Annotated in this window: 57 protein-coding genes, 1 tRNA gene and 2 pseudogenes (2 of these 60 running past the window's edge); 50 read left to right on the top strand and 10 right to left on the bottom strand. The window is 37.7% G+C overall.

Annotation, left to right across the window (positions count from 1 at the left end):
• The 5 genes from ftsX to uvrA form a co-directional block, all read left to right on the top strand.
• Positions 1–523: the 3' portion of a permease-like cell division protein FtsX gene (gene ftsX / locus OCV53_RS08485; RefSeq protein ID WP_055197701.1), read on the top strand. It extends 386 nt beyond the left edge of the window; only the last 523 of its 909 coding nucleotides appear in the window; its start codon lies beyond the left edge, outside the window; its stop codon occupies positions 521–523.
• Positions 524–535: 12 nt separating this feature from the next.
• The gene (locus tag OCV53_RS08480; protein ID WP_055197699.1) at positions 536–1744 is read left to right on the top strand and encodes a murein hydrolase activator EnvC family protein; all 1209 of its coding nucleotides are present in this window, start codon (positions 536–538) and stop codon (positions 1742–1744) included.
• A gap of 50 nt (positions 1745–1794) precedes the next feature.
• The gene (locus OCV53_RS08475; RefSeq protein ID WP_022375355.1) at positions 1795–2937 is read left to right on the top strand and encodes a S41 family peptidase; all 1143 of its coding nucleotides are present in this window, start codon (positions 1795–1797) and stop codon (positions 2935–2937) included.
• 155 nt (positions 2938–3092) lie between these two features.
• Complete coding sequence (gene uvrB / locus OCV53_RS08470) at positions 3093–5081, top strand: excinuclease ABC subunit UvrB (protein WP_055197697.1); 1989 nt, start codon at positions 3093–3095, stop codon at positions 5079–5081.
• 40 nt (positions 5082–5121) lie between these two features.
• Positions 5122–7947 carry an excinuclease ABC subunit UvrA gene (gene uvrA / locus OCV53_RS08465; protein WP_055197695.1) on the top strand — a complete coding sequence of 942 codons (2826 nt, stop codon included), beginning with the start codon at positions 5122–5124 and terminating at the stop codon, positions 7945–7947.
• 482 nt (positions 7948–8429) lie between these two features.
• On the opposite strand, the gene OCV53_RS12450 is transcribed toward uvrA, so the two are convergent.
• Positions 8430–9470, bottom strand: coding sequence for a zinc-binding dehydrogenase (locus OCV53_RS12450; protein WP_055197693.1), 1041 nt, complete (start codon positions 9468–9470; stop codon positions 8430–8432).
• A complete protein-coding gene (locus tag OCV53_RS08455) occupies positions 9455–10153 on the bottom strand; it encodes a class II aldolase/adducin family protein (RefSeq protein WP_055197691.1) in 699 nt (232 codons plus the stop codon). The genes OCV53_RS12450 and OCV53_RS08455 overlap by 16 nt, the downstream gene beginning before the upstream one ends.
• A gap of 156 nt (positions 10154–10309) precedes the next feature.
• On the opposite strand from OCV53_RS08455, the gene OCV53_RS08450 reads away from it, so the two are divergent.
• The 24 genes and pseudogenes from OCV53_RS08450 (at position 10310) to OCV53_RS08335 (ending at position 31248) form a co-directional block, all read left to right on the top strand.
• A complete protein-coding gene (locus tag OCV53_RS08450; protein ID WP_055197689.1) occupies positions 10310–11200 on the top strand; it encodes a LysR family transcriptional regulator in 891 nt (296 codons plus the stop codon).
• Between the two features lie 87 nt (positions 11201–11287).
• Positions 11288–13387: a BglG family transcription antiterminator gene (locus OCV53_RS08445; RefSeq protein WP_022375349.1), complete on the top strand. Its 2100-nt coding sequence runs from the start codon at positions 11288–11290 to the stop codon at positions 13385–13387.
• A 244-nt stretch (positions 13388–13631) separates the two neighbouring features.
• On the top strand, positions 13632–14897 hold the full coding sequence (locus OCV53_RS08440) for a PTS transporter subunit IIC (RefSeq protein WP_022375348.1): 1266 nt from the start codon (positions 13632–13634) through the stop codon (positions 14895–14897).
• Positions 14898–14929: 32 nt separating this feature from the next.
• The gene (locus OCV53_RS08435) at positions 14930–15370 is read left to right on the top strand and encodes a PTS sugar transporter subunit IIA (RefSeq protein WP_055197687.1); all 441 of its coding nucleotides are present in this window, start codon (positions 14930–14932) and stop codon (positions 15368–15370) included.
• 17 nt (positions 15371–15387) lie between these two features.
• Entirely contained in the window at positions 15388–15687 is a 300-nt protein-coding gene (locus tag OCV53_RS08430; RefSeq protein WP_022375346.1) for a PTS sugar transporter subunit IIB, read from the top strand.
• A 38-nt stretch (positions 15688–15725) separates the two neighbouring features.
• Complete coding sequence (locus OCV53_RS08425) at positions 15726–16775, top strand: galactitol-1-phosphate 5-dehydrogenase (RefSeq protein ID WP_055197685.1); 1050 nt, start codon at positions 15726–15728, stop codon at positions 16773–16775.
• 75 nt (positions 16776–16850) lie between these two features.
• Positions 16851–17501 carry a ribulose-phosphate 3-epimerase gene (gene rpe / locus OCV53_RS08420; RefSeq protein WP_022375344.1) on the top strand — a complete coding sequence of 217 codons (651 nt, stop codon included), beginning with the start codon at positions 16851–16853 and terminating at the stop codon, positions 17499–17501.
• Positions 17502–17513: 12 nt separating this feature from the next.
• Positions 17514–18563: a galactitol-1-phosphate 5-dehydrogenase gene (locus OCV53_RS08415; RefSeq protein ID WP_022375343.1), complete on the top strand. Its 1050-nt coding sequence runs from the start codon at positions 17514–17516 to the stop codon at positions 18561–18563.
• Positions 18564–18576: 13 nt separating this feature from the next.
• Positions 18577–19116 carry a 6-phospho-3-hexuloisomerase gene (gene hxlB / locus OCV53_RS08410; protein ID WP_055197683.1) on the top strand — a complete coding sequence of 180 codons (540 nt, stop codon included), beginning with the start codon at positions 18577–18579 and terminating at the stop codon, positions 19114–19116.
• Positions 19117–19195: 79 nt separating this feature from the next.
• Positions 19196–20095 (top strand): sugar phosphate isomerase/epimerase family protein, encoded by a 900-nt coding sequence (locus OCV53_RS08405; RefSeq protein WP_055197681.1) that lies wholly within the window; start codon positions 19196–19198, stop codon positions 20093–20095.
• Positions 20096–20117: 22 nt separating this feature from the next.
• Entirely contained in the window at positions 20118–21053 is a 936-nt protein-coding gene (pfkB, locus tag OCV53_RS08400) for a 1-phosphofructokinase (RefSeq protein WP_022375340.1), read from the top strand.
• 13 nt (positions 21054–21066) lie between these two features.
• The gene (fba, locus tag OCV53_RS08395; RefSeq protein WP_055197679.1) at positions 21067–21915 is read left to right on the top strand and encodes a class II fructose-1,6-bisphosphate aldolase; all 849 of its coding nucleotides are present in this window, start codon (positions 21067–21069) and stop codon (positions 21913–21915) included.
• 37 nt (positions 21916–21952) lie between these two features.
• Positions 21953–22834: an aldose 1-epimerase family protein gene (locus tag OCV53_RS08390; protein WP_022375338.1), complete on the top strand. Its 882-nt coding sequence runs from the start codon at positions 21953–21955 to the stop codon at positions 22832–22834.
• An 86-nt stretch (positions 22835–22920) separates the two neighbouring features.
• Positions 22921–23052, top strand: a complete 132-nt coding sequence (locus tag OCV53_RS08385) for a sn-glycerol-1-phosphate dehydrogenase (protein ID WP_148368940.1) — start codon at positions 22921–22923, stop codon at positions 23050–23052.
• A gap of 110 nt (positions 23053–23162) precedes the next feature.
• Positions 23163–23330, top strand: a pseudogene (locus OCV53_RS12445) (HAD hydrolase-like protein); the annotation flags it as partial.
• A gap of 102 nt (positions 23331–23432) precedes the next feature.
• Positions 23433–24173 carry a hypothetical protein gene (locus tag OCV53_RS08375; protein ID WP_022375336.1) on the top strand — a complete coding sequence of 247 codons (741 nt, stop codon included), beginning with the start codon at positions 23433–23435 and terminating at the stop codon, positions 24171–24173.
• A 163-nt stretch (positions 24174–24336) separates the two neighbouring features.
• Positions 24337–26202, top strand: a complete 1866-nt coding sequence (uvrC, locus tag OCV53_RS08370; RefSeq protein ID WP_055197675.1) for an excinuclease ABC subunit UvrC — start codon at positions 24337–24339, stop codon at positions 26200–26202.
• A gap of 64 nt (positions 26203–26266) precedes the next feature.
• A complete protein-coding gene (gene hprK, locus OCV53_RS08365) occupies positions 26267–27202 on the top strand; it encodes an HPr(Ser) kinase/phosphatase (RefSeq protein ID WP_022375334.1) in 936 nt (311 codons plus the stop codon).
• 4 nt (positions 27203–27206) lie between these two features.
• The gene (locus OCV53_RS08360; protein ID WP_022375333.1) at positions 27207–28142 is read left to right on the top strand and encodes an ROK family glucokinase; all 936 of its coding nucleotides are present in this window, start codon (positions 27207–27209) and stop codon (positions 28140–28142) included.
• Positions 28143–28164: 22 nt separating this feature from the next.
• Positions 28165–29073, top strand: coding sequence for a UDP-N-acetylmuramate dehydrogenase (gene murB, locus OCV53_RS08355; protein WP_055197673.1), 909 nt, complete (start codon positions 28165–28167; stop codon positions 29071–29073).
• A gap of 30 nt (positions 29074–29103) precedes the next feature.
• A complete protein-coding gene (gene rapZ / locus OCV53_RS08350) occupies positions 29104–29958 on the top strand; it encodes an RNase adapter RapZ (protein ID WP_055197671.1) in 855 nt (284 codons plus the stop codon).
• 3 nt (positions 29959–29961) lie between these two features.
• The gene (whiA, locus tag OCV53_RS08345) at positions 29962–30888 is read left to right on the top strand and encodes a DNA-binding protein WhiA (protein ID WP_055197670.1); all 927 of its coding nucleotides are present in this window, start codon (positions 29962–29964) and stop codon (positions 30886–30888) included.
• Positions 30885–31148 carry an HPr family phosphocarrier protein gene (locus OCV53_RS08340; RefSeq protein ID WP_022375329.1) on the top strand — a complete coding sequence of 88 codons (264 nt, stop codon included), beginning with the start codon at positions 30885–30887 and terminating at the stop codon, positions 31146–31148. The genes whiA and OCV53_RS08340 overlap by 4 nt, the downstream gene beginning before the upstream one ends.
• Before the next feature lie 27 nt (positions 31149–31175).
• A tRNA-Thr gene (locus OCV53_RS08335) sits at positions 31176–31248 on the top strand.
• An 84-nt stretch (positions 31249–31332) separates the two neighbouring features.
• On the opposite strand, the gene OCV53_RS08330 is transcribed toward OCV53_RS08335, so the two are convergent.
• Both OCV53_RS08330 and OCV53_RS08325 read right to left on the bottom strand, forming a co-directional pair.
• Entirely contained in the window at positions 31333–31503 is a 171-nt protein-coding gene (locus tag OCV53_RS08330; RefSeq protein WP_242852143.1) for a M15 family metallopeptidase, read from the bottom strand.
• 161 nt (positions 31504–31664) lie between these two features.
• A complete protein-coding gene (locus tag OCV53_RS08325; protein ID WP_022375328.1) occupies positions 31665–33248 on the bottom strand; it encodes a glucose-6-phosphate isomerase in 1584 nt (527 codons plus the stop codon).
• A gap of 323 nt (positions 33249–33571) precedes the next feature.
• Here OCV53_RS08325 and OCV53_RS08320 point away from each other — a divergent pair, with 323 nt between their 5' ends.
• Complete coding sequence (locus OCV53_RS08320) at positions 33572–34939, top strand: sodium-dependent transporter (protein WP_022375327.1); 1368 nt, start codon at positions 33572–33574, stop codon at positions 34937–34939.
• 269 nt (positions 34940–35208) lie between these two features.
• Here OCV53_RS08320 and OCV53_RS08315 read toward each other — a convergent pair whose 3' ends face one another.
• The 4 genes from OCV53_RS08315 to OCV53_RS08300 are packed head-to-tail and all read right to left on the bottom strand — an operon-like array spanning position 35209 to position 39335.
• On the bottom strand, positions 35209–36090 hold the full coding sequence (locus OCV53_RS08315; RefSeq protein ID WP_055197667.1) for a DUF4340 domain-containing protein: 882 nt from the start codon (positions 36088–36090) through the stop codon (positions 35209–35211).
• A 9-nt stretch (positions 36091–36099) separates the two neighbouring features.
• Complete coding sequence (locus OCV53_RS08310) at positions 36100–37518, bottom strand: DUF7088 domain-containing protein (protein WP_055197665.1); 1419 nt, start codon at positions 37516–37518, stop codon at positions 36100–36102.
• Positions 37519–37530: 12 nt separating this feature from the next.
• On the bottom strand, positions 37531–38397 hold the full coding sequence (locus OCV53_RS08305; RefSeq protein ID WP_055197663.1) for an ABC transporter permease: 867 nt from the start codon (positions 38395–38397) through the stop codon (positions 37531–37533).
• Positions 38397–39335, bottom strand: coding sequence for an ABC transporter ATP-binding protein (locus OCV53_RS08300; RefSeq protein ID WP_055197661.1), 939 nt, complete (start codon positions 39333–39335; stop codon positions 38397–38399). Before OCV53_RS08300 ends, OCV53_RS08305 begins: the two co-directional genes overlap by 1 nt.
• Before the next feature lie 307 nt (positions 39336–39642).
• Here OCV53_RS08300 and acpP point away from each other — a divergent pair, with 307 nt between their 5' ends.
• The 8 genes and pseudogenes from acpP to OCV53_RS12440 all read left to right on the top strand — a co-directional run bounded on the left by acpP (position 39643) and on the right by OCV53_RS12440 (position 46884).
• Entirely contained in the window at positions 39643–39876 is a 234-nt protein-coding gene (gene acpP / locus OCV53_RS08295; protein ID WP_055197659.1) for an acyl carrier protein, read from the top strand.
• Positions 39877–39989: 113 nt separating this feature from the next.
• Complete coding sequence (fabD, locus tag OCV53_RS08290; protein WP_055197657.1) at positions 39990–40910, top strand: ACP S-malonyltransferase; 921 nt, start codon at positions 39990–39992, stop codon at positions 40908–40910.
• A 2-nt stretch (positions 40911–40912) separates the two neighbouring features.
• On the top strand, positions 40913–41653 hold the full coding sequence (gene fabG, locus OCV53_RS08285; protein ID WP_055197655.1) for a 3-oxoacyl-[acyl-carrier-protein] reductase: 741 nt from the start codon (positions 40913–40915) through the stop codon (positions 41651–41653).
• 12 nt (positions 41654–41665) lie between these two features.
• Positions 41666–42910, top strand: coding sequence for a beta-ketoacyl-ACP synthase II (gene fabF, locus OCV53_RS08280; RefSeq protein ID WP_081020087.1), 1245 nt, complete (start codon positions 41666–41668; stop codon positions 42908–42910).
• Between the two features lie 17 nt (positions 42911–42927).
• Positions 42928–43371, top strand: a complete 444-nt coding sequence (gene accB, locus OCV53_RS08275) for an acetyl-CoA carboxylase biotin carboxyl carrier protein (RefSeq protein ID WP_055197653.1) — start codon at positions 42928–42930, stop codon at positions 43369–43371.
• Between the two features lie 19 nt (positions 43372–43390).
• Positions 43391–43816: a 3-hydroxyacyl-ACP dehydratase FabZ gene (gene fabZ, locus OCV53_RS08270; RefSeq protein ID WP_055197651.1), complete on the top strand. Its 426-nt coding sequence runs from the start codon at positions 43391–43393 to the stop codon at positions 43814–43816.
• 14 nt (positions 43817–43830) lie between these two features.
• Complete coding sequence (locus OCV53_RS08265; RefSeq protein ID WP_055197649.1) at positions 43831–45198, top strand: acetyl-CoA carboxylase biotin carboxylase subunit; 1368 nt, start codon at positions 43831–43833, stop codon at positions 45196–45198.
• A 20-nt stretch (positions 45199–45218) separates the two neighbouring features.
• Positions 45219–46884: pseudogene (locus OCV53_RS12440) on the top strand (acetyl-CoA carboxylase carboxyltransferase subunit alpha).
• A gap of 407 nt (positions 46885–47291) precedes the next feature.
• Here OCV53_RS12440 and OCV53_RS08255 read toward each other — a convergent pair.
• Positions 47292–47996 (bottom strand): TraX family protein, encoded by a 705-nt coding sequence (locus OCV53_RS08255; protein WP_081020085.1) that lies wholly within the window; start codon positions 47994–47996, stop codon positions 47292–47294.
• A gap of 76 nt (positions 47997–48072) precedes the next feature.
• Positions 48073–48834, bottom strand: coding sequence for a DeoR/GlpR family DNA-binding transcription regulator (locus tag OCV53_RS08250; RefSeq protein WP_055197641.1), 762 nt, complete (start codon positions 48832–48834; stop codon positions 48073–48075).
• A 295-nt stretch (positions 48835–49129) separates the two neighbouring features.
• Here OCV53_RS08250 and hxlA point away from each other — a divergent pair, with 295 nt between their 5' ends.
• The 12 genes from hxlA to rpsC all read left to right on the top strand — a co-directional run.
• Positions 49130–49759, top strand: coding sequence for a 3-hexulose-6-phosphate synthase (gene hxlA, locus OCV53_RS08245; protein ID WP_055197639.1), 630 nt, complete (start codon positions 49130–49132; stop codon positions 49757–49759).
• A 16-nt stretch (positions 49760–49775) separates the two neighbouring features.
• Complete coding sequence (gene hxlB, locus OCV53_RS08240; protein ID WP_055197637.1) at positions 49776–50336, top strand: 6-phospho-3-hexuloisomerase; 561 nt, start codon at positions 49776–49778, stop codon at positions 50334–50336.
• Between the two features lie 18 nt (positions 50337–50354).
• Positions 50355–52142 (top strand): PTS sugar transporter subunit IIA, encoded by a 1788-nt coding sequence (locus OCV53_RS08235; RefSeq protein ID WP_055197634.1) that lies wholly within the window; start codon positions 50355–50357, stop codon positions 52140–52142.
• Between the two features lie 65 nt (positions 52143–52207).
• Positions 52208–53362 carry a mannitol-1-phosphate 5-dehydrogenase gene (locus OCV53_RS08230; RefSeq protein ID WP_055197632.1) on the top strand — a complete coding sequence of 385 codons (1155 nt, stop codon included), beginning with the start codon at positions 52208–52210 and terminating at the stop codon, positions 53360–53362.
• A 481-nt stretch (positions 53363–53843) separates the two neighbouring features.
• Positions 53844–54164: a 30S ribosomal protein S10 gene (gene rpsJ / locus OCV53_RS08225; protein ID WP_008393407.1), complete on the top strand. Its 321-nt coding sequence runs from the start codon at positions 53844–53846 to the stop codon at positions 54162–54164.
• Between the two features lie 116 nt (positions 54165–54280).
• Positions 54281–54910, top strand: a complete 630-nt coding sequence (gene rplC, locus OCV53_RS08220; RefSeq protein ID WP_055197630.1) for a 50S ribosomal protein L3 — start codon at positions 54281–54283, stop codon at positions 54908–54910.
• A gap of 29 nt (positions 54911–54939) precedes the next feature.
• Positions 54940–55560, top strand: a complete 621-nt coding sequence (gene rplD, locus OCV53_RS08215) for a 50S ribosomal protein L4 (RefSeq protein ID WP_008393405.1) — start codon at positions 54940–54942, stop codon at positions 55558–55560.
• The gene (gene rplW / locus OCV53_RS08210) at positions 55560–55859 is read left to right on the top strand and encodes a 50S ribosomal protein L23 (RefSeq protein WP_008393404.1); all 300 of its coding nucleotides are present in this window, start codon (positions 55560–55562) and stop codon (positions 55857–55859) included. The genes rplD and rplW overlap by 1 nt, the downstream gene beginning before the upstream one ends.
• A gap of 180 nt (positions 55860–56039) precedes the next feature.
• On the top strand, positions 56040–56885 hold the full coding sequence (gene rplB, locus OCV53_RS08205; RefSeq protein ID WP_015530291.1) for a 50S ribosomal protein L2: 846 nt from the start codon (positions 56040–56042) through the stop codon (positions 56883–56885).
• Between the two features lie 16 nt (positions 56886–56901).
• Positions 56902–57183 (top strand): 30S ribosomal protein S19, encoded by a 282-nt coding sequence (gene rpsS / locus OCV53_RS08200; protein WP_055197627.1) that lies wholly within the window; start codon positions 56902–56904, stop codon positions 57181–57183.
• Positions 57184–57210: 27 nt separating this feature from the next.
• Entirely contained in the window at positions 57211–57600 is a 390-nt protein-coding gene (gene rplV / locus OCV53_RS08195) for a 50S ribosomal protein L22 (RefSeq protein WP_055197626.1), read from the top strand.
• A 16-nt stretch (positions 57601–57616) separates the two neighbouring features.
• Positions 57617–57671: the beginning of a 30S ribosomal protein S3 gene (rpsC, locus tag OCV53_RS08190; protein ID WP_055197624.1), read on the top strand. 596 nt of this gene lie beyond the right edge of the window; the window shows 55 of its 651 coding nt (coding positions 1–55); the start codon lies at positions 57617–57619; the stop codon falls past the right edge of the window.

The following is a 57671-nucleotide window of genomic DNA, read 5'->3' as shown; positions in this document are numbered from 1 at the left end:
TGAGATCACATTAAAGGAAGTAGAATCATATAAAATGGTGGTATCACATTTAGAGAAGATTGATGGTGTCAGAAAAGTCCGTTACTCTGAGGGAGCAGCAGAAGGAATGACAAAGATGAATACGATGGGGAGCTATATTGCAGGAGCAGTGATCGTGATACTGATGGCGGTTTCTATTTTCCTTGTGAGCAATACAGTTTCTGTCGGAGTAGCAGTAAGAGAAGAAGAGATAGCGATCATGAAACTTATAGGTGCAGCAAATGGATTCATTAAAGCACCATTTCGTGCAGAAGGAATCATTATTGGTGTGATCGGTTCGTTGATTCCGACAGCTGTGATCTTTGCAGGTTATGAGGGTATCATTTCATGGATGAATGATAAATTCCATGTAGTTACAGTATTTATGAAGTTTGTACCGATTCAGGAAATTATGATATACTTATTACCATTATCTTTAATAGTTGGGATTGTGATCGGGTTGCTTGGAAGTTCTATTACGATCCGAAAGTATTTAAAAGTCTAGGAAGGTGAGACTATGAAAAGGAGATATCATATAGGAATTGTCCTGATGATGTTGTCTGCAATGCTTACATTAAATGTTTATAAAGTACCCGTCTGGGCAGTGGACAAAAAACAACAAGTTCAGAATGAAAATAAAAAACTTCAGGAAAAAAATAAAAAAATACAAAATGAGATCAAAGAGCTTGATGAGAAAATGACAGCAAGTCATGAAACTTATGAAAAGTACAGATCAAAGCTTTCTTCCGTCCAAAAAGAACTGAAAGATACGCAGGAGCGTTTGCAAGAAGCAAAACAGTCGAAAGAAGAACAGTCAAGGATTATGAGCAAGCGTATTAAATTTCTTTATGAGAATGGGAATATGGCTTATATGGAAGTAATCTTTGAAGCAAGCAATTTTCAGGAATTTCTAAGACGGGCAGATTATGTCTCAAAGGTTTCAAAATATGACAGCAATATGTTTTTGAAATTACAGACAACGGAAGACACAATTCAGATCGTAGAAAGCCGTTTAAAGAAGGATTACCAAACAGCAAAGACGTTAACAGCGCAGGCAAAAGTAAAGAAAGAGAAGTTAGATCAGGCCGTTGCGAAGAAACAAGAGAAGATTGTATGGTATCAGAAGAAGCTAGCATCAAACAGTGCATTGCTTGCTGCATTTGAAGCAGAGGGGCCAGACCAGAAAGATTTGGATATGGCTTCTGTAAAAGAATCAGCCAAAGAATCTAAATCAGATACTGGTACATCAGCAGGTTCAACAAGCAAACGGCCACCACAGACAAAACCGTCGGCATCTGCGACAACAGCGAAGAAGAATAATACAACAACTACTTCTTCTAGAAATCTTGGCTGGCCGGTTCCATCCTGCCACAGTATTTCATCTGGATATGGATACCGCATTCATCCAGTGACAGGAGTAAGGAAATTACATGCAGGAATTGATATTCCCTGCTCGACAGGATCAACGATCGTGGCAGCAGCATCTGGGACAGTCATAGATGCAGGATATAATTCTTACAATGGAAATTATTTAAAGATCAGTCATGGAAATGGGTTGGAAACAATGTATCTTCACTGTTCAAAACTTCTTGTATCTTCAGGTTCAAGAGTCAGCAAGGGACAGACAATTGCGAGATCAGGGGCAACAGGAATGGTGTCAGGAGCTCATTTGCATTTTGTTGTGAAAAAGAATGGAAATTATGTAAATCCTCAAAATTACTTATAATAACATGTGTTCAAACAGAATACATTACATAAAAGAAAGGAACTAATTTCATGAAGAAGAAATTATCAAAAATACTTGTAGGACTTCTTGTTGTTGTATGCATTGTGGAAGGTTTTTTCCTTTATCGTGCATACGTTGTTCCAAGCTCAACACTGCAGACAGCAAGAAAGATTAATCGTATTGAACAGATTATTGATAAATATTATAAAGGATCTGTGAAGAAAAGTGATCTGGAAGATTACACATATAAAGGATTGGTTGCAGGACTTGGTGATGTATACTCAACATATTATTCAGAGAGTGACTTTAAAGAACTGGAAGAGTCAACAAGTGGAGTATATTATGGAGTAGGAATTTACATGACACAGGATATCAAGACAGGTATTATCACAGTAGTTAAACCAGTCAAAGGAAGTCCGGCAGATGGAAGTGGATTAAAGAAAGGTGATGTTTTAATAAAAGTAGGAAATTACAAAGTAAAAACATCAGATGCGCTTGATGATATTGTAAAGAAGATCAAAGGTGCAGAAGGAACCAAGGTAAACTTAACATTTACAAGAAATCAGACAACAAAGACATATACATTTACAAGACAATCCATTGAGAATCCAACGGTTGAGACGAAAATGTTGAAAGATCAGATCGGATATCTTCAGGTTACTGAATTTGATGAAGTGACAGTCAGCCAGTTTAAAAGCGGCCTTGCAAGTTTGAAGAAACAAGGAGCCAAGAAATTGATCATTGATCTTAGAGATAATCCGGGAGGATTGTTAACAAGTGTGGTAGATATTGCAAGCCAGATTCTTCCAAAGGGAACGATCGTTTATACAGAAGATAAGAATGGCAATAAAAAATATTATAAAGATACTAAAAATGAACAGCTTGATATGCCATTATGTGTCTTAGTAAATGGTAACAGTGCAAGTGCAGCGGAGATTCTTTCCGGAGCAGTCAAAGATAGAAATACAGGAACACTAGTTGGAGAAACGACATTTGGCAAAGGAATCGTGCAGGGATTTTTTGAAGTTGGGGATGGTTCTTATGTTAAATTGACATATTCATCTTATTACACACCAGCTGGGCATAATATCCACAAAAAAGGAATCAAACCAGATGTTGAGGTAAAAGACAATACAAAGACAAAAGCAGATGAACAGCTTGATAAAGCAATTTCTATTTTACAGAAGAAATAATCAATAAAATAAGTACAGAACAAACATTCGATTTGTTCTGTACTTTCTTTTTATACTTTGATATAATCAAGCATAGATGAAAATAAAAGAAAAGGCACACAATAAACAGCAGACCATATAGCAATTGTTTGATTTTTTGCACAGGGAGAATTTATATGGATCATTTTGAATTAGTATCAGAATATAAACCAATGGGTGATCAGCCGCAGGCGATCGAGCAGCTTACCAAGGGATTTAAGGAAGGAAATCAATTTGAGACACTTCTTGGTGTTACAGGCTCCGGTAAGACGTTTACGATGGCCAACATTATACAGAATCTGAATAAACCAACATTGATCTTAGCCCATAATAAGACATTGGCGGCACAGTTATACAGTGAATTTAAGGCATTTTTTCCGCATAATGCAGTAGAATATTTTGTTTCCTATTATGATTACTATCAGCCAGAAGCATATGTGCCATCGACAGATACTTACATTGAGAAGGATTCCTCTGTCAATGACGAGATTGATAAGCTAAGACATAGTGCGACAGCAGCTTTGATCGAACGTAAAGATGTGATCGTTGTATCAAGTGTATCCTGTATCTATGGAATTGGTAGTAAGGAAAGTTATTCTGAGATGATGATCTCTCTAAGACCTGGAATGATCAAAGACAGGGATGAGGTTATTGATGATCTGATCAATATTCAGTATGTAAGAAGCGAACTTGATTTCAAGAGAGGTACCTTCAGGGTTAAGGGAGATGTGCTGGAGATTTTGCCGGTATCTACATTTGAGGATGCGGTCAGAGTTGAGTTTTTTGGAGATGAGATTGACCGGATCGTAGAATTTGATGTTTTAACGGGTGAAGTAAAGAGGAGCCTTAATTTTGTTGCAATCTTCCCTGCATCTCATTATGTTGTACCACAGGAGCAGATTGAACGTGCGATCAAAGGAATCAAAGAAGAACTTGCCGAACAAGTGGCATATTTTAAAGAGCATGACCAGCTGATCGAAGCACAGAGAATTGCAGAACGAACAAATTTTGATATTGAAATGTTAAGAGAGACTGGATTTTGTTCTGGGATTGAGAATTACTCAAGACATTTAGCAGGATTAGAACCAGGACAGCCACCAAGTACATTGATCGATTTCTTTGGAGATGATTTTTTGATGATCATTGATGAGTCACATATTACTGTTCCGCAGATTGGAGGAATGTATGCAGGAGATCAGTCAAGAAAGTCAACACTTGTAGACTTTGGATTTCGTTTGCCATCGGCTAAGGACAATCGTCCTCTGGAATTTAGTGAATTTGAGCAGAAGATCGATCAGATGTTATTTGTATCTGCAACACCTGGTAAATACGAAGAAGAGCATGAATTGTTAAGGGCAGAACAGATCATAAGACCAACAGGATTATTAGATCCAGCGATTGATGTGCGTCCGGTAGAAGGACAGATTGATGATTTGCTTGGAGAGATTCATAAGGAAACAGATAAAGGGAATAAAGTTCTTGTTACAACACTGACCAAACGTATGGCAGAAGAATTAACGGATTACATGCGTGAAGTCGGTATCCGTGTAAAATATCTGCATTCCGATATTGATACATTAGAGAGAATTGAGATTGTCAGAGATTTAAGAATGGGAGTTTTTGACGTATTAGTTGGAATCAACTTATTAAGAGAGGGGTTGGATATCCCAGAGATTACGTTAGTAGCGATCCTTGATGCAGATAAAGAAGGATTCTTGCGTTCTGAAACTTCTCTTGTACAGACGATCGGACGTGCTGCGAGAAATAGTGAAGGGCATGTGATCATGTATGCAGACAACATGACAGATTCTATGCATGCAGCGATCACAGAGACAGAACGAAGACGAACAATTCAGGATAAGTATAATAAAGAACATGGAATTACACCACAGACGATCAAGAAAGATATCAGAGATCTCATTAAGATATCAGATGATCACGAAGAAGAAAGTACGGGATATGAAAAGGACATGGAATCTATGTCCAAGAAGGAACTAAAAGAAGAGATCGAGCGGTTAAGTAAGAAGATGAATCAGGCAGCAGCAGAATTAAACTTTGAGATGGCAGCACAGCTTCGAGATGAATTGAAGGAATTTAAGATTGCATATCAGGAATATGATGACTGAATTTAAATGAATTACAAATTTACAGATTAGGAGCGTATCAATGAAGAAAGAGATGATCCGCATCAAAGGTGCGAGAGAAAATAATTTAAAGAATATAGATTTGGAAGTACCGAGAAATCAGTTTGTTGTTTTTACAGGATTGAGTGGTTCTGGTAAATCTTCTTTGGCATTTGACACGATCTATGCAGAAGGGCAGAGAAGATATATGGAATCATTATCTTCTTATGCAAGACAGTTTTTAGGTCAGATGGAGAAACCGGATGTAGACAGTATTGAAGGATTATCACCTGCAATTTCTATTGACCAGAAATCAACCAATCGAAACCCACGATCTACGGTTGGAACAGTCACAGAGATTTATGACTATTTTCGATTATTATATGCAAGAGTTGGGATTCCACATTGTCCAAAGTGCGGAAAACCGATCAGCAAGCAGACAGTTGATCAGATGGTAGACCGCTTAATGCAGTTAGAAGAACGGACAAGAATCCAGCTTCTTGCACCAATCGTACGCGGAAGAAAAGGAGAGCATGTCAAGGTATTTCAGAATGCGAAGAAAAGCGGCTATGTCCGTGTCAGGGTGGATGGCAATGTCTATGATTTGTCAGAAGATATACCGATGGAGAAGAATAAGAAACATAACATTGAGATTGTGGTAGACCGTCTGGTGATCAAACCAGGAATCGAGAAACGTTTAACTGACTCTATTGAGACAACACTGAATCTAGCAGATGGCTTGATGACAGTTGATGTGATAGGCGGGGAACCAATGAATTTCAGCCAGAGTTTTTCATGTCCGGATTGTGATATCAGCATTGATGAAGTAGAACCAAGAAGTTTTTCGTTCAATAATCCATTTGGGGCGTGTCCAGTATGTCATGGACTCGGATACAAGATGGAGTTTGATGTAGATTTAATGATCCCAGATCAGAAACTAAGCATTGCAGAGGGTGCGATTCAGGTATTTGGATGGCAGTCATCAACTGATAAGAAGAGTTACACAAGAGCAATCTTAGATGCGCTGGCAAGAGAATATCATTTTGATCTGGAAACACCATTTAAGGATTATCCACAGGAAATTAAGGATATTTTATTATATGGAACAGGTGGCAGAGAAGTTAAAGTCTATTACAAGGGTCAGAGAGGCGAAGGCGTTTATGATGTCGCATTTGAAGGAATCATCAAGAATGTTGGAAGAAGATATCGTGAAGCATCCCAGAACATGAAAGCAGAATATGAAACATTTATGACGATCACACCATGTGATGAGTGTCACGGGCAGCGTTTGAAACAGGAATCACTGGCTGTTACTGTTGCTGGTAAAAATATTGCCGAGATGTGTGATATGTCTGTTGGTGAGATGGTAACATTTTTAGAGACAATGGAACTAAATGATCGTCAGAAAATGATAGGAGAGCAGGTATTAAAAGAGATCAAAGCAAGAATTGGTTTCTTGAACGATGTAGGACTTGATTACTTGACACTCTCAAGAGCAACAGGAACTTTATCAGGAGGGGAAGCTCAGAGAATCCGTTTGGCGACACAGATTGGTTCTGGTCTGGTTGGAGTTGCTTATATTCTTGATGAACCAAGTATCGGACTTCATCAGAGAGATAATGACAAATTGATCCGTACATTGAAGAATCTAAGAGATCTGGGAAATACATTGATCGTCGTAGAACATGATGAAGATACGATGCTGGCAGCAGACTACATTGTAGATATCGGTCCCAAAGCTGGGGAATATGGTGGAGAAGTTGTAGCAACAGGAACTGCCAAACAGATCATGAAGAACAAGAAATCTATCACAGGGGCATATTTAAGTGGAAAGATCAAGATTCCAGTACCGGAAGTAAGAAGAAAACCATCTGGTTTCTTGAAAGTGATCGGAGCACAGGAGAACAATTTAAAGAATATTGACGTAGAAATTCCACTAGGAATCTTTACCTGTGTCACAGGAGTTTCTGGATCAGGAAAGAGTTCTCTAGTCAATCAGATCTTATATAAACGTCTGGCAAAAGAATTAAATCGAGCAAAGACAAAGCCAGGACTGCACAAAGATATTGAAGGATTCGATCAGTTGGATAAGATCATAGCGATCGATCAGTCTCCGATCGGAAGAACACCAAGATCCAATCCTGCAACCTACACGGGAGTCTTTGATCAGATCAGAGATCTTTTTGCAATGACAAAAGATGCAAAGGCAAAAGGCTATAACAAAGGAAGATTCAGTTTCAACAAGAAAGGTGGACGATGTGAAGCCTGTGCCGGAGATGGAATCATCAAGATTGAGATGCATTTCCTGCCAGATGTCTATGTACCATGTGAAGTATGTCATGGAAAGCGTTACAACAGAGAGACACTAGAAGTCAAATACAAAGGAAAGAGCATCTATGATGTTCTGAATATGACAGTTGAAGAAGCCTGCGATTTCTTTTCAAACATTCCATCGATCAGTCGTAAGATGGAGACATTAAGAGATGTAGGATTAGGCTATATCCGATTAGGACAGCCATCTACAGAATTGTCAGGAGGAGAAGCCCAGAGAATAAAACTGGCAGCAGAATTAAGCAAACGAAGCACTGGAAAGACAATCTATATCTTAGACGAACCAACAACAGGACTGCATTTTGCAGATGTTCACAAACTGGTAGATATCCTTGCAAGATTAACAGAAGGCGGAAATACTGTGATCGTTATCGAACATAATCTGGAAGTGATCAAGACAGCAGATTATATAATCGACATGGGACCAGAAGGCGGAGCAGGCGGCGGAACCATTGTAGCAGCGGGAACACCAGAAGAGATATGTGAAGTTGAGGAATCATATACTGGACAGTATTTGAAGGGAATATTGGAGCGATAAATTCTGATTTGCGACGGTAGGATTTCGTATATGTGACGGAAATAAGATAACAAGAAATATTTATAAGAAACCGGTGGCAACACGCAGATTTTAAGAGCGTTTTTTACAAATCGCTGATCCGCGCCTGTTCCTTTGATAACTCACTGGCTGCGAACCAAAATGTCCGCAGCTACGTTCAGACAATCAACCACAGGGCGCTGCGAATTTGTAAAAAACGCACTTAAAATCTGCTAATTGTTGCCACCGGTTTCTTATAAATATTTCTTGTTATCTTATTTCTGTCACATAAAACTGAAGTCTATCGAAACCGCTATATAGTGTGTATGTTAAATGGTATTGGCTGATAAGTTTCATATCATCTGTTTGAGAAAACCTTAATTCTTATCCAATATCATTCTCCATACACACCACCTCAAATTTTCCAATTTTGTGAATTGTCCACACTATAGAGTCGAATTCTATAATTGTTCAATTCTACAAAATTAAAATTCATTTGGATGTAATACAACCTTGATTGCCTCACCAGATTTTGTCAAGGCAATTCCTTTATTAATCTCACTAAGTGGCAATACATGTGTAATAAATTTCTCAGCCTCAAATTCATCAGAAATCGCAAGTTCAAATGATTTCTGTACCTGCATACTGTTAGAACCATAATGTCCATAAATCCAAAGACCGTTGTAATGGATATAGTTCGTATCAAGCTCTGTCAAGGCACCTTTTGCGACACCACCGAAGAAGACAACGATACCAGTTCTTTTTGCCATGAAAATGGCTTGTGCCTGTGCCTGGGTAGATGGGTTTGCGGAGATGACTTTGTCGGCACCTTTACCATCTGTAAGTTCTCTTACTGCTTGGATTGGATCTTCATTTAAGCTGTTGATCGTGTGATCAACACCAAACTGTTTTGCAGTTTCCAGACGCTTGTCGTTAATTTCAATCATAATAACCTTTTTAGCACCACGTAGTTTGGCTAGTTTTGCGTGGAAGCATCCGATTGGGCCAGCACCTATGATAACGATGGTTTCTCCGAAGCCGACATCAATATTTTCCTGACATGCATAGACAGAGGATAAAGGTTCCCCAAGAGAAGCACGATCATAGCTGATTTTATCAGGAATTCTATAGATAACGTCACGGGCGATCTGTCTTGGGAGGACAGTGTAATATTGCGCAAATCCACCTGGACGATCTAAATTATTTCCAAGATTCTCACACATTTCACTATGACCAGTTCTGCATGGTTCGCACTGCATACAGTGATCAGCGGGATAAATATAAAGGCGGTCACCGATGTTATATTCTTTGCAGGAAGGAGAAACTTCATCAACGATCCCAGTGATCTCATGACCATAAATGTGAGGATATTTACCAGATTTAGAGTCTGTTGTCAGGTTACGGATATCAGATCCACACAGACCAACAGCCATAACTTTTAGGACAAATCCTCCTTCTGGGCATTCTGGTCTATCAATTTCTTCAACTCTGATATCATTTGGTCCATACATTAAAGCTGCTTGCATAATTTTTCTTCCTCCTTTTTATTTCCATAACGGTTTCTGCGGCTTCCTGGATGATTTTCATATAATTCTTCTAGATCATTATCAGAAATATTATGAACAGGTCCGATATCTTTTGTTAAATGATAGATTCTTAAAACTTCTTCTGCAGCTTCGATAATCTTAACTGCATCTTCCAAAGTTTCTCCAACAGCAATACACCCATGATTGCCAAGTAAAATTAGATCATGATCTTTGATAGCATCTTCAATCCCATCTGCGATATGAATTGTTCCAGGCAATCCATAAGGAAGGCATGGGATTTCTTCGAATACCAGTGAAAATGTAGTGGAACATTTTAACTTGATATCTTTCCCACAGTAAGCATAGGCAGTTAAGTAAGGGGCATGGATGTGAGCAGCAGCATTGCAGTCAGGGCGGGCTTTTAAAGCAGCTTCATGCAATAAAATTTCACTTGATCTTTTGACAGTTCCCTCGATTTGTTCCCCGTTTTCAGTATTTACAACAGCAATCTTATCTTCGTTAAGGAAACGCTTTCTTGTTCCAGAAGGTGTGATATACATTTTTCCTGTTTCATGATCAAGGATGGAAAGATTTCCTTCCAGAGTGTTGACCATTCCTTTTTCATCCATGAGTTTTGCATAATATAAAATTTCTTTTTTTAGTTCATTATTTCTATCTGACATATTTAAACTCCTTTAAGACATTAACATATTAATTTGAGACATTGACAAAATAATTAAGGATCAGCTGATATTTGTATTGTACAATTACAAAAACATAATGTAAAATATGTATTATGATAAGAAAACAAAGGTTTTACCTATGGATTTGGAGGGAATATGACATTAGCACAATTAAATTATTTCGTGAAAGTCGCAGAAAATGGTCATTTGACACAGACAGCAAAAGAATTGTTGATTGCACAGCCGAGTCTGACACAGGCAATTCGAAAATTAGAAGAAGAACTCGGTTTTTTATTATTTGAGAAAAAGGGAAGAGTTTTATTTCTTACTAAAGAGGGAAAGGAATTTCTTCCATATGCAAAAGAAGTTGTAGAGGCTTCTAAAAGGGCAGAACAGACAAAGGAACACATTTATCAGAGATATACAGGAAATATTCGATTTGCATATACAAGACCAATGCCGCCAAATTATATTCCAAATCTGTTAAGAGAGTTCTTCAAAACAAATAAAGACAAGAAAATAAATATTGAATCCTATGCTGCAGCTACATCGGTTATTTTGAGGGATCTGAAAGAAGATAAAATAGATTTTGGCTTTTGTTCGATTGGAGAAAAAGAAGATCCGGATATCAAAATGATTACACTGATGGAATATCCGATCAAGCTTGTTGTGAATCAAAAAGATGTACTGGGCAAGATGAAACAGTTGCATCCAGAGGATCTTATGAGTAAGCCGGGAATTTCTTATACAGAAGGCTCGGCAATGGACCGGGAGATTAATGAATTTTTTAAAGAGCAGGAGATTACACCGGATATACATTACCGTACTTCGTCCGAAGAGATTCAGAATTTTGTAGCCTGTGGATTGGGTTGGGCATTTATCGCACAGAATGGGACACCGATGAAGAAAGGTTTAAAAATCCTTGAAATGCCAGAAATGACATTGAAAAGAGAAACTTGTCTTGCAATGAGAAAAGATCGACAATTGAGTAAAAATGCACAAAATTTTTTAAAATTTACATTAAGTTATAATGAAAACTTTCTATAAAATTGTACTTGCAAAAAAAATAAAAGTCATATAAACTACAAAACAGAGACGTTTGACAGGATAGACTATGACAGGAGGCACATAAAGATGAATCAGCGTAGTACAAAGATTGTACAGTTGTTAAGCAAGGAAAAAGATGAGATCACAGTTTCAGGATTTGCGGAATATTTCCAAGTTTCACAGAAGACGATTCGAAATGATTTAAAAGAAATTAATGAAATTTTGGACAAGAATAAAAAGCAAAAAATTGATATAAAACCGGGCGGGGGTATAGTTTCTATTCCGAAAGATTTTAAGGAATCATTATCTTTATTGTTAGAAGGTAATTTTTATAACTACAAGCTATCAAAAGAAGAGCGAAAAAAGGTTGCATCAGCAATCATAGTTAATTCTGCAGACTATATTACTTTAGCAGATATTGCTGACAGACTAATGGTAAGTAGAGCAACAGTGATCAATGATCTAAAAGAAATAAAAAAGTTTATACGCCAGGGAAATCTTGAAGTCATATCTCATGCAAACAAAGGATTGCGTATTGATGGATTGGAAAGTGACAAGAGAAAGTTTCTGTTTGAATTATTACGCCCGACATTAAGAACTTATGATAATCATAAGAATATTATCTCAGAACATGTTCATGTACAGTCTGGAGATATTAATATTATTCAGAAAATCATAGCAGAACAAGAACGATGCTATAAGAAGTTCCTTCCAGACAATTCATTTAGGGAGATTTTGCTATATTTAAGAATTCTCATTAACAGGAATAAGCTTGGAGAGTTTTTGGAACCACAGCCAGAGATCAACAGCGATAATTATATGTTTTCAATGGATATCTTAAAATATGTTTCACAGTATTGTGATGTTGTTATCAGTGATGATGATATCAAGAATTTCAGTACTTTTTTGGATGAAGTCAGATTTAAGAACAATGGAACATTTAATAAAAATACAATGATCATCCAGATGATCACCAGACAGTATATTTCCACAGTTTCCACAGAACTTGGAATTAACCTGAATGTAGATTATGATTTCTTTGAGAATCTCTCCAATCATTTGGAATCAATTTTTTCAGCACCACCGATGGATTATCCAGAAGCAGATATCATTGATGAAGTTCTGGAAGATAATCAAGATGTGTTAGATGTTGTGATTGATCAGATGCCAGTTATCTATAAGTTTACGGAACGAAAACTTACAGAAATTGAAGTAAAATATATTGCGATTCATGTCTGTGCGGCGATAGAACGTAAGAAGAACAAGGAAGTATCTTTCAGAGTCATTGTTGCCTGTCATGCAGGAATTGGTACATCCATCTTGTTATTAGAGAAATTAAAACGACATTTCAAATTCAGAGTAGTTGATGTGATTTCTGCCCACGAAGCAATCAATATCAAACCGAATGCAGCAGATTTTGTCATATCCACAGTGCCGCTTGAGAGTTGCCCATTGGAGTATGTTGTAGTTTCTGCGGCATTCAATGATGCTGATTATATCCGTGTAGGAAACCGAATTGATGCATTAAGAAATAGCCGTAACATTCCAGATGGAACAGAAGATGATAAATTAAATGCATCAGAATTGCTTGAAGAGATCACACCTGTGATCAACGAACTGGTGGAGCCAAAAGATCAAGCAAGAGTCGTAATGAAAGAACTGCGTAAAGTCGTAAGGAATTATTTTAAGCAGTCAGTGGAAAATGATGCGAATATCATATCTCCATCCTTACATCATCTGCTACGGGCATCCGATATTGAAGTTGACGTAGAATGTACAGATTGGAAAGATGCGATCAGAAGATCTGCAGAGCAGCTGGTAGACCAAGGTTACATAGAAGACCGCTATGTTGATGCGATGATCGAAAGCGTCAATGAATACGGACCATACATCGTATTGTCACCAGGATTTGCAATGCCTCATGCGAAAGTGGAAGAAGGAAGTATTCGTCTTGGAATGCATTTGATCCGTTTGAAGAATCCGGTGCCGTTTGGAGTAGAAGAACTTGATCCGATTGAGTTTGTCTGTTGTTTGAGTGCAATTGATCATAGAAGTTACTTAAAAGCATTCTTTAATCTTGTCAATATGCTCAAAGATGAAGAATATCGAAAGAAGTTACATGAGGCAGTCGACGGAGAAGAGATGGCACGCATTATTGAACAATATGAATACAGCATTGTAGGATAAGCAAATATAGATCAGTTGAATTTATTTCTCATTATGGGAAATGAATTCAACTGATTTATTTTATTTCTGCACCATAGAAATAAATTGTACCAGAATAAAAAATTTCCGAAAAAGAGAAAAACCTTTCACTGTTTTTTGTCTAATGTGCATGGTACTATATGTATTGTAAACAAGAGATAAACAAATTGGCCAAAGAAATCTCGTGAACAAACGAAAAATATGGATAAGAAAACGGAGGTTAAAAATGGAAGTAGTATTAAAATTCTTTCAGGGATTTATTAACATGGGGGCGAGTACATTATTACCATTCGTCATCGCGATCTTAGGTATTTTCTTTGGAATGAAGATTGGTAGAGCGATCAAAGCTGGTCTGTTAGTAGGTATCGGTTTCCAGGGATTAGTATTAGCAGTTAACTTGTTGATCACATCAGTAACACCCGCCATGCAATATTACAAAGATCTTGGATCTGGTTATGACACATTAGAGATTGGATTTGCAGCATTAGGAGCAGCATCTTGGACAACACCATTTGCAGTACTTGTAATTCCAGCGATCATTATCGCAAACTTGATCTTGGTTAGATTAAAAGTAACAAAAGTATTAAACGTAGATATTTGGAACTTCATGCATTTCTTAGTACCAGGTGCTTTAGCATATGCGTTAACAAAGAATGCAGTTATCGGATTTATCGTAGCATTTGCCTGTGGTATGGCAGTTTTATTCTTCGGACAGTGGATTGCAAAACCATGGCAGGAATTCTTCGGACTTGAAGGAACAACATGTACATGTCTTTGCTTCGTAGCATGGGCTTACCCAATCTGCTACCTGTTAAATAAGATCATTGACAAAATTCCTGGTCTTAACAAAGTAGACGTAGACATGACAAAGATCGGTGAGAAATTAGGAATCTTCGGTGACCCAGCCGTAATCGGTATCTTCGCCGGTGTATTCTTAGGAGTTATCACAAAACAGAGCCCAGCTGATATCGTAACAATGGCTATGGGAGTTGCAGCAGCAATGGTATTAATCCCAAGAATGGTATCAATCATGATGGAAGGATTATCTCCATTAGGACAGGCAGCAAGCGAATACGCACATAGAAAAGTTGGTGAAGATGCAGACATCTACATTGGAATGGATATCGCACTTGGACTTGGAGATCCAGCATGTATCACATGTACAGCTATCATGATTCCAGTTACAGTATTATTAGTATTCCTTGTACCAGGAATGAGATTCTTCCCATTAAGCTTATTAGCAGAAGTATGCTACATGACACCAATGGTAGTATTAAGCAGTAAAGGAAATCTTGTAAGATCATTGATCGGTATGACACTTATGATGTATTTAACACTGTTCTTTGCTAATATGTTCATTCCAGAAGCAACACAGATGATGTCCGTAACAAACGTACACTTTGCAGGTACAGTAACAGCATCCCACTTTGGATGGAACCCAGGTAACTTAATCGTATCATTCATCCATAGAATCATGATGATGATCGGATAATAGATAGACTTGATATAAGAGGAGAAACTAAAATGGCAACAAAATATTTGGTGATACAGGGGACAGCAAATAGTAGTGAAGAAGCGATCACGCTGTGTGGAGAAGCCTTGCATAAAGCGGGAATCGTAGGAGAAGATTTTGGAAAAGCTTGTGTAGAGCGTGAAAAAGATTATCCAACAGGACTTCCAACAGAAATCCCAACAGCAATTCCACATGCAAAAGTATCTGGAATTAAAGAGAACGCAATTTGTCTGTTAAAATTAGAATCCCCTGTGGTATTTCGAAGATTAGATGATGACACTGAACAAGTTGAAACTGATCTGATCTTCAATCTGGCGATCAAAGATCCCAACGAACATTTACAGGTACTTCAGAGAATGATGGAATTCTTAAATAACAAAGAAGTACTGTTAAAGTGTAAAGAACTTTCAAACGAAGAAACAGTAGCATATTTAACTGAGCAATTAGGATAGAAAAGGAGATAAGTATCATGGCAAAAGAAGTTAAAGTATTAGTAGCTTGTGGAAGTGGTGTAGCAACATCAACAATTGCACAGGAAGAAATCAAAGATATCGCAAAAAATGCAGGAGTAAAAATCCGCCTGATGAAAGGTACGATCTCTGAAGTTCCAATGAAACAAAAAGACGTAGATGTAGTATTTACAACAGCAAACTATCGTAATCCATTGGAAAAACCACATTTAAGTGTGTTTGGTCTTGTATCCGGAATCGGTAAAGATGCTACAAGAAAGAAAGTTGCAGATTTACTTCAGAAACTCGCAGAAGAATAAGAACAGAAAAGTTTTAAGAAAGGACAAGGTGTTATAAGATGAAAGCAGGAGTTTTATATGCTAGAGAAGATATCAGATACGAAGAAGTAGAGACTCCAGTACCGAAAGCAGGAGAAGTACTTGTTAAAGTAAAATATTCAGGAATTTGTGGATCAGACGTTCCACGAGTAAATGGAGACGGTGCACATTTTTATCCGATCATTCTTGGTCATGAGTTTTCCGGAGTTGTGGAAGAAGTGGGAGAAGGAGTTACAAAGGTAAAGAAAGGCCAGCGTGTAGCTGGCGCTCCACTTGTTCCTTGCATGAAATGTGAAGACTGCATGAAAGGTGATTATGCATTATGTAAACATTACAGTTTTATCGGAACAAGACAGCCAGGAAGTTTTGCAGAATATATTTGTGTTCCAGAACAGAATGCAGTTCCATTTGATGACAGCGTATCATTCGAGCAGGGGGCATTATTTGAACCAGCAGCAGTTGCATTACATGGACTTGAATGCTTGCCATATGAGGGCGGTAAGACAGTAGCAATCCTTGGTGGAGGAACGATCGGATTACTCGTTATGCAGTGGGCAAATATTTTTGGAGCTGCTAAGACAGTTGTATTTGACATCGATGATGACAGAATCAAACTTGCAAAAGAAATGGGAGCTTATGATGGAGTCAACACATTAGAAGAAGGCTTCATGGAAAAAGCAATGGCAATGACAGATGGAAAAGGATTTGACTATATTTACGAGACAGCAGGAAGCACCATCACAATGAAAATGGCATATGAACTTGCCGCAAACAAAGCAGGTATCTGCTATATTGGAAAACCAACCAAAGAGTTAACATTCACAGTAGAAGAATGGGAGAACATGAACCGTAAAGAATTCACAATGACAGGATCATGGTTATCTTATTCAGCACCATTCCCAGGACATGAATGGGATTGCGTCGCACACTATTTCGCAACAGGTCAGTTAAAAGGCGAGGAAGCCTTGATCTTCAAGAAATTACCACTTTCCAGAATTGCAGAAGGTTTTGAAATGTTCAAGACAAGAGGAGCAGTTAAAGGAAAGATCTTAATCGACAGCGAAGCATAGCAGTCAAAAATCCATATAATAACATATAACTGATAGATTACAAAGTGAAGAGTGGGAAGAAAAGAGGTAAGCTATATGCGTACTATGAAGCTAGCACCATCAGTTTTTGGCGCCGGTATTGGAAATTTAAGTCAACAATTGAAAATATTAGAAGAAAATAATGTCGAATTATTACATGTTGATGTGATGGATGGACATTTTGTAGAGAAAATGGCATTTGGTCCAGATCATATCAAAATGTTAAAAGAACTCACAACAATTCCTCTGGATGTACATTTGATGATTGAAAAGCCGGAAAGAAAGCTGGATACGATCATTGATGCCGGAGCAGATATCATTACAATTCATCAGGAATCAACAACAAGACTTTACAGCTGTATTGAAAAGATCAAAAGCCGTGGTGTGAAAGCAGGAGTAGTTTTAAGTCCAGCAACCAATGAAGATACATTAAAATATGTGCTGGATAAAATCGATATGATCCTTTTAATGACGATCAATCCTGGAGAAGCAGGACCGGGATTCCATGAAGAACTGCTTACAAAGATCAAAAACGTTCGTGAACTGATCGGAGATCGAGATATCGATCTGGAAGTTGACGGAGGAATTGACAACACAAACATTGCAAAATGTAAAGAAGCAGGAGTTAATGTTTTTGTATCAGGAGGATATGTATTCAAAGGCGATATTGCCGAGAAGATCAAAACACTGAGAGAAGCATTAAAATAAGGAGAAATAACAATGAAAGCATTAAGATTTTATGACGTACAGGATTTAAGATATGAAGATGCACCCGACCCAGTCATCGAGAAACCAGATGATGTCATCGTAAAGGTAAAAGCAGTCGGAATCTGTGGTTCCGATATTGCAAGATACAGAAACCTTGGACCATATGTACCAGGAAATGTATGGGGACATGAATTTTGCGGTGAGGTTGTTGAAGTCGGAGAAGGTGTTAAGAATTTAAAACCGGGAGACCGTGTCGTAGGATGCCCAAACATGGTATGCCACGAATGTGAATACTGTAAGAGTGGTCATCCATCCAGATGCGAAAACTTAAACACAATTGGAGCTTATGTACCAGGAGCTTACGCAGAATACATCAAACTCCCAGAAATCAACTTTGTAAAAATGGCAGACAGCATGAGTTACGAACAGGGTGCTTTAGTAGAACCAGCGACTGTTGCGATTCATGGTCTGTATCAGACAAGTATCAAAATGGGATACGAAGTAGCTGTTGTCGGATGTGGAAATATCGGTCTGATGGCAATCGCATGGGCGAAAGCTTTCGGAGCAAAGAGAGTATTTGCAATTGATATTGACGATGCACAGTTACAGTTAGCAAAAGAATTTGGAGCTGACGTTCTGATCAATTCAACAGATATCGACTTCCATGATGAAATTCGTAAATATGGAAATGGAGTTGACCTTGCGATCGAATCCGCAGGAAATCCATTTACAGCAGCCAGAGTTTTAGGTTTACCTCATAAAGGAGGAGAGGTTGTCTACATGGGAATTCCATATGCAGATGTACCAATCCCTAGATTTTACTTTGAACGTATCATGAGAAATGAATTACATGTCATCGGTTCATGGTGTACGATCTCTGCTCCATATCCAGGAAAAGAATGGACAAATGCAGTAGAATACATCGGTTCAGGTAAAGTTGACGTCCTCGGTATGGTAACACATCAGGTAAACTTAAGCGAAGGCCCAGAAATGTTTAAGAAGATCATTGCTAATCCGAAAGGATATGGAAAAGTCTTATTGTATCCAGAAGAAGACAGATAGGAGGAAATACGTTATGAGAATGAATACGATCATCGAAGAATTAGACAGATCTTCAAAAACGATCGCTCCTGAGAAACTTCAGGAAGTGATCAAGAAGATCAAAGAACATAAACGTATTTTCGTCTATGGGACAGGACGTTCAGGATTAATGTTAAAAGCATTTGCAATGCGCTTGATGCAGATCGGATTAAGTTCCTATGTTGTCGGCGAGACAACAACGCCATCTGTTCAGGAGGGTGACCTCCTGATCGTGGCTTCTGCTTCAGGAGAGACAGGAAGTGTATGCATGACAGCTGAGTCAGCAGTGAAACAGGGAGTTGACTTGATCGTGATATCTTCTGCACCAGAATCAACACTTGGAAAGATTCACGCACCAGATATCGAGATTGAAGCAGCAACCAAATTTGCGACATCCAAGGTCAGCGTACAGCCGCTTGGAAGCCTGTTTGAACAGATGCTTTTAATAGTATTTGACACGATCATCCTTGAGATGAGCGAGGAAAAAGAAGGAAGCAACGAAGATATGGCAAAACGCCATGCAAGTTTAGAATAGATATTCATCAAATTAGATATTAACAGATTCAGGTATTGATAAGTATTAGGTATTAACAGACAGAAAGAAGGAGAACAAAATGCAGAATAATGTAGGATTACAGACAGCATATTGGAGTGGAACAACACCAGCATTAGATATTCACCAGATCATTGAGCTGACAAAAAAGGCTAATATGGATACGATCGAATTAAAAGCAGGAGATTTTGTTCCATTAACAACAGAAGGACGAGCAGCACTTAGAAAAGAAATCGAAGATGCAGGACTTTCTATTACGATCAATGGAACAGGTTTAAGACCAGAAAGAGACGTATCAAGTTCTGACGAGGAATCTCATAAAGCAGGAATCAAACATTTATGTCATATGTTAGATTTAAGCAAAGAAATGGGAGCAAAACTGTTCTCCGGAATTCCTTATGGATTGTGGAATACACGTCCAGGAGCAGATGACGATGCGATTGAAATGAAAAAGGAACGCAGAGCCAATGCGATCAGAGGACTTAAAGAAGTTGCAAAACACGCAGAAGAAGTGAAAGTTGTGCTTTGCCTTGAAATCGTAAACCGTTTTGAACAATATATTGCAAATACAGCAGAAGAAGGAATCGCGATTTGTGAAGAAGTCAACAATCCATACTGCAAACTTCTGTTAGATACATTCCATATGAATATTGAAGAAGACTATATCCCAGATGCGATCAGAGCAGCTTCTGATAAAGGATATTTAGGATACATCCATATCGGAGAGGCAAACCGAAAGATCCCAAATGGTGAAAAGAAAACAAACATTGACTGGAAAGCAATCGCAGCAACGATTAAAGATATCGGTTATGAAGGACCATTTATTATGGAACCATTCGTACTGGAAAGTTCATCTAGTGCTAAGAGTATTTCTTTATGGAGAGCGATTAAAGATGGTACAGATATTGATGGACTTGTAGCTGATGCAGCAGCAGGTGTCAAATTCTTTAAGAGTCTGTAATCGAAGCAATGGAGGAAATGATATGATCACGACAGTAACATTAAATGCATCCATTGACAAAGCTTATCATATGACAGAAAAAATTGAAAATGGTACTGTTATGCGTGTCGCCAAAACAGATAACAGTGCTGGAGGAAAAGGATTAAATGTCGCAAGAGTTATTAAACTCTGTGGCGTTGACTCAAAGGCAACTGGCCTGGTTGGCGGATTTAATGGACAATATCTGGAATCACTTCTGGACGCAGATGGAATCAACCATGAATTTGGGCATATCCAGGGAGAAACAAGAAGCTGTATTAATATTTTAGATCCAGGATATGGATCAACTGAATATTTAGAAGGCGGATGCAATGTCACAAAAGAAGAAGAAGCAGACTTCCTAAACAAATTTCCAGAAATCATAAAAGACAGTGATGTTGTAACAATCTCTGGAAGTGCTCCAAAAGGCATGGGCAAAGATATTTACCAGAAACTGATCAAAGTGATCAAAGATCAGGGCAAACAGGTCATTTTAGATACAAGTGGCGAATACCTTGAAAAAGGACTGGAAAGCCAGCCGACAATGGTGAAACCAAATGAAGATGAGATTGAATTATTATTCCATACAAAGATTCAAAGTAAAGATGAAGTTATTACATACGCAAAAAGAATTTACAAAGAAAAGGAAATTCCTTATGTCGTTATCTCACTTGGCGGAGATGGAGCATTGTTAGTTTGCGAAAAAGGTATTTATCAGGGCAAACCACCAAAGATTGAAATTGCCAATACAGTTGGATGTGGAGATTCCATGGTAGGAGCATTTGCAGTCGCACTGGAGAAGAAAATGGAACCGGAAGCAGCATTAAAATATGCGGTTTCTGTAGCATCAGCAAATGCATTATCTCCGCATACAGGAAGATTTGATCCAAAGGACAGAGATGAGATCATTAAGAATGTTGAGATCATAAAATTAGCATAGAAAGGACATGGTTATGTTAGTAACATCAAAAGAATTACTGTTAAAAGCACAAGAAGGCGGATACGCTGTGGGTGCATTTAATGTAGAAAATATGGAAATGGTACAGGCAGTTTTAGCAGCAGCAGAAGAATTAAATTCACCAGTTATCATGCAGACAACACCATCTACAGTAAAATATGCAGGCCTTGATTATTATCTTGCAAATGTGGAAGCTGCAGCAAAAAGAACAAAAGTTCCAGTTGTTATGCATTTAGATCATGGAAATAGTTTTGAACTTGCAATGCAGGCATACAGAACAGGATATACATCTATCATGATTGATGGATCTCATGAATCATTTGAAGATAACATTGCAGTCAGCAAAGCAGTTGCAGATGCATGCCATCCTGGAAAAGTTCCAGTAGAAGCAGAACTTGGAAAAGTTGGTGGAAAAGAAGATGATCTTGATGGTGGAGATGATAATCCATATACAGATCCACAGGAAGCAAAAGAATTTGTAGAAAGAACAGGCGTTGATTCTCTTGCAGTCGGAATTGGAACAGCACATGGTGTATACAAAGGAGAACCAAAACTTCAGCTTGATATCTTAAGCCAGATTAGAGAAGTTGTAGACATTCCGCTAGTACTTCACGGAACAAGCGGAGTGCCAGATGAAGCAGTGGAAGAATGCATCAAACGTGGAATCTGCAAAGTAAACTATGCAACAGATCTTCGAATTGCATTTACAAATGGATTAAACAAATATCTAGCAGAAAATCCAGATACGATCGATCCTAAGAAATATAGTGCAGTAGGAAGAGAAGAAGTAAAGAGATACGTCATGAGTAAAATGAAAGTTTGTGGAAGCGTAGGAAAAGCATAAATCAGAGGAATGTTTGGAAGTGTAGGTAAAATATCAAATGGAATATATTTTAAATAATGAACAACTTACAGTAACATTTACTACAAAAGGTGGAACAATATGTTCCATTGAAGATTCTCAGGGAATTGAATATCTCTGGCAAGGTGATGCAACGTATTGGAGTGGGCAGGCACCAATATTATTTCCAATCTGTGGTGGACTAAGAGATGACAAAGCCCTGATCGGAGATGATCTGGAAACACAGATGCCAAGACATGGGATCGTAAGAAAACGTGAGTGGGAAATGATCGAAAAAGACGAAAAACATATCGTATTTGAGATAACATCCAATATTGAAACAAAAGTGATGTTTCCATATGATTTCCGCCTGCTGGCAAAATATACTTTAGAGGGAAGATCATTAAAGATCACATATGAAGTAGAAAATACGGACACGAAGAAATTCCCATTCTTTACAGGCGGCCATCCAGGATTTAATTGTCCATTGGTTGCAGGAGAAGAATATACAGATTATGAAATCGTGTTTGAACAAAAAGAAACATGTACAGTTCCAACACCAGTACCAGAGACAGGCTTAGTTGATATGGAACATAGATCTTTATATCTGGAAGATTCAGACACAGTAGAATTGAATCACGAAATGTTTGAAATTGATGCAGTTATCTTTGATGAACTGAAATCCAGAAAATTAAAACTTGTTTCTAAGAAAAGCGGAAAAGGAATTGAGATGGAATACAAGGATTTCCCATACTTGATCCTGTGGTCAAGTGCCAATCATGGGAATTTTGTGGCAATTGAACCATGGACGGGATTGTCAACATGTAGCGATGAAGGAGATCGTTTTGAAGAAAAAAGAAATGTACAGAGCGTAGAAGTAGGAGAAAGCAAAGAATATAGTTATTCAGTTTCTGTATTATAAATGAAAGAAAAGATAAGGGCTGTTGCAGGAATGAGATCTTGCAATATGCCCTTATTTTTTGAAATCAGGAGGTATAATCATGAAGATTGATATTAAAGAAAGAACCATATGATCAGTATAAACATCTGGTTATGGTTTGTGATGATAATACATACGAGGCAGTAGGAAAAGAAGTTGACTGTATGATCGCAGTCGGATCATCACAGATGCACCAATGAGACTGACAGCATCAGGAGCAGAACATCATATGGCACATTTCTGGGAGATGGCAGTGATCAATGAAGAAATCATTGCAATGTTAGAGAAAGTGCATGGGGTAAAAAGTTTAGAAGATCCAGATGTTGTAGTGCTTGGATTTGATACAACGTTAACTTATGAAAAACTTTCAAAAGCTTGTCATTATATCATAAAGGAAACAGGATACCAACCGAATGAGATCGCAATTGTGGGAGACAGATTATATACAGATATTGCAGTTGCTGATCACAGAGATGTTATAATGAAATTTAAGAAAAACATAAGCATATTTCACATTTTCTATTATATTTCGTCCTAAGAATGCATGTATAATAAATAACATAAGGAGGTACATGACAGAATGAGACGTATAATAGTTTGTTTTATCTGTTTTTTCATGATGCTTGGTAACATAAAGCTGGTATCTGCAGATACTAAGATAAATTCTATAATAAAAAATAAGAATCAAGATGTATTATTTGTGGGAACTATTTCACATATTTCAGACAATTATTTTGTAATCATCGCAAAAGATTATATCAATATAGAATCAACGGCAGAAGCAATCGGAAAAAGGACAGAAAATCATAGATACGTCATCATGAGAAATGGGGGAATTTCCTATACATCATCCTATCATGGGAAAACAACACTCGAAGAAGGAGACTATGTTATTGCATCATTAAAGAAGACGAAAGGAAAATGGATAATCTCAAACGGACTATATGAGGTAGACAACGAAGATTATCAGACACTATCTGTCAAACCATGTGATAAAAGTCCAGATGTTCAAAGTATCATACTTAAATATTTTATCAACTCCGATGGAAGGATGAATAAATTCTCAAGCCTAAGCAATAAAAATAAAGTATATTACCGAGGAAAAAAGATTTATGATGCGAGGTGGAATATGAAGAAATATTTAACAATTGAAGAAATAAGAAATTCAGAAAAATTAAAACAAATGGATCATAAAACTAGTCTGGTGGGGGATACAGAAGAAAAAACATCATATAAGATTCGAAAATGGATAATGCTTGCTGTGGATGTTTTAGCGGTTGTGATGATTGTGAGATTGTTGAAGAAGCGAAAGAAAAATTAAAAAAGATTAACGTAAGGGACTGCTGTTTATGGTGGTCCCTTATTATATACGATCAAAAACACTCCACACATCCCACTTTTTTTAACCCCCAATTTATGCTATGATAAAGCTTAAGTGTATTTTGCAACCCCAAAAGATACAAAATAGAGATGGAGGGAAGTTCATGTTTGATATTCAGGAAGAATTGAAGAAACTTCCGGCGAAGCCCGGAGTTTATCTGATGCATAACAGTAAAGATGAGATCATTTATGTTGGAAAAGCGATCAAGTTATGTAATCGTGTGCGTCAGTACTTTCAGGACAGCAGGAATCTCTCTGTGAAGATTCAGCACATGGTAAAAAATGTTGCTTATTTTGAATATATTATTACAGATTCTGAACTAGAAGCGTTGGTGCTTGAGAATAATCTGATCAAAGAGCATCATCCCAAATACAATACCAAACTAAAAGATGACAAAGGATATCCCTATATCAAAGTGACAACCAATGAAGAATTTCCAAGGATCATGCTGGCTAGAAAGATGAAGGCTGATGGAAGCAAATATTTTGGACCTTATACAAGTGCGGGAGCGGTAAATGATACGATTGAACTGCTTCGAAAGATATTTAAAATCCGTACATGTAACCGCAGATTACCGAAAGATACGGGAAAGGACAGGCCATGTCTGTATTATCAGATCAAGCAGTGTAATGCACCATGTCAGGGGTATATATCAAAGGAAGATTATGCAAAGCAGATTGATGAAACATTAAGGTTTTTAAATGGAAATTACAAACAGGTTGCAAAGATGCTTCAGGAGAAAATGCAAAAGGCATCGGATGAACTGGAGTTTGAACAGGCGATGGAATACAGAAATCTCCTTAAGAGTATTGAGCGAATCATGGACCGTCAGAAGATCAATACCTATGCTTTTGAAGATCGAGATATTATTGCAATGGCAGAGGATGACAAAGACGTTGTAGTATCAATTTTCTTTATCCGCAAAGGAAAACTTCTTGGAAGGGAACATTTTCATATGGAAGCAGATGAGGAAAGTTCAAAAGAGGAAGTTTTAGGGGCTTTTGTAAAACAGTTTTATGCAGGAACGCCATATCTTCCTGGAGAAATTTTTCTTGAACATGACATTGCAGAGAAAGAGATTATTGAAGAATGGCTGTCAAAGAAGCGTGGAGCCAAAGTGCATTTTAAGATACCAGTACGTGGACAGAAACATAAGATGGTAGAGATGGCAAAAGAAAATGCTCAGAATGTACTGCGAATGGATCGTGAGAAGATCAAACGTGAAGAAAAAAGAACGATCGGGGCGGTTCATGAAATTGAAAAACTGCTTGGAATAAAAGGTTTAAATCGAATGGAAGCATTTGATATTTCAAATATCAGCGGATTTCAAACAGTTGCATCCATGGTCGTATTTGAAAAAGGAAAAGCAAGAAGAAGAGATTACCGTAAGTTCCGTTTAAGAACTATCGAAGGTCCAGATGATTATGCGAGTATGCAGGAAGTTCTTACGAGAAGATTTCTCCATGGGAAGAAGGAACTGGAAGAATTAAAAGAACAAGGGAAGGATACAGAACTTGGAGGTTTTACCAAATTTCCAGATATTTTGATGATGGATGGAGGAAAGGGTCAGGTTAATGTTGCACTCAGAGTGTTAGATGAATTAAAACTTGATATTCCAGTCTGTGGAATGGTTAAGGATGATAATCATAGAACAAGAGGATTGTATTATAATAATGAGGAAATTATGTTCCCGCCTAATAGTGAAGCCTTTTTACTCGTGACAAGAATACAGGACGAAGCCCATCGCTTTGCGATTGAATATCATCGTTCACTGCGTGCAAAAGGGCAGGTGCATTCTGTTCTTGATGATATCAAAGGAGTTGGACCCAAAAGACGAAAAGAACTGATGAAGTATTTTAAAGATATCAGTCAGATTAAGACAGCAGAGATTGAGGAACTTTTAAATGTTCCAGGTATGAATCAAAGCACAGCCCAGGCAATTTATGAATTTTTTCACGTTTCCAAGTAAAGAAGAAATATGTTACAATAAATAAAGAGACCGGTAATCAAAGGTGCAGAAAGTGAGAAGAATTATGGATAAAGAGCATAAAGTATCAGTATATGATATGGTAAAGGAATTAAATTTAAAAGAAGTCACACCAGAGATCAATTCTAGAGAAGTTTATATTGAACAGGCTGAGATCAACAGACCTGCATTGCAACTGGCAGGATTCTTTGAAAACTTTGCAAAGAATCGTGTGCAGATCATTGGAAAAGCAGAGCATTTATTTATTGAAGAAGTAGAGAAAGATGTTGAAAATGCAAAAAATATTTATAATAGATTTATTGGGGCCGGAATTCCAGCGATCGTATTTTGCAGAAACCTTCATCCAAGTGAGATGCTGTTAGATATTGCCAAGAAATATAGTGTACCAGTTCTTATTTCACAGGATTCAACATCAGAGTTTATGGCAGAAGTTATCCGATGGCTTGGTGTTGTATTAGCACCAAGTATTACGATTCATGGTGTTTTGGTCGATGTATTTGGAGAAGGTATTCTGATCACGGGTGAAAGTGGAATTGGTAAGAGTGAAGCTGCTTTGGAATTAATACGAAGAGGACATCGATTGGTATCTGATGATGTGGTAGAGATTAAGAGAGTTAGCAAAAAGACTTTGATCGGGACATCACCGGAAGTTACACGATTCTTTATTGAACTACGAGGAATCGGAATTATTGATGTTAAGAATCTGTATGGTGTTGAGAGTGTGAAGATGGAACAGGAGATTGATCTGGTTATTCAATTGGAAGACTGGAATAAAGATGCAGATTACGATCGCTTAGGACTGGAAGAGAAATATGTAGAATATTTAGGAAATAAAGTTGCGGCACATACACTTCCGATCCGTCCAGGACGAAATCTGGCAATCATCGTAGAGGCAGCAGCGATCAACCACAGACAGAAGAAGATGGGATATAATGCGGCAGAAGAGCTTTATAAACGTGTTACAGGGCAGATGGAGGAATAATTGCATGAAATATATCTATGGAATTGATATCGGTGGAACAACTATAAAGATGGGACTGTTTGCAGAAGATGGAACATTAAAAGAAAAATGGGAGATCAAGACAAGAACAGAAGATAATGGAAAGAATATTATTTCAGATATCGCAACAGCAGTGAATGATCATATGAAAGAGAATGATCTTACACGTGAGGATGTGATCGGGATTGGAGCCGGAGTTCCAGGTGCAGTTTTGGAATTTGCAAGGGTAAATGAATGTGTAAATCTTGGATGGGGAAGTGTTGATGTGGCAGGTGAGTTGTCAAAACTTACAGGATGCCCTGTCAAAGCAACAAATGATGCAAACGCAGCAGCATTAGGAGAGATCTGGATGGGTGCAGCAGCGAAATATAACAGTGCAGTTATGATCACTCTTGGAACTGGAGTCGGTGGTGGAATCATCATTGATGGAAAGATTGTTGACGGAAGTCGTGGATATGGAGGAGAGATCGGCCATATGACTGTGGATCCTTTTGATGATCGAGTGTGCAATTGTGGAAAAACAGGATGTTTAGAGCTTTATGCTTCAGCTACAGGAATCGTATATGAGACAAAGAAAGCACTCAAAAAATACGAGAAATCAACTACACTGAAAGACATTACTGAAGTAACATCAAAAGACATTTTCGATGCAGCCAAAGCAGGAGATGAATTTGCAGCCACACAGGTAGACAATCTTGGTAAGAAATTAGCACTTGCAGCAGGAAATATTGCATTGATGGTAGATCCAGAAGTATTTGTGATCGGAGGAGGAGTATCCAAAGCTGGACAGATCCTTTTAGATGCGATCAATGCACATTATAAGACATATACATTTGGAAAAGCACAGGAAACAAAATTTGTTCTGGCAACACTTGGAAATGATGCAGGAATCTATGGTGCAGCCAGCCTGATGCTTTCATAAGTACAGATAGAATGGAGAAATTATGGACGTAAAGATCGATAAATTAAAACAGATCATACCAGAGAAATATATTTTAAGCAATGAACCAATGAAGAAACACACAACATTCCGCATTGGAGGACCAGCAGATATTTTTGCAGCACCAGAGAGTATTGAAGAGATTGAAGCAGTCTGTCGTTTTGCAAAAGAAGAAGGAATTCCATTATTTGTTTTAGGAAATGGAAGTAACCTTTTAGTTGCAGATGATGGAATGGATGGTATTGTTCTTCAGATTTACAAAAACTACAGTGGAATTGAAGTCAACGGAAATGAACTTACCGTAAAAGCAGGAACATTATTAAGTTCCACATCCAAAGCGGCATTGAATGAAGAACTGACAGGTTTTGAATTCGCAGGAGGAATTCCGGGAACATTTGGTGGTGCAGTTGTAATGAACGCAGGTGCATATGGCGGTGAAATGGTACAGGTATTAAAAGAAGTTAAGGTTCTTACAAAAGATGGAGAGATCAAAACTCTGAAAGCAGAAGAATTAGAACTTGGATATCGTACAAGCAATGTTCTTAAGAACGAGTATGTTGTCTTAGAAGGTGTGATCGCTCTGGAGAAAGGCAATAAAGAAGAAATTAAGGCAAAGATGGATGAGTATGCTTTAGCGAGAAAAACAAAACAGCCATTGGAATATCCAAGTGCAGGAAGTACATTTAAACGTCCAGAAGGATATTTTGCAGGAAAACTGATTCAGGATGCTGGATTAAAGGGATATCAGGTTGGAGATGCCCAGGTATCAGAGAAACACAGTGGTTTCGTGATCAATCGTGGAAACGCCACAGCAGCAGATGTTATGCAGTTGATCAGTGATGTAGCAGATAAAGTAAAAGAACAGTTTGGAGTTACGATGGAACCGGAAGTAAAACGAGTTGGAAGGTTCTAGATAAGAAGATTCTAAGAAGGAGCAGCGAAGATGAGATTTGTAATTGTAACAGGAATGTCGGGAGCAGGAAAAAGCAGTGCGTTAAAGATGTTAGAAGATGTTGGATATTTTTGTGTTGATAATCTTCCAGTGGCATTGCTTGATAAATTTGCAGAAATGTTATTAGATAAGACTGCCAAGATAGAAAATGCTGCACTTGGGATTGATATCCGTAACGGAGAAGGAATCGGCGAATTAGAGCAGAAATTAAAAGAAATCAAAGAAGCAGGGATTAAATATGAGATTCTCTATCTAAATGCAAGCAATCGTATTTTATTAAAAAGATATAAAGAGACAAGAAGAAATCATCCATTATCAAGAGATGGAAGAGTCGAAGATGGAATCGCAAAAGAACGTGAGATCATGAAATTTTTACAGGAGAAAGCGGATTATGTTATCGACACAAGTCAGCTTCTCACAAAAGAATTAAAAGAGGAGATCAATCACATTTTTGTTGAAGGTGAAGAAGGGGAACGATTCCAGATTGCAGTTGTTTCTTTTGGGTTCAAATACGGAATTCCAGCAGATGTGGATTTGGTTTTTGATGTACGATTTCTTCCGAATCCATATTACGATCTGGAACTTCGACCACTCACTGGAAATGACAAAGCAATTCAGGATTTTGTGATGGAACATCAGGAATCAGTAGAATTTCTTGAAAAATTAAACGATATGATGGAATTTCTGATTCCAAATTATATCAAGGAAGGCAAGTATAATCTTGTTATTGGGATTGGATGTACAGGTGGAAAACACCGATCTGTTACGATTACAAATAAGTTGGCAGAAAAATTAAAACGTCTGCCATATTCTGTTAAAGTTGAGCATAGAGATATTATGAGGTAGCAAATGTCATTTTCAAGTAATATAAAAGAAGAATTATCAAGAAATGAAACGAGTGCCAGACATTGCAAGATTGCGGAAATTGCCGGCTTTTTGAAATTTGGCGGAGATATCGGTCTTGAACCAGATAATTATACGATACAGATTCAGACAGAGACAGTATCTGCTGCAAAACGTTTTTATACACTTTTAAAAGAAGTGTTTGATATTCATGCAAAGATTGATGTCGGGCGCAACGAATTTCTAAAAAGAAGTCGAAATTATACGATAAGTGTTGACAAGCATAATGATTGTGTTTTAATATTGAAAACAGTGAAACTTTTAGACCTACGGGAATTTGGGTTGGTTTTACAAAACACATGTTGTAAGCGGGCATATATTCGAGGAGCTTTTCAAGCAGCCGGTTCCATGAGTGATCCTGAGAAGAATTATCACTTTGAAGTCGTCTCTACAGATGAGCAGACCGCAGAACAGTTAAAAGAAGTCTTGAATTTTTTTGATTTAGATGCTAAAATTGTTTTGCGTAAGAAATACTATGTAGTATACATGAAAGAAGGATCAAAGATCGTAGATGTGTTGAATATTATGGAAGCACACATTGCCTTGATGGAACTTGAGAATGTTAGAATCCTGAAAGATATGCGTAATAAAGTAAACCGTCGTGTCAATTGCGAAACAGCGAATATTAATAAGACGGTTTCTGCCGCAGTCAAACAGGTGGAAGATATTGAATATATTGATAAGCACAAAGGCCTCCGTTTTTTAGATCAAGGGTTGCAGGATATTGCAAGATTACGTCTGGAACACCCGGAAGCTACACTAAAAGAACTTGGAGATATGCTAGAACCGCCAGTCGGTAAGTCAGGTGTGAATCACCGATTGAAGAAGATTGGACGGATTGCGGAAGAGATGAGATTGGGAGGACAGGAATGATTTCAAAGAATGTCAAAGTGGAAGTAGCCTTAAGAGAAGAAGATAGACCAATAGCTTTTCTTGTACAGATGGCAAGCCAGTTTGAGAGCAAGATTTTATTCGAGACAGGGAATAAGCAAGTCAATGTAAAAAGTATGATGGGAATGATGAGTCTAGGGTTAGACTTAGATCGTTTAGAAGATTTGACAGTCGTAGCTGACGGAGCAGATGAGGAAGAAGCAGTCAGCAAGATTGAAGGTTATCTTACAAAAGGAGCATAGATTCAGCATATCTGTGCTTTTATATACGCCGAAATAGCTCAGTTGGTAGAGCACTTCACTCGTAATGAAGGGGTCGCCGGTTCAAGTCCGGTTTTCGGCTTTTTATATAATATAAAAAGAACTGACAAGTGCGTCAGTTCTTTTTTGTTGAAAACTTATCTTTTATCACTTAAATCCTAAAATATTAAGTTCCAAAATATGAAAAATGCATATAGTCTTTTCTGGATCCCCAGAGTCCACGTTCAAATCCGTATTTTTGAAGAATCTTTACAAGCTGGCAGTTTAAAGGAATAGAATAACGGTTTTTATTAGGTTTCCAAAAAGAACCTGCCAGGATATGTCCATTATCGATCATATAATAGTAAGGCACACCCTTTGCAGTATATTCGTTTGTATAAGAAGATGCAGGTGAAGATAAAATATCAACACATGAGTATTATAGCATAAGAAAAAGCACACAGCATGAGAAATATCAGCTGTGTGCATCTTCTGCATTATAAAGTTAGATAATATCTATTAGATTTCAAATAAATCACTATAAGCTTTCAAAGCACCATCTGTATCATGTGCAAGCACACGTTTTGCAAGTAATTTACCAAGCTGTACACCTTCCTGGTCGAAGCTGTTTACATTCCATACGAATCCCTGGAACATGATCTTATTCTCAAAATGAGCTAAGAGAGATCCAAGAGATTCAGGAGTTAACTGATCTCCGATGATAATACTTGATGGACGACCACCTTCGAAGTTCTTGTTCTTGTTTTCATCATCTTTACCACAAGCAAATGCAACGATCTGAGCTGCAACGTTGGCACATAATTTCTTCTGGCTTGTACTTCCTTCGATTACAACATCTGTACCAATCTGGCTGTCTTTGAATCCAACAAACTGTAAAGGAACGATATCAGTTCCCTGATGTAATAACTGATAGAAAGAATGCTGTCCGTTTGTACCAGGTTCACCAAAGATGATAGGTCCTGTTACATAGTTTACACGTTCACCAAAACGGTTAACAGATTTACCATTAGATTCCATGTCACACTGCTGTAAATGTGCAGGGAAACGGCTTAATGCCTGAGAGTATGGTAATACCGCTGTTTCAGGATATCCCTGTACGTTTCTTTCATAAACACCGATCAAGGCATCTAATAAGTCAGGGTTTTCTTTGATGTTTTTGTTTGTAGCAAGTTTGTCTTCATCAGCCATACCATTAAGGATTCTTGCGAAGACTTCTGGTCCAAATGCAAGAGAAAGGATTACTCCACCTACAGCGGAAACAGAAGAGTAACGTCCACCGATAAAGTCATCCATGAAGAATGCTTGAAGATAATCATCACTCTTAGCTAAAGGAGAAGTCTCACTTGTTGCAGTTAACATATGCTTAGAAGGGTTTAATCCAGCTTTTACTAAAGCATCTTTAACGAAAGCTTCGTTTGTTAATGTCTCTAAAGTTGTTCCTGATTTAGATACAACGATAAATAAAGAACGAGAAACATCAATAGAATTTAAAACAGCAGCTGCATCATCAGGGTCAACATTACTGATGAATTTAGCTTCCATTTTATCAAATCCATTTGTCTTAGCCCAATTCTCAAGAGCAATATATAAAGCACGAGGTCCTAGATCACTACCACCGATACCGATCTGTACAACTGTAGTGAACTTTTCACCAGCTTCGTTTGTAATTTCACCAGCATGTACTTTGTTTGCAAAGTCAGCTGCTTTCTTCTGCTGTTCAACATAGAAATCACGTTTGTTGACACCATCAACAATGACATCTTTACCAAGCTGTCTACGTGCTAAATGATGAAGAACCAGACGCTGTTCTCCAGTGTTGATCACAGCTCCATTATATAATTCTTCAAATTTGTCAACTAACTGCTGTTCTTCAGCTAATTCAGCTAATACGTTAAGTACTTCATCGTCTACCTGTTTTGCAGCGTAGTTAAAATTTAATCCAGAAGCCATAGGTACTGTGTATTCAGCGACACGTTTTGCTCCGTTTTCACCTGCCATAGCTTCTTTGATGTCTACATGACCTTTGAGTTCTTTAAGTTTGTCATAAGATTTCAAAGTATCAAGGTTGTTCCATGTTACCATAAATAAATCCTCCTTAAGTCCATATAAATATAATTGGTAATATAAGGAAGTGCAGATACAAATGGGTATCTGCACACACAAATATCATAAAATAATTATACAGAAAAAATATTGTAAAAGCAATGGAAATTGGGGTAAAATCAAAAGTTTAAAAACTTTCTTGATCTACTGCAAAACGAAGAGAGCGATGAATTCAGAACCTTCTCTTTCGGTGCTGTTAACAGAAATGTATACAAAAAATCTGGTTCCAAAATAAAACAAGCTATGATACAATAAAATTCTGTGATATCCCAAAATTATATTATAGAAATGAGGAAAGTAGCTTGGAAAATAGAGAAAAATTTTCATCAAGAATCGGATTTCTCCTGATTTCAGCCGGATGTGCGATCGGGCTTGGAAACGTATGGAGATTTCCATTTATTACAGGACAGTATGGTGGGGCTGCATTCGTACTGATCTATTTATTTTTCCTGATCATTTTAGGATTACCGATCATGGTCATGGAATATGCAGTCGGAAGAGCCAGTCAGAGAAGTATTGCAACATCATTTCAGAAATTAGAACCAGCCGGAAGTAAATGGCACTGGTACAGCTATTTTGGTATGGCAGGTAACTATGTACTGATGATGTTTTACACAACTGTAGCCGGATGGATGATCAGTTATTTCTTTAAGATGTTAAAAGGTGATTTTGTAAATAAAACCCCACAGCAGATAGAAAATATCTTTGGAAATATGTTAGCTGATCCAAAGACATTGATCTTTTGGATGTTAGTTGCTACCACATTAGGATTCTTGGTATGTTCACTAGGACTTCAAAATGGAGTAGAGAAGATTACAACAGCTATGATGTCATGTCTGTTTGTAGTGATTCTGATTTTGATCGTAAGAAGCGTAACATTAGATGGAGCATCCGCAGGACTTAAATTTTATCTGATCCCAGACTTTGCAGCAGTAAAGAAACAAGGTGTTATGACAGTGGTATCAGCAGCCATGGGACAGGCATTTTTCACATTAAGTTTAGGAATCGGAGCGATCGCAATTTTTGGAAGTTACATCGACAAAAGTCGCAGATTGACAGGAGAAGCGATCAGCGTAGCCATTCTTGATACATTAGTTGCATTAATGGCTGGATTAGTAATCTTCCCAGCCTGTTTCGCATTCGGAGTAAACCCAGGAAGCGGCCCAAACCTTGTATTCATCACGCTGCCAAACGTATTCAATGAAATGCCAGGAAGCAGAATCTGGGGAGCTATGTTCTTCCTGTTCATGAGTTTTGCTGCATTATCAACGATAATAGCAGTATTCCAGAACATTCTGTCCTTTGCACAAGATTTATGGGGATGGAGCCTTAAGAAATCCATCGCACTTAATGCAGTAGTGATCACATTATTATCCCTGCCATGTGCATTAGGATTTAACGTATGGAGCTTTATCCAGCCATTAGGAGTAGGAACAACGATTCAGGATTTAGAAGACTTTATTGTAAGCAATAATATCCTGCCACTTGGATCATTAGTTTATCTGTTATTCTGTGTATCTCGATATGGATGGGGATGGGATAACTTTATGAAAGAGGCTAATGAAGGAAAGGGGATTAAGTTTCCAAAGTGGCCGAAGATTTATATTACTTATATTCTGCCTTTGATTGTTTTGTTTATTTTTGTGCAGGGGTATATTGAAAAATTTTAATTTGTAATTGGCCAACTGTAGATTTCGAGTATATGATAAAAAATAAATAAGCAACTGAACGCGATGCGGTGGAATTTTGCTTATTTATTTTTCATCATATACCAGAAGTCTATAGTGTGGACAATTCACAAGATTGAAAATTTAAGGGGATGTCAAACATCTCATCCAATCGGTGTTCTTAAGTCTTTTTGATTTTCTGTTAACGAATACAAAAATTATCAGTCAATCCCCTTTAACATACACGAAAGACTACAATCGCAAATCAAAACTTAATTAAGGATATTTTTAACGACATCCTTATCACTCAAATAAACCATATGTGATCCCTTCAACTGCACATAATAATTTTTCTCATCAGAATCCTTCTTACCAATATAAAGTACGATATTCTTCGTCTTCTTAGTATCCGTATCCTTATAAGTAATATCCACAGTTATTCGAGAATCAGAATCTAGACCATATTTCTTTAAGTCACTCTGGCTTGCATAATAATTCTGGCAGTCTCCGAAAGTAAAGACTCCTAATCCTCCAGCAATTCCATCGAGGTTTTTCTTCTTGCTTGTATAAGTAGTTGTTTTCCCATTTTTAGTGATCAGTACTTTCTTTAAGTTCCCTGTACTTAGCGTAGGGAAAGTGTCAGTTGTGATCAGATCGTCTAAAGAGGAAGATAAACCTGAAGCAATATCAGAAGATACTGTATAGATTTTTGATTTATCTCCATAAGTAATATAATAGTTTTCACCGGTTGCGTTTCCGATATAATAAATAACGGATTTTCCAGACTTATCTTTTACCCTTACAGTGTAAGTTGGCTTATCAAGTCCGTAATCTTTTAGAGCATCTGCATTTTTAAGTTCTCTGACAGCTTCAACTTTCTGGAAGGTGGAAGCGAGGCTTTCGAGAGAGGATTGTGTGATCGGGTATTTTTTGTTTTTGCTGTAATACCATTTGTTTCTGCCTTTTTCAAAGGAAAGAGTTTCTCCATTGTTGTTATAAGAAATGGAAGTCAAACTTTTTAAATTTGTGATCAGTGTCTGATCGGAATCTTCTTTGGAAGATTTATTTTTCTTGTAGAAACTGATTCCCGCATACAGGACTAGAAGTCCTGCAAATACGAGAAGTAAAATTTGTAATGTTTTTTTCTGCTTCATAAAAACCTCCTAGCGGCGTCTGCGTTTAAACCATACAACAAATCCACCAATGATCAGTGCAAGTGGGATTACGAAGACAACAAGGATGCTGAATGGACCTGGGTGGGCAATCGTGTTGTAAGTTACTTCAAGACTCTTTGGAGAGATTGAAACATTGTCGGCATTATCTAAACTTGCAGTTACAGAGTTTGTGAATAAAGTAAGATTCTCTAAAGAAGAGAAAGAACTTGTGACCTGTGAATCGATCAGCATGTTGCTTCCGTAAACAGTTAGGCGACTTTCCTTTGTAACTTTCTTTCCTTTGCTATTTTTGACTTTTACAGATTCCGTTGCAGTCGCACCAAGGACATAAGTTCCCTGTGCCTGTTTCTTATCTGTGACAGCATATCCATTGCTTGAAGTTGTCATGAAAGCTTCTGTAGAAATGGAATCTCTTGTTGGCGTACTCTGTGTCATACCTTTGGAGTTGACCATCATAACAGAGTTTGATGTAATACCAGATGCCATATCACCGCTTACAGAAAGGTTTGGAACAAGGTAGTAATAATTTCCCTGATAAGAACGTTCGGTATCTGCAATATAACCGCTTTCTACATTTAGACCATAATCTTTTAATAAGCCGTAAAAGTTTTTCATACTCTTATCTGTCTGGGCTAGTAATGTAACAACTTTTCCACCCTTTTTTAAATAAGAAGATAATAATTTGATTTCATCTTTTGTAAAATCACTTGTAGGTCCATCGATGATCAGGACATCGCAGTCATTAGGGATGGATGTTACAGTCATTAAAAGAAGATCACTTGTGGAAATCCTTGATTTAGTAAGAAGGCTTGTGACTTCGGAAGACAGAGAAGATTCCCCATGTTCAGAAGTATAATAAGCTTTGTATTCTTTTGTGCTTGTGACATAATTTAATGCACTTGTAAGCTGTCCATCCCCATCAAACTGAGAAGCAGATGAAGAGGAAGTACTATAATAAGAAGAACTATCAGAAACTAAAATATCATCAAAAGAAACTGTGATCTTACGATTTGTTTTCTTGCATGATACAACAATATTATTTTCTTCTGTTCCGTATTTTGTCAGTGCAGATGGATGAAGCACAGGATCGATCCATTCTACATGAATCTTCTTTGATAATGAAGCGTATTTATTGATGAAAGTTTTAATACGTTTATCTGTACTGTCTTTTTGTGCTAATACATAAAAAGTGACGTCGTCATCTACATTTTTGATGATCTTCTCACTCTTAGATGAAATTTCATAAATGTTTGTACTGCTGATATCAATCTGTCTCATATTTTCTGGGACAAGATTTACGATCATATTAAAAATGATAACGATTGCGATCACGATGGATGTCATAGCGAGGGTATAAGATCCATGTTTCGAATCATTACTTTGAAATAAATTTTTGATTTTATCCACGATAATTTCCTCCTAACTCCAACGTCTTTTCTCAAATGTTTGTACAGTCAAAAATACCAGAAGGACGATCAGCGACAGATAAGTCAGAAGTCCTCCAATATCAAAAATATAATTCTGTGAGAAATTATAAAAGATATCTGTTAATACAAGGTGCCCTAAAAGTGTGGAAAACAGACTTTCAAGCAATGTCTTTTTCACAAAATAAATGATCACACCAGCAATGATACCAATACCTGTGATCACACCAGCGATCATCTGATTTTTCGTAATATGATAGATCAGCAAGCCGATCAAGATAAATACGATGATCCAGATCGCAAGGTTACTGATGGCACTAGTAGGAAGGTACTGTAGCAGATTATCTAACAGATAGAAGAAAAATAACGCTGCACAAGTACTGATCGCTGCGATCACGGGGCTTTCAGTGAGGGAAGATAAAAACATTCCAATTGCGATAAACACACATCCAAGCAGGAAAAATGCAAGGATAGAAGAATAATCAACTAATAAATGTGCATTTCCCTGAAGTTTGATGATCAGTGGGAAAATACAGTAAATGATACATGGAATTGCAAATACAGTTACCATAGCAAAATATTTTCCTAATACGATCTCAACAAGTGAAACAGGAGAAGTTAATAATAACTGGTCTGTTTTATTTTTTCGGTCCTCTGCAAATGATTTCATAGATAAAACAGGGACAGAGATCAGTAACATGAAAATAACGCCCGCTAAAGAGTAGGCGAAAAATGGATAACCACTGTAAAGGTTATAAACCATAAAATATACACCACCAATGATCGTTAAGAATGCAGCAAATACGCATCCGATCATGGAATTAAAATAGGAACGGACTTCCCTTTTGTAGATAGCAAGCATTATTTTTCACCTCCAGTTAATTCAAGGAAAATATCTTCCAGAGTTGCCTTATTTACAAACATCTGTGTCACAGGCATTTTCTGTTGTGCAAATGCAAGAGAGAGATCCGCACATAATTCCTGCGTATCGTTGCTTGTATTGATCTGAATATGACAACTGTTTTCATTGATATTCAGCCAGCTGATATCATCAATGCCAGAAATATCAGAAAGGATCTGTTTTACAGAAACTTGATCTGCCTGAATGGTAAGTTCAACAGATTCTTTTCCATGAGTTAAATCTTCTAATTGCTCAGGACTTCCTTCTGCAACTAATTTTCCTTTGGAAATGATCAAAATATCGTCACAGATTTCCTGCACTTCCGCAAGAATATGAGAACTTAGGATCACTGTATGATCTTTGGCAAGTGTACGAATCAGTTCACGGATTTCGATGATCTGTTTTGGATCAAGCCCAACGGTTGGTTCGTCTAAGATGATAATATCAGGGAAACCAAGAATTGCGGCAGCAAGTCCTGTTCTCTGGCGGTAACCTTTGGAAAGATTTTTGATCAAGCGGTCTTTCATATTAACAAGTTTGATCAGTTCCATAACTTTTAAGACCTGAGAATCACGGTCAGTTTTCGGAATTTTCTTTAATTCTGCTACAAAATGCAGATATTCCGAAACAGTCATATCAAGATATAATGGTGGAATTTCCGGAAGATATCCGATGCATTTTTTGGCTTTTTCAGGTTCTTCAAGAATGTTATGCCCATTGATGATAACCTCTCCGCTTGTTGCACCGATATATCCGGTCATAATATTCATAGTCGTGGATTTACCAGCTCCGTTTGGTCCAAGAAAACCGTAAATCCGTCCTTTTTCAATTGTAAATGACAAGTCATCCACAGCGAGATGCGTGCCATATTTTTTGGTCAGATGTTTTACTTCTATCAAAATGTTGTCCTCCTTTTGCAATAGCTGAACCTTATTTTATTGGAAAAAACCAATCAAACTGTGATAAAAGTCTGAATAGTTTGTGTTTAAAATATGGAGATTTTGTGAAAAACGCAATTGGTATAGAGTATACAGAATAATATGAAAATGTTTCGTAAAAGATGCACGGAATGGTAATGATAGACTTGCATAATTATGTATAGTTTCGTATAATATAGAAGTAATTTTACAAGAGAACTTGACAGAAGACATTAGAAGAATGTATACTTTGAGAATCAAACTAATTAGAGTGTGAAGGAGAATAATTATGTTAGAGAAGATGAAAGAGATCATTGCGGATCAGTTAAGCGTAAGCGAAGATGAAGTTACTTTAGAAGCATCTTTCAAAGATGACCTTGATGCTGATTCATTAGATTTGTTTGAATTAGTTATGGCATTAGAAGAAGAATATGATGTTGAGATCCCATCTGATGATCTTGCAGAATTAAATACAGTTGGTGATGTTATCAACTACTTAAAAGACAAAGGTGTAGAAGACTAAAGAAATTGTGAGATTGACTTATAACATTCTTGTTATAAGTCAATTTTTTGAAGAAAATATTTTGAATATCAAACTAATTATTTAAGAACGAATAGATCAACGAGGTAAAGATAATGGGTAAAATCGTATTTATGTTTCCGGGACAGGGAGCGCAGTATGTTGGAATGGGAAAGGATTTTTATGATTCTTTTGCATGCAGCAAAGAGATTTTCGACAAAGCGAATGAAGTTCTGGATATTGATGTAAAGAAACTTTGCTTTGAAGAGAATGAAGATATCAATATTACAGAGTATACACAGGCAGCTATGGTAACTGCAAGTGTCGCAATCTTAAAGAAGATAGAAGAAATGGGATTAAAGCCTGATCTGACAGCTGGATTAAGTCTTGGAGAATACTGTGCATTGGTGGCTTCTGATGTTATGAGCTTTGAAGATGCCGTGAAGGTGGTAAGACAGAGAGGTATTCTTATGCAGGATACTGTTCCAGCAGGAGAAGGAGCAATGTCAGCGGTTCTTGGAATGAAAAAAGAAGCGATTGAAGCAGTTTTACCAGACGTTGAAGGAATCGTAACGATCGCAAACTATAACTGTCCAGGACAGATTGTTATTTCTGGTGAATCAGAGGCAGTAGCGAAAGCTGGAGATGCATTAAAAGAAGCTGGGGCTAAGAGAGTACTTCCACTGAAAGTCAGCGGACCTTTCCATTCTCCAATGTTAAAACCAGCGGGAGAGAAATTATTAGATGTATTAGTAGATGTAGAAGTAAATGATCCAAAGGTACCATATGTATCCAATACAACAGCAGAATTTATCACAAACAAAGATGAAGTCAAGAAACTGCTTGGAAGACAGGTTTATTCTTCTGTATGCTGGGAACAATCTATTGAGAAGATGATCGCCGATGGTGCAGATACATTTGTAGAGATCGGCCCAGGAAAGACATTATGTGGATTTATGCGTAAGATCGACCGTAGTGTCAAAGCAATCAACATTGCGAAAGTAGAAGATTTAGAGAAATTAAAGGAGATCATGTAATCATGTTAAGTGGAAAAGTTGCAATCGTAACAGGTGCAAGCCGCGGAATTGGAAGAGAAACAGCTTTAACTCTTGCAGGATATGGAGCAACTGTGATCGTAAATTATTGCGGTTCCAAAGATAAAGCAGAAGCGGTAGTAGAAGAGATCAAAGCAGCAGGCGGTAATGCAAAAGCATATCAGGGAGATGTCTCTGATTTTGATGTTGCGAAAGAGATGATCACTTCTGTAAAGAAAGAATTTGGGTCAATTGATATTCTGGTAAATAATGCCGGAATCACAAAAGACAACCTGATCATGAGAATGAGTGAAGAAGAATTTGATAAAGTCATCGAAGTAAATCTAAAAGGTGCATTTAACTGTATGAAACATGTTTCAAGAATCATGTTAAAGCAGAAATCTGGACATATCATCAATATGTCTTCTGTATCCGGGGTCATGGGAAATGCAGGACAGGTCAATTACTGTGCATCTAAGGCTGGAATCATTGGTATGACAAAATCTCTTGCAAGAGAATTAGGTTCCAGAGGAATCACGGTCAATGCGATCGCACCTGGATTTATCGAAACAGAGATGACAGACGTACTGCCAGAAGATGTCAAAGAGAATTTATTAGCAAGTATTCCGTTAAAGAGAATGGGACAGACAAAAGATATTGCAGAAACAGTTGCTTTCTTAGCATCTGACAAGGCAGCATATATTACAGGCCAGACGATCAGTGTTGATGGCGGAATGGGAATGTAAAGGAGTTTTTATATGAAGAACATGAAACGTGTCGTTGTAACTGGTATGGGTGCGATCACACCGATCGGAAACAGCGTGGAAGAATTTTGGAGTGGTGTCAAGGAGCAGAAGATCGGATTTGCACCGATTACATATTTTGATGCGACAGAATATAAAGCACATTTGGCAGCGGAAGTTAAAGGCTTCAATGCAAAAGACTATATGAAACCAAAAGCAGCAAGACGTATGGAATTATTTTCACAGTATGCTGTTGCTGCATCAAAGGAAGCAATTGAAGATGCAGGATTGGACCTTGAGAAAGAAGATACAACAAGAATTGGTGTCTCTGTAGGATGTGGAGTTGGTAGCCTTCAGATGATCGAAAAGACAACAAGACTTCTTGATCAGAAAGGACCAAACAGAGTAAAACCTCTGGCGGTTCCAATGATGATTTCTAATATGGCAGCAGGAAATGTATCTATTGCATTCGGACTTCGTGGAAAGAGTATCAATGTTGTCACAGCATGTGCAACAGGAACACAGTCAATCGGTGAAGCATACAGATCTATTCAGGTTGGAGAAGCAGATGTGATGGTAGCTGGTGGAACAGAAGCAGCGGTATCAGAAGTAGCAGTCAGCGGATTTGCAGCATTAACAGCATTAAGCGGATCTGATGATCCAGAGAGAGCATCTATCCCATTTGACAAAGAAAGAGATGGATTTGTCATCGGTGAAGGGGCAGGAATCGTTGTATTAGAAAGTCTTGAACATGCACAGGCAAGAGGAGCAAATATTTTAGCAGAGGTTGTTGGATATGGAGCAACAAGTGATGCATATCATATCACATCTCCTTGCGAAGACGGAGAAGGTGCAGCAAGAGCCATGGTATTTGCAATGGACGAAGCTGAGATCACACCAGATAAAGTAGATTATATCAATGCACATGGAACAAGCACACATGCAAATGATTTATTTGAGACAAAAGCGATCAAGAAAGCATTAGGAGAACATGCATATGATGTGAAGATCAGCTCTACAAAATCTATGATCGGTCATGGACTTGGAGCAGCTGGTGCAATCGAATTTATCACATGTGTCAAATCAATCGAAGAAGATTACATTCATCCAACAGTTGGATTAAAAGTTCCAGATGAAGAATGTGATCTTGATTATACATTAGAGCCAGTAACAGACCGCAAGGTAAATTACGCTATGAGTAACTCCCTTGGATTTGGAGGACATAACGCAACACTTCTTGTGAAGAAATTTGAAGATTAATTTAGAAGGAGACTTACATGGAAGTCAAAGAAATGAAAGAATTGATCGCTGCAGTATCCGCTGCAAATGTCGATGAATTTGAATATAATAATGAAGAATTTTCAATCAGAATCGCTAAGAAAAAAGCTAAGATCGCAACAGTTGATGCATCTGTTGCTGGAGTTCCAGTACAGAATGCAGCGATCATGCCAGAGCAGAGTGAAGAACAGCCGGAAGAGGTCCTCTACGGAGATGAGATCAAAGCACCACTTGTTGGTACATTTTATGCAGCGCCATCAGAAGGAGCAGAACCATTCGTATCCGTTGGAGACAAAGTTAAAAAAGGACAGGTTATTGGAATCGTTGAAGCAATGAAACTTATGAACGAAGTAGAAAGCGAATACGATGGAACAGTTGCAGCTATTTTAGTTGAGAATGGCGAGATGGTTGAATATGGTCAGCCATTAATGGTTATCCAGTAAGAAAGGCAGAATATTTATTATGGTAATGGATATTAAAGATATTATGAATACAATCCCTCACAGAAGTCCATTTTTATTAGTGGATCGCATTGAGGAGATGGAAGAAGGAAAACGTATCGTTGGTAAAAAATGTGTGACATATAATGAACCATTTTTTGCAGGACATTTTCCACAAGAACCAGTTATGCCTGGAGTACTGATCATTGAAGCGTTAGCACAGACAGGAGCCGTATGTGCACTTTCTGCTGATGAATATAAAGGAAAGATCGCATTCTTAGGCGGAGTCAATAAAGCAAAATTCAGAGGAAAAGTTGTTCCTGGAGATGTGCTGACATTAGAAGTTGAGATGATCAAAGTCAAAGGACCAGTCGGTGTTGCAAAAGGGACAGCAACTGTAGATGGAAAGAAAGTAGCATCTGCAGAGATTACGTTTATGATTGGATAGAGAGGGTTTCTTAAATGTTTAAGAAGATTTTAATTGCAAATAGAGGAGAGATCGCGGTTCGTATTATTCGTGCATGCCGTGAGATGGATATCATGTCCGTTGCAATCTGCTCTGAGGCAGATAAAGACGCACTCCATGCCCAATTGGCAGACCAGACAGTCTGTATCGGACCAGCACCTGCCAAAGACAGTTATCTTGACATGGAACGTGTACTTGGGGCTGCAATGGCAGTCGGAGCGGATGCGATTCATCCAGGATTTGGATTTTTGTCAGAAAACAGTAAATTTGTAAGAATGTGTGAGAAATGTAATATTACATTCATTGGTCCATCTGCAGAGATCATTGACCGCATGGGTAACAAATCCGCAGCAAGAAAGACGATGATGGATGCAGGAGTTCCTGTAGTTCCTGGTACAAAAGATGCTGTATATGAAGCAGAAGAAGGACAGAAGATCGCAGATGATATGGGATACCCAGTCATGATCAAAGCTTCCGCAGGTGGTGGCGGAAAGGGAATGCGTGTCTGCTATAACTCTGAAGACTTCGTACATACTTTTGAGACAGCAAAGTTAGAAGCAGAGAATGCATTTGGTGATGGAACAATGTATATTGAAAAATATATCGAAGATCCACGACATATCGAATTCCAGATTCTTGCAGATAAATATGGAAATACGATCCATCTTGGAGAAAGAGATTGTTCCATCCAGAGGAGACATCAGAAACTGATCGAAGAATCACCATCTCCAGCTATCAGTGATGAACAGCGAAAGAAGATGGGTGAGATTGCAGTCAAAGCAGCGAAAGCAGCAGAATACTACAGTGCAGGAACAATTGAATTCTTACGTGACAAACACGGAGATTTCTATTTTATCGAGATGAACACAAGAATTCAGGTAGAACATCCAGTGACTGAATGGGTTACAGGAATCGATCTGATCCGTGAACAGATCCGTATCGCAGCAGGGGAACATCTGACATATTCTCAGGAAGATGTTCATGTGCATGGACATGCGATCGAAGTGAGGATCAATGCGGAAGATACAGAACATGATTTCCGTCCAAGTCCTGGAACTGTGACAAGTGTGCATTTTCCAGGAGGAAAGGGAGTAAGGATTGATTCTGCATTATTCGCAGGATACAAGATTCCGCCATACTATGATTCCATGATCGCAAAACTGATCGTGTATGATAAGAACCGTGAACTTGCACTAAGAAAACTCCGCAATGCATTAGGAGAACTTGTGTTAGAAGGCGTGAAGACAAATATCGATTATCAGTATGAGATCATCAATGATGAAGATTTCATCGAAGGAAATGTTGATACAGGATTTATTGAACGTTTTCAGAAAAAACATCAGTCTGAAAATGAAGTTAAATAAAGAAAGTTAAGGTGAGTATCATGTCATTAAAAGATATGTTTAAGAAAAGGACATTATCACCTCAGGAAGTAAAACAGGCAGAACGTGTACGAAAAGCAAAGGATACGCTCCTTGAATTTCAGGCACCAGAAGGATTATTCCAGAAGTGTAACTGCTGTGGAAAGCCTGTATATAATGAGGATCTGATCGAAAATGATTATGTATGTCCAGTCTGTGGCAGTTATTTCAGAATTCGTCCAAAGACAAGAATTGCCATGGTATTAGATAAAGATACTTTTGAAGAATGGGATGCAAAGATGGATACAAGCGATCCGCTGAACTTCCCAGGATATAAAAACAAACTGGAACGTCAACGTTCTGTAACAAATCTTGATGAAGCAGTCGTTACAGGAAAAGGTAAGATTTTAGGAAAAGATGTTGTGATCGCAGTCATGGGAGCAGATTTCATGATGGGAAGCATGGGAGAAGTTGTTGGTGAGAAGATCACACGAGCAGTTGAACGTGCAACACAGATGAGATTACCGATCATCATTTTCACATGCTCTGGTGGAGCTAGAATGCAGGAAGGAATCGTATCTCTGATGCAGATGGCAAAAACATCCGCAGCATTGAAACGCCATGATGAAGCAGGATTATTATATATCACAGTATTAACAGATCCTACAACTGGAGGTGTTACAGCAAGTTTTGCAATGCTTGGAGATGTTATCTTAGCAGAGCCAGGAGCATTGATCGGATTTGCTGGACCGAGAGTCATTGAACAGACGATCGGACAGAAGTTGCCAGAAGGATTCCAGCGAGCAGAATTTTTGTTAGAACATGGATTTGTAGATAAGATCGTAGAGCGCAAGAAATTAAGAAAAGTGCTGGTAACGATCATAAGGAGTTGTGAATATGAGCAGTAATTTTACCCCATGGGAAAGAGTGCAGATCTCAAGATCAGCAGAACGCCCAACAAGTCTTGATTATATTTCTACGATTTTTGAACGATATATGTCCTTACACGGAGACCGTTATTTTGGAGATGACAAAGCAATCGTTGGTGGTTTAGCTTCCATCGGCGGAAGACCAGTCACAGTCATCGGACAACAAAAAGGACGCTCAACCAAAGAAAATATCAGACGAAATTTCGGAATGCCATCACCAGAAGGATATCGAAAATCCTTAAGACTGATGAAACAGGCAGAGAAATTTCACCGTCCGATCATCCTCTTTGTAGACACACCAGGAGCATTCTGTGGAATTGAAGCAGAAGAAGGCGGAGTCGGAGAAGCAATCGCAAGAAACTTATTCGAGATGTCAAATATCAAAGTACCAATCCTTTCCATCATGATCGGAGAAGGAGGAAGCGGTGGAGCCTTAGCAATGGCTATTGGTAATGAAGTATGGAGTTTAGAGAACTCTACATATTCCATTTTATCCCCAGAAGGATTTGCAGCAATTCTTTGGAAAGACGGAAACAGAGCTTCTGAGGCAGCTAAGGTTATGAAGATCACGGCAGAGGACTTGAAAGAGTTAGGTGTGATCGAACAGGTGATTGAAGAACCAGAACCGGTTAGTATTGATAATATTTTGGATATTTCTGAGCAGATGAAAGAGATGATACTTGGATTTATTGAGAAATATGATAAGATGACGCCGGAAGAATTGGTGGAACAGAGGTATCAGAGATTTCGAAAATTCTGATTTGTAGGTAGTGTTGCATGTATGAGTCAGAAAGAAGATAAGAAGAAATATTTATAAGAAAAAGGGATGACACTCCGCATTTTTGAAAGCGTTTTTTACAAATCGCTGATCCGCGCCTGTTCCTTCGATAACTCACTTGCTGCGAGCCAAAATGCCCGCAGCTACGTTCAAACAATCGACCACAGGGCGCTGCGAATTTGTAAAAAACGCATTCAAAAAGTGCTCATGTTGTCACCCTTTTTTCTTATAAATATTTCTTCTTATCTTCTTTCTGACTCATACAACGGAACACTATTCAAATCACTACACAGAGTGTATGTTATACGGTATTGGTTGCTTATTTATTTTTTATCATATACTGAAAGACTGCAGTTGACCACCTTACAAATTTAACTATTTTTTTCTGCTTATATTCCTAAGTATATTCTCAACAGTCCAAGTATCAACATGTGTACAGGATAAAATAAATAATTGATCAGCTTATTCTGTTTTCCACGTTCTCCGTTATACGTAAGTACTAATCCAAATCCAAGAAGTGCCCATGGTTCTTTATACATGGATAAGAAATTAAATGGAATTGCAATAAGTTCTTTTCTATGAAAAATATAATAAAAATACCCAATTAAAATTGCATGATAATCGTAGTCAAGGCTGAGAATGGCAGCGATCAGGCACATGACCGCTAGGATCACAAATGACAAGAAAAACCATAATATCTTAGGAAACTTTTCCATTTTCTTTTTTAACACGTCGATCATCCAAATTGTAACAAGCATAAGTGCTAACGTAAACATAATGTTATTCCAGTTTGGTTCAAAAAATTGCTTTGTTGTAAACAGATCAAAAGGAACTTCTGAAATTACCCCGAATATTAATAAAGTTGCAAGGTATTTAGCCCTGCTTCTTGTTTTAAAAAAACCTTCTACAAGTAAAAATGCAAAGATTGGAAATGCAATTCTCCCGATAATGTCAAATATGTCACTAACTGTATTCAATCGGCCACCATTTAAATTTGGATAGATCAATGCCTTATTTGTGTGATCGATCAGCATTGACAAAAATGCAATGTATTTTAAGTGTGCTCCTGATAATACTTTAATTTTAGTTTTTATGGCTCCTACCTCCGATCTCTGTTGCTAGATATTCTTTTTTTGATCATCAAAATGTTTAATACAATCCTCATTTTGTTTACACAAGGATCACATTTGTGGATTTTTGCAACTGTGAGGCAGTTTCTTGTGGAAAATCTGTATCTGAGATCAGATAATCTATATCACTCCAAGAAGCATATTGCTGGAAAGAAGAATATTTTGCCTTTCTGCTGTCGGATAATACGATACTTGTCTGCGAACATGATATTGCACATGATTTAATCTGACCATCTGCAAATGCATTCGTTGCCGGTCCATGATGATGTTCGAATCCTGCTGATCCTAGAAAAGCAATATCAACTCTTAAAGTCTTTAAAAGTTCAATGACCTGTACACCAACACTTGCCATAACTTCAGAATCACACTCCCCACCAAGAAAGATTAAATGATTTTTACTGTCGATGAGAGTGGTTAATACAGGAATTGAATTTGTGATGATCGTATAACCAGATAAATTTTTTAATTGTAAAGCAAGACTTAAAGTAGTACTTCCAGTATCAAGAAAGATAAATCCGTGATCTGGAATAAATGATAAAGCTTTTTGCACAATTCTTTTCTTCGCATCATGTTCATCTAATAAACGTGAATCAATAGGAAGTGTTGTGAAATCGTTCATAGCGATCGCACCACCAAATCCTTTTTTGATAGAACCATTTTCACTCAATGTATTTAAATCTCTTCGGATCGTTTCTCTGGAAACAGAAAAATAATCTGCAAGTTCAGTTGCTTTCATAGAACCATTATTATTCAATAATTCTATAATCTGTGACTGCCTGTCATGGGCATTTAAACGAGCCATTTTCCATACCTCCTTCATAATATATATGTATTTTACCACATTTTATAAGTGAATAACAGTGACAAATTGTAAAAATGCAAATTTAACAGCAATAAAATGTGTAAAAAACAAATGACATAACTCATAAATAGGAAAGATGCACAAAAATAGCCAATATAATTTGTAAAAAACAACTAAAATGTGTAAAATAACAAAATAAAGGTTGCAAGTTGCCACAAACAGTGCTAATATAAAGCCATCGAAAGGAACAACAAAACAACGTAACATAAAAGGTTTTATTTAGGAGGAAAGAAACATGAAATTACAGTTAGCGTTAGACGATATCACATTAGACGAGGCAGTAGTATTATTAGATAAGGTTCATCCTTATGTAGACATCATAGAAGTAGGATCACCATTTATTATCGAAGAAGGAATGAGACCAGTTAGAATCTTCAAAGAAAAATATCCAGATTGCGAAATTTTAGCTGATACAAAGATTATGGATGCTGGAGAATACGAAGCAGAAGAAACATTTAAAGCAGGAGCTGATTATTGTACAGTACTTGGTGTGACAGATACATTAACAATCGAAGGATGTGTAAAAGCAGCGAAGAAATATGGAAAACAGACAATGGTTGATATGATCTGTGTCGAAGATGTACCAAAACGTGTCAAAGAAATCGAAGCAGTCGGAGTTGATTTTATCGGAGTTCACGTAGGGGTTGACCAGCAGGCAGTTGGAATCACACCACTTGAGAAATTAGCAGAAATGAAACAGTGTGTAGAACATTCTATCGTATCTGTAGCTGGTGGAATCAATGAAAAGACATTAGAAGACTACAAGAAATTAGATCCAGAAGTAATCATCGTAGGTGGTGGAATCAACCATGCAGAAGATCCGGTAGCAGCTGCAAAAGCAATTTATGATATTATTAATAAATAGTCAGGAGGATAAAGAAATGGAAGCAAAAACACTTCAGATTATTACAAACGAATTATACAAATATGGTAAACTGATTAAAGAAGAAGAAATCAAAGAAGTTGTAGATCTTTGTCAGAAAGCAAATCGTATCTTTATCGCAGGTGCCGGACGTTCAGGATTTGCAGCAAGAGGATTTGCAAACCGAATGATGCACCTTGGATTTACAGTTTATTTTGTAGGAGAAACAACAACACCATCCATTCAGGCAGGAGATCTTCTGATCGTAGGATCAGGATCAGGAAAAACAGCAAGTCTTGTCTCTGATTGTGAAAAAGCAAAAGCACAGGGAGCAACGGTTGCAACACTTACGATCTGTCCCGAAGCAGCGATCGGAGAGATGGCAGACGCAATTGTTACAATTCCAGGAGCAACACAGAAAAATGCAGAACATACAAGCGATGTAGTGACAGAACAGCCGGGAGGAAATTTATTTGAGCAGTTAAGCTGGCTCATTTACGACAGCATTGTGATGGATTTAATGCCAATTCTTGGAGAAACAGAAGAAACAATGTTCAAACGCCATGCAAACATGGAGTAAGTTGAAAGGAGAAAATATATGAAAAAGGCACAGGCAAAGATTCAAAAATTTGGTTCGCTGTTAAGCGCAATGGTTATGCCAAATATCGGTGTATTCATTGGATGGGGTCTTTTAACAGCACTGTTTATCGATACAGGATGGGCGCCAAATGCATATTTAAATAAACTGGTATCACCAATCTTAACATATTTACTGCCTTGTCTGATCGGTTATACCGCAGGATCTAATATTTATGGACGACGTGGAGGAGTTATCGGTGCATTTGCAACGATGGGAGCAGTTGTAGGAGCAGACGTTACAATGCTTGTTGCAGGTATGATCTTAGGACCAGTTGCAGCAGTATGTATCCGTGCATTTGACAAAGCTGTTGAAGGAAAAGTCAAACCAGGACTTGAGATGTTGGTTGATAACTTTTCACTTGGTATTATCGGATTTGTAATTTGTATCATCGGTTATGTTGGTGTAGCACCAATCATGACAGCGATTCAGACAGTACTGACAGGTGGAGTTCAGTATTTGACTGATCACAACATGCTACCATTAACAGAATTATTTGTACAGCCAGCAGAAATTTTATTCTTAAATAATGCAATCAACCATGGTATCATGACACCACTTGGATTACAGCAGGCTGCAGAAGCAGGAAAATCTGTCTTATTCTTGGTAGAAGCAAGTGGAGCTGCATGGGTAGGATTAAGTTTAGCATTTGCAATCTTTGGAAACAAATCAGCAAAGAAATCAGCACCAGGAGCTGTGATCATCATGTTCTTCGGTGGTATCGCTGAAGTATGTTTTCCATACTGCCTGACAATGCCATTAACGATCATTGGACCAATTCTTGGAAATATGTTCTCGTTATTTGTGTTGACAAACTTTGGTGGTGGAGTTGTTGGACCAGTATCACCAGGATCAGTTATTTCCTATTACATGATGACTCCAAAAGCATGTATGTTAGTGAATACGATTGCATACTTTGGATCATTGGCAATTTCATTTGCAGGAGCAGCTATCGTATTAAAAGCATTTAAACATGATGAGGAAGAAGAAACACCAACACTGACTGCAACAGCAGATGCTAAGATTCAGAAATTAAATAAAGTGATCTTTGCTTGTGATGCAGGAATGGGATCTTCTGCAATGGGAGTTACGATCCTTAAGAAAAAATTAGAAGAAATCGGATTAAAACCAGATATTAAACACGTGGCAGTTGCAGACATTCCGAAAGATGCAGATGTAGTCGTAACAAATGTAAATTTGGAAGAGCGTGCAAAGATGTCAGTGGAAGGAACGAATATTCCAATTCTTACATTAAGTAACTTTATGGATCAGTCAGAATATGAAAGAATCATTATAGAGATTCAGAGAATGTTAGGGCATGATGTGCCAGATGTATTTTGTGAAGATAACATTGTATTAAATGCAAAATACACAAACAAAGAAGAAGCAATCAAAGCTTGTGCTGATATTTTTATCAAAGGTGGATATACAGATGAAAGTTACAAGGCGGATATGTTACAGAGAGATAAAGAAGCGTCTGTTTATCTTGGAAATGGAGTAGCGCTTCCACATGGACTTGCAAGTTCGAAAGAAACGATCAAAAACTCAGGAATCTGTTTTGTACAGGTACCAGAAGGAGTAGATTTTGGTGGAGAAAAAGCATACATTCTTGTAGGAGTTGCAGGAAAAGGAGAAGAACATGTAGAACTTCTTGGAAAGATCGGACAGACTTTAATGGACGAAGGTGTAATTGAAAAATTAAAGAATGCAACATCAAAAGAAGAAGTTATCAAATTATTGAATTTATAAACAATAATGCGGCATGCGGATATTAAAAAGTATGCCGCAATTCAAAGAAAGGTGGAATATAACACATGAAAACAGCAGTACATTTTGGAGCAGGAAAGATTGGTCGTGGATTTATCGCAGATTTATTACATGACAGCGGATATAAAATTGTTTTTGCAGACGTTGTACAGCCATTAGTTGACCTTGTGAATGAAACACATGAATACAGTCTGTTTTTGATCGATCATGATTATGAAGAAAAAGTTATCGATCAGGTGGAGGCATATTCCACCATCACACAGGAAGATAAAGTCATAAAAGAGATTGCAAAAGCAGAAGTCTTAACAACATCTGTTATGGCAACAAACCTTCCAAAAGTAGCACCAACGATTACAAAAGGTTTAAAAGCAAGAGTGGAAGCTAGTAATGACAAGAAATTAGTTGTTATGGCATGTGAAAATGCGATCATGGGAACTGACATTCTTAAGAAAGCAATGATTGAAACAGGAATCATGACAGAAGAAGAAATGGACAAAGTCGCAGTATTCCCTAACACAGCAGTTGACCGTATGGTATTTGATGGGCATCATCATGGAAAAGATGGAATTGAAGTTGGAGATGCATTTGAACTTCCGGTTGAGAAAAACAAGTTGGAAGATCCAGAATCAGAACCAGTTAAAGGTGCAGAATATGTTGATGATCTGGCAAAGTTCTTACAGAGAAAGATTTATATGGTAAACTGTGCACATGCAGTTACAAGCTATTTTGGATTTGTAAAAGGATACAGTACAGTACAAGAAGGATTAGCAGATACTCAGGTGCTTGAGGATGTTAAGAAAACAGTTATGGAATCAGCATCAGCACTTGAAAAAATTTATGGATTTGCACATGAAGATCTGGTAGAATATATGAATTCAATGATCATTAAGAGATTTACAACGCCAGGAGTATCTGATCCGATCGCACGAGTGGCAAGAGAACCAATCAGAAAGATCTCTGCAAATGACCGTATCATGGGACCTGCGATCCAGTGTGAAGAATTAGGGTTAGACAACAGTTACCTATTAAAAGGAGCAGCTTGCGCAATGTTTTATAAGAACGAAGAAGATGCACAGGCAGTAGAACTGCAAAACTATATCAAAGAGAATGGTCCGGAAGCAGCAGTTGTCAAATATATTGGATTAAAACCAGAAGATCGAATGACGAAAGTAATCGTGGAAGAGTATAACAAGCTGGTTTAGAAAAGACGATCAAAACAAAATAAAAATTGCAAAACGAGTTCTTTCTATATATAATAAGGAAAGAACTCGTTTTCATTTATGCAAAAAAACATAAAAAACAAGATTATCTTGTGCCCAAAACGGTAATACTCATACAGAAAACACTACATTTTGTATTTTATCAAAAACATGCAAAAAAAATCGAAAAACCCCTTGCATTAATTTGAAACATCATATATAATAGCAAATGTTGTGACCTTGATAGCGTTGAAGCGTGAGGTTGCTGTAGAGGCAAAAGCCTTTGCAGGTTTTCCGTGGAGCGAATGTCAAGTTGTTAAAACTGGCGACAAGTCACTGTACGAATATACAATCTATTGAACACCGGTGTAGTCCGGAATAGAGACGCAGTGTGTAGATTTCACGATACACACGGAGGAGTGTACAGTCACCACTTGTCGTGCTACAAAAACATTTATAGTACGAAAAGGAGGCGGCTTTTTTTATGGCAGCAAGTCAGGTAATGAGAATTACATTAAAAGCATACGATCATCAGTTAATCGATGCAAGCGCAAAAAGCATTATTGAAACAGTTAAAAAGACAGGATCTAAGGTGAGTGGACCAGTTCCAATGCCAACTAAGAAAGAGATCATCACAATTCTTAGAGCGACTCACAAATATAAAGATTCCAGAGAACAGTTCGAACAGAGAACTCATAAGAGACTGATTGATATCATCACACCATCACAGAAAACAGTTGATGCATTATCTAAATTAGAAGTACCAGCTGGTGTGTACATCGATATCAAGATGAAAAACAAATAGGTAATCCCTACAGGGTTATGAGTAAATGAGGTATCCCCTTAAGCTTGTAGCGTCTAGGATGATTACAACGTTAAGCGTTATAATCCGCTGTAGATTAAATAGGAGGAACAATCAAAATGAAAAAAGCGATTTTAACAACAAAAGTTGGAATGACTCAGATTTTCAACGAAGATGGAGTTTTAACTCCAGTTACTGTATTACAGGCAGGACCTTGTGTTGTTACTCAGGTAAAAACAGAAGAGAATGACGGATACAGCGCAGTTCAGGTTGGTTTTGCTGACAAGAAAGAAAAAGGAATCAACAAACCACAGAAAGGACACTTCGATAAAGCAGGAGTTGCACCAAAAAGATTCGTAAGAGAATTCAGATTTGAAAATGCTGAAGAATACACAGTAGGTCAGGAAATCAAAGCTGACATCTTCGCAGCAGGAGACAAAATCGATGCAACTGCTACATCAAAAGGTAAAGGATATGCTGGTGGTATCAAACGTCACGGTTTGAAATCAGGTCCATCTGCCCATGGTTCTAAATATCATCGTCATGCAGGTTCTAATGGTATGGCTTCTGATCCTAGCAAAGTATTCAAAGGAAAGAAAATGCCAGGACAAATGGGAGCAGAAAGAGTTACTATTCAGAATCTTGAAATCGTAAAAGTTGACGCTGATCAGAACATTATTTTAGTAAAAGGTGCTGTACCAGGACCTAAAAAATCTTTAGTAATGTTAAAAGAATCAGTAAAGGCATAGGTCTTTAAAAGAAAGGAGGACTATATAAGATGGCAACAGTATCTGTATTAAATATGGAAGGCAAAGAAGTTGAAAAATTAGAATTAAACGACAACATCTTTGGCGTTGAGATAAATGAACATTTAGTACATCTGGCAGTAGTAAGCCAGTTAGCAAATAACCGTCAGGGAACACAGAAAGCTAAAACACGTTCTGAAGTTCGCGGTGGTGGAAGAAAACCTTGGAGACAGAAAGGAACAGGTCACGCAAGACAGGGATCTATCCGTGCTCCACAGTGGAAAGGCGGAGGAGTTGTATTTGCTCCAACACCAAGAGAGTACACAAAGAAATTAAACAAGAAAGAAAGACGTATTGCTTTAAAATCTGCTTTAACATCTAGAGTGCAGGCAGACAAATTCGTAGTAATCGACGAATTCAAATTCGACGAGATCAAAACTAAGAACGTAAAAGCAATGCTTGACAGCGTTGGTGCTAAGAAAGCATTAGTGGTTATGGGATCTAAAAACGATAACTTAGTATTATCTGCAAGAAACCTTCCAGGAGTTAAAACTGCTTTAACAAGCACAATCAATGTATATGACATTTTAAAATATGACACTGTAGTTGTTTCTAAGGAAGCAGTTGCAAATATCGAGGAGGTATATGCATAATGGCAGATATTAAATATTATGACGTTATCTTAAAGCCAGTTGTAACAGAAAAAAGTATGAACGCAATGGCTGAAAAGAAATATACTTTTTTAGTTCATCCATCTGCTACTAAGAATCAGATTAAAGAAGCAGTGGAAAAAATGTTCGAAGGAACAAAAGTAGCAAAAGTCAACACAATGAACAATGATGGAAAAACAAAGAGACGTGGAATGACTTTTGGAAAAACTGCAAAGACAAAGAAAGCTATCGTACAGCTTACTGAAGAAAGTGCAGATATCGAAATCTTCGAAGGACTATAGGCATTGAACACTTAGTGAATGCGAAGCATGAACTTAGTGAGAAAGCCGTTACCGAGACTCAATGAAGCCGAGCGAAAGCGAAAGCTGAATGCTTAGTCGAGTGTAACTACCTTATAAGATAGACATGAAACTATACGCAACAAAAGCGTGATATTAAATCAGATTTGAAAGGAGACTGACATGGGAATTAAATCATATAACCCATATACACCTTCTAGAAGACATATGACTGGACTTGATTTTGATGTTATTACAAAATCTACACCAGAAAAATCTCTGGTAGTTTCTTTAAAGAAGAACGCTGGTCGTAACAATCAGGGTAAAATTACTGTAAGACACCGCGGAGGTGGATCTAGAAGAAAATACAGACTTATTGACTTTAAGAGAAATGATAAAGATGGTATTCCAGCAACAGTTGCTGCAATCGAATACGATCCAAACAGAACAGCTAACATCGCTCTGTTAGTTTATGCAGACGGTGAAAAAAGATATATTATCGCTCCAAACAAATTAGCAGTTGGAACAACTGTTATGAATGGACCAGAAGCTGAAATCAAAGTAGGAAACTGCCTTCCATTGGCAAATATTCCGGTTGGTACAGAAATCCATAACATCGAGATGCATCCTGGAAAAGGTGGACAGTTAGTTCGTTCCGCAGGAAACTCAGCACAGTTAATGGCTAAAGAAGGAAAATATGCAACACTTCGTTTACCATCTGGCGAGATGAGAATGGTGCCTGTAGTATGCCGCGCTACTATTGGTCAGGTTGGAAACATCGAACATGATCTTGTGAACATTGGTAAAGCTGGACGTAAACGTAACATGGGAATCCGTCCTACAGTCCGTGGTTCTGTTATGAACCCTAATGACCATCCACACGGTGGTGGTGAAGGTAAGACTGGAATCGGTAGACCAGGACCATGCACACCATGGGGTAAACCAGCACTTGGATTGAAGACACGTAAGAAAAACAAACAATCTAACAAGATGATCGTAAGAAGAAGAGATGGTAAAACTGTTAAATAGTACAAGGAGGTAACTTATGGCTCGTTCACTTAAAAAAGGACCATTTGCAGATAAGAGTTTACTGAACAAAGTAGACGCTATGAACGAAGCAGGAGACAAGAGTGTTATTAAAACATGGTCTCGTCGTTCTACAATCTTCCCATCATTCGTAGGACACACAATCGCTGTTCATGATGGAAGAAAACATGTACCGGTATACGTTACAGAAGATATGGTTGGACACAAACTTGGAGAGTTTGTAGCAACAAGAACTTTCCGTGGACATAAGAAAACGGAAAAGAAAACCGGAATGAATTAATTAATTTTGGAAGGAGGTTCCATATAAATGGCAAAGAAATATAGCAGATCTCAGTACAAAAAAGAGAGAAATGCAAATAAAGATACTAGACCAAAAGCTACATTAAGAAACGCTAGAGTTTCTACAACAAAAGCAGCTTTTGTATTAGATGCGATCAGAGGAAAAGACGTAGAAACAGCACTTGGAATTTTACTTTACAATCCAAGATATGCTTCATCATTAATTGAAAAGTTATTAAAATCTGCAATCGCTAACGCAGAAAACAATAACGGAATGGACCCAGCAAACCTTTACGTTGCAGAATGTTATGCAAATAAAGGACCTACAATGAAGAGAATTAAACCTAGAGCACAGGGTAGAGCTTACAGAATCGAACATAGAATGAGCCACATTACAGTAGTGCTTGATGAAAGATAGATAGAAGGAGGCAAACATGGGACAGAAAGTTAATCCTCATGGTCTGAGAGTCGGAATTATTAAAGATTGGG

This window comes from Anaerostipes amylophilus, from assembly GCF_025567365.1.
Classification (GTDB): domain Bacteria; phylum Bacillota; class Clostridia; order Lachnospirales; family Lachnospiraceae; genus Anaerostipes; species Anaerostipes amylophilus.
This window is presented reverse-complemented; position numbering and strand designations above follow the sequence as displayed.

Coding starts and splice junctions, on each gene's coding strand:
- OCV53_RS08325 (WP_022375328.1), bottom strand. CDS start 33,248: ATGGTAACATGGAACAACCTTGATACTTTGAAATCTTATGACAAACTT.
- OCV53_RS08405 (WP_055197681.1), top strand. CDS start 19,196: ATGCAGAATAATGTAGGATTACAGACAGCATATTGGAGTGGAACAACA.
- OCV53_RS08435 (WP_055197687.1), top strand. CDS start 14,930: ATGGCAACAAAATATTTGGTGATACAGGGGACAGCAAATAGTAGTGAA.
- hxlB (WP_055197683.1), top strand. CDS start 18,577: ATGAGAATGAATACGATCATCGAAGAATTAGACAGATCTTCAAAAACG.
- OCV53_RS08455 (WP_055197691.1), bottom strand. CDS start 10,153: ATGTCAGATAGAAATAATGAACTAAAAAAAGAAATTTTATATTATGCA.
- accB (WP_055197653.1), top strand. CDS start 42,928: ATGGAAGTCAAAGAAATGAAAGAATTGATCGCTGCAGTATCCGCTGCA.
- OCV53_RS08265 (WP_055197649.1), top strand. CDS start 43,831: ATGTTTAAGAAGATTTTAATTGCAAATAGAGGAGAGATCGCGGTTCGT.
- hxlA (WP_055197639.1), top strand. CDS start 49,130: ATGAAATTACAGTTAGCGTTAGACGATATCACATTAGACGAGGCAGTA.
- rpsJ (WP_008393407.1), top strand. CDS start 53,844: ATGGCAGCAAGTCAGGTAATGAGAATTACATTAAAAGCATACGATCAT.
- rplB (WP_015530291.1), top strand. CDS start 56,040: ATGGGAATTAAATCATATAACCCATATACACCTTCTAGAAGACATATG.
- rapZ (WP_055197671.1), top strand. CDS start 29,104: ATGAGATTTGTAATTGTAACAGGAATGTCGGGAGCAGGAAAAAGCAGT.
- rplW (WP_008393404.1), top strand. CDS start 55,560: ATGGCAGATATTAAATATTATGACGTTATCTTAAAGCCAGTTGTAACA.
- rplC (WP_055197630.1), top strand. CDS start 54,281: ATGAAAAAAGCGATTTTAACAACAAAAGTTGGAATGACTCAGATTTTC.
- OCV53_RS08315 (WP_055197667.1), bottom strand. CDS start 36,090: ATGAAGCAGAAAAAAACATTACAAATTTTACTTCTCGTATTTGCAGGA.
- OCV53_RS08235 (WP_055197634.1), top strand. CDS start 50,355: ATGAAAAAGGCACAGGCAAAGATTCAAAAATTTGGTTCGCTGTTAAGC.
- OCV53_RS08330 (WP_242852143.1), bottom strand. CDS start 31,503: ATGATCGATAATGGACATATCCTGGCAGGTTCTTTTTGGAAACCTAAT.
- rpe (WP_022375344.1), top strand. CDS start 16,851: ATGCGTACTATGAAGCTAGCACCATCAGTTTTTGGCGCCGGTATTGGA.
- OCV53_RS08390 (WP_022375338.1), top strand. CDS start 21,953: ATGGAATATATTTTAAATAATGAACAACTTACAGTAACATTTACTACA.
- rplD (WP_008393405.1), top strand. CDS start 54,940: ATGGCAACAGTATCTGTATTAAATATGGAAGGCAAAGAAGTTGAAAAA.
- fba (WP_055197679.1), top strand. CDS start 21,067: ATGTTAGTAACATCAAAAGAATTACTGTTAAAAGCACAAGAAGGCGGA.
- OCV53_RS08430 (WP_022375346.1), top strand. CDS start 15,388: ATGGCAAAAGAAGTTAAAGTATTAGTAGCTTGTGGAAGTGGTGTAGCA.
- uvrB (WP_055197697.1), top strand. CDS start 3,093: ATGGATCATTTTGAATTAGTATCAGAATATAAACCAATGGGTGATCAG.
- hprK (WP_022375334.1), top strand. CDS start 26,267: ATGGATAAAGAGCATAAAGTATCAGTATATGATATGGTAAAGGAATTA.
- OCV53_RS08445 (WP_022375349.1), top strand. CDS start 11,288: ATGAATCAGCGTAGTACAAAGATTGTACAGTTGTTAAGCAAGGAAAAA.
- murB (WP_055197673.1), top strand. CDS start 28,165: ATGGACGTAAAGATCGATAAATTAAAACAGATCATACCAGAGAAATAT.
- OCV53_RS08440 (WP_022375348.1), top strand. CDS start 13,632: ATGGAAGTAGTATTAAAATTCTTTCAGGGATTTATTAACATGGGGGCG.
- fabG (WP_055197655.1), top strand. CDS start 40,913: ATGTTAAGTGGAAAAGTTGCAATCGTAACAGGTGCAAGCCGCGGAATT.
- fabF (WP_081020087.1), top strand. CDS start 41,666: ATGAAGAACATGAAACGTGTCGTTGTAACTGGTATGGGTGCGATCACA.
- OCV53_RS12450 (WP_055197693.1), bottom strand. CDS start 9,470: ATGCAAGCAGCTTTAATGTATGGACCAAATGATATCAGAGTTGAAGAA.
- uvrA (WP_055197695.1), top strand. CDS start 5,122: ATGAAGAAAGAGATGATCCGCATCAAAGGTGCGAGAGAAAATAATTTA.
- acpP (WP_055197659.1), top strand. CDS start 39,643: ATGTTAGAGAAGATGAAAGAGATCATTGCGGATCAGTTAAGCGTAAGC.
- OCV53_RS08360 (WP_022375333.1), top strand. CDS start 27,207: ATGAAATATATCTATGGAATTGATATCGGTGGAACAACTATAAAGATG.
- OCV53_RS08415 (WP_022375343.1), top strand. CDS start 17,514: ATGAAAGCATTAAGATTTTATGACGTACAGGATTTAAGATATGAAGAT.
- OCV53_RS08305 (WP_055197663.1), bottom strand. CDS start 38,397: ATGCTTGCTATCTACAAAAGGGAAGTCCGTTCCTATTTTAATTCCATG.
- OCV53_RS08230 (WP_055197632.1), top strand. CDS start 52,208: ATGAAAACAGCAGTACATTTTGGAGCAGGAAAGATTGGTCGTGGATTT.
- OCV53_RS08250 (WP_055197641.1), bottom strand. CDS start 48,834: ATGGCTCGTTTAAATGCCCATGACAGGCAGTCACAGATTATAGAATTA.
- OCV53_RS08340 (WP_022375329.1), top strand. CDS start 30,885: ATGATTTCAAAGAATGTCAAAGTGGAAGTAGCCTTAAGAGAAGAAGAT.
- OCV53_RS08375 (WP_022375336.1), top strand. CDS start 23,433: ATGAGACGTATAATAGTTTGTTTTATCTGTTTTTTCATGATGCTTGGT.
- rpsS (WP_055197627.1), top strand. CDS start 56,902: ATGGCTCGTTCACTTAAAAAAGGACCATTTGCAGATAAGAGTTTACTG.
- OCV53_RS08425 (WP_055197685.1), top strand. CDS start 15,726: ATGAAAGCAGGAGTTTTATATGCTAGAGAAGATATCAGATACGAAGAA.
- fabD (WP_055197657.1), top strand. CDS start 39,990: ATGGGTAAAATCGTATTTATGTTTCCGGGACAGGGAGCGCAGTATGTT.
- uvrC (WP_055197675.1), top strand. CDS start 24,337: ATGTTTGATATTCAGGAAGAATTGAAGAAACTTCCGGCGAAGCCCGGA.
- OCV53_RS08450 (WP_055197689.1), top strand. CDS start 10,310: ATGACATTAGCACAATTAAATTATTTCGTGAAAGTCGCAGAAAATGGT.
- OCV53_RS08475 (WP_022375355.1), top strand. CDS start 1,795: ATGAAGAAGAAATTATCAAAAATACTTGTAGGACTTCTTGTTGTTGTA.
- hxlB (WP_055197637.1), top strand. CDS start 49,776: ATGGAAGCAAAAACACTTCAGATTATTACAAACGAATTATACAAATAT.
- pfkB (WP_022375340.1), top strand. CDS start 20,118: ATGATCACGACAGTAACATTAAATGCATCCATTGACAAAGCTTATCAT.
- fabZ (WP_055197651.1), top strand. CDS start 43,391: ATGGTAATGGATATTAAAGATATTATGAATACAATCCCTCACAGAAGT.
- rplV (WP_055197626.1), top strand. CDS start 57,211: ATGGCAAAGAAATATAGCAGATCTCAGTACAAAAAAGAGAGAAATGCA.
- OCV53_RS08480 (WP_055197699.1), top strand. CDS start 536: ATGAAAAGGAGATATCATATAGGAATTGTCCTGATGATGTTGTCTGCA.
- whiA (WP_055197670.1), top strand. CDS start 29,962: ATGTCATTTTCAAGTAATATAAAAGAAGAATTATCAAGAAATGAAACG.